The sequence below is a fragment of the Antribacter soli genome, from assembly GCF_021568775.1.
Taxonomy (GTDB): domain Bacteria; phylum Actinomycetota; class Actinomycetes; order Actinomycetales; family Cellulomonadaceae; genus Antribacter; species Antribacter soli.
Window position 1 is genome coordinate 113896 of record NZ_JAKGSG010000022.1, and the last position, 57671, is coordinate 171566.

Consider the following 57671-nt stretch of genomic DNA (forward strand, 5'->3'; position numbering starts at 1 on the left):
GCCGGTAGGCGATCTCCGCGTCGAGTGCGGGCCCCCAGAGCTGGCTCATGGTTCTTCCTCCTGCTTCTGCGGGGCGCCCTGTGCGTCCCTCACAGGGAAGACACTCGTCCTGAGGTGGGGGCCCGCGGATCGGTAGACCGGGCACGTTGTGCCGCGAGGTACCTCAGGCCGGGTCTGAGGTACCTCAGACGACGACCGGACCGGGCCGGTGGACCAGGGCGAGGCTGCTCCGGGATGCGGCGGCCGGTCGCGTGCGGCAGCATCGGGCGAGTCGGGCACTGCGCCCGTGTGCAGACGTTTTCCACATTCGGGCCGTCGGCCTGGGGACAACCATTGCGATGTGCGTCACACCGGTCGCACACTGGAAGAGGCAGCGGACCTTACGGGGGTGGACTCGTGACTGGAACCCAAGCAGGAACGTTCGACATCTTGCCCATGCTCGGGCGTGGCAAGCACCGGAACCCGAGGAAGGGCGCGTGCTTCATGGAGCTCGCCTCGTTCCTCGCGGGCGAGCGGTGGAGCGATCATCCACAGTGCACGCACCCGCTGATCGCGATGCTCGCGCGTGCGGTCAACGACCTCACGTCGGACAAGGCGCGGCCGCAGCTGGCGCCGCTCATCCCGTCCGTCATCGGCCTGACCAGCGACGACCCTCGATGGGACGTGCGCATCGCGCTCCGCGCGGCGCAGACGGCCCTCCCGGTCGCTCCGGCCGACCGCCAGCAGACCCTCGCGGTCGCCATCCTCGGCAGCGAGCGGATGCTCGACGTGCTGGACGACCGGCCCGCGGGCACCCTCTCCCCGGAGAGCCGTGACGCGCTCGCGGCCGTCCCGAAGACGGCGGCCTGGGCGGAGAGGTTCTGCGCAGGGACGAACGTGCGGCCCAAGCGGTTCGTCCGCGACGCGGCGCCGAGCGTGGTGTCCACGGCGGTGCAGGGCATCTCGGAGGCGTTCGTCCCGGACGTCGACGCACGGCTCCGCGACCTGCTCCTGGCGACGGTCGAGGACGCCCGGCGGTGGGCGGGGCGGACCGAGGACGAGGTCGGCTACCTCGCCCCGGAGGCGTGGCAGCCGGTGGTGAAGCCCGCCGCGACGGTCTGACGGCGGGCGCGCGGCCGGGTGTGTGTGCAGGGGGCCCCGGCGGGCCCGGCGAGTGCCGGGCCACTTCCTGGTCGGTGCGCGTGTCGATCCGGCGCCCGCCGGATCGTCATCTCGGTGTCCACTGCCTGTCGGCCTGCACTCGGCCGGCAGCCGACACCGACCGGAAGGACCGATCATGCGTTACACGCTGCTCCTGCACTACCCCGAGATGTCGCCGGAGGACCTGGGCGCCGACGCCTGGGCGGAGGGCGAGCGCGAGTTCCACGAGTACGCCACGGCGCTGGACAAGGCGGGCGTCCTCGACTCCGCCGAGGTGCTCCAGCCCTCCACCGCGACCACCACCGTGTCGCTGCGCGACGGCGAGCTGCGCGTCCAGGACGGACCCTTCGCCGACACGAAGGAGCAGCTCGGCGGCACCTTTGTGATCGACGTGCCCGACCTCGACGCCGCCCTGGCCTGGGCCAGGAAGGCGCCCTCGATCGAGTGGGGCGCGGTCGAGATCCGTCCGAGCGCCACGCGGTTCGTCGACGGCGCCTGGACCCGCTGAGGCGCCGTGGCGTCCCCGGCCGGCCCACCGCCGTCGGACACAGACACCCCGCCGGGTGCGGAGGACCGGTCGAGCAGGGAAGGCTCGACCCTCCGCACCCGGCCGGGGGCTGCCCAGGCGGCCGAGGCCGCCGCCCGCGCCTCGTACGGGCGGCTGCTCGCCCTGCTCGCCGCGCGCGACGGCGACATCTCCCGCGCGGAGGACGCGTTGGCGGAGGCGTTCGAGCGCGCTCTGCGCACCTGGCCGGAAGCCGGGGTGCCGCGAAGTCCCGAGGCCTGGCTGCTCACGGTCGCGCGGAACCGCCTGCGCGACCTGTACCGCTCGCCCGCCGCGCACGCCGTCCCGCTCCCGGACTGGCTGTCCGACGCCGGGGCGATGGGGAAACCGGGCGGTGACCTCGTCGAGGGGCTCGACGAGATCCCCGACGAGCGGCTGGCGCTGCTGTTCGTGTGCGCGCACCCGGCCGTGGATCCCGGCATCCGCACGCCGCTGATGCTGCAGGTCGTGCTGGGCGTGCAGGCGTCGGAGGTGGCCGCCGCGTTCGCTGTGCCCGCGCCCACCATGGCGCAGCGGCTCGTGCGCGCCAAGCGCCGCATCCGGGACGCCCGCATCCCGTTCCGCGTCCCCGCCGTCGACGAGCTCGGCGAGCGGCTGCCCCCCGTGCTCGAGGCGGTGTACGGCGCCTACGCCGTGGACTGGCGCGGCGCGACGCCGGAGATCCGGACGTCTCTCACCGGCCGGTCGCTGGTCCTCGCACTGCTGCTCGCGGAGCTGCTGCCCCGCGAGCCCGAGGTGCTCGGGCTCGCCGCGCTGCTCTGCTTCTCCGTGGCGCGCGCCCGGGCCCGCGTCGTGGACGACGCGTTCGTGCCGCTGGACGAGCAGGACCCCGCCCTGTGGCACCATGCGCTGATCGCCCGGGGCGAGGCCCTGCTCGGGCGGGCCCGCCGGCTCGGCGACCCGGCGGCCGCCGGACGGTTCCAGATCGAGGCGGCGATCCAGTCTGCTCACTGCGCGCGAGCGCGGAGCGGCACGACCGACTGGCGGGCGCTGCTCACGCTGCACCGCGCGCTCGTGCGTGTGGCCCCCTCGCTCGGTGCGCGGGTGGCGCTCGCGGCGGTCACCGGCAGGGCCAACGGCCCCGTCGCCGGGCTGCGCGAGCTCGACCGGATCGACGACCCGGCGGTGACGGGCTTCCAGCCCGCGCGGGTGGTGCGGGCGCACCTCCTGGACCAGGCCGGCGACCTCGCCGCCGCGGCCGCGTACGAGCGCGCGATCGCGGTCACCACGGATCCCGACCTGCGGCGGCACCTGGAGGGCCGGCTGCAGGCGGCGCGTGCCCAACGCCCCGACGGCGACCGCTAGGCAAACGGCCGTTCGGCCTGCGGATTTTAGCGGGTGAAGAGTGAACAGGACATGGTCATCCTGATAACTTCCTAGTAACGTCCCGCCGTGACCCAAACTGCCCGCTGGTGGGTCGAGCGCGCGTCGTGGTACCTCGCAACTGAGCTCGTCCGCCGGCACCCCGCCTGTTCCGTCGTCCAGGTCCGTTCCGCAGGGGGGCAGTCCGACCTCATCTGGGTTGGCGGCTGGACCGGCAACCCGTCGGCACCCGTCTTCCAGCAGCGCTGGGCGATCGACCGGCACGGCAGCGGGTCGGTGCACGTCGGCCGCGAGATGCGACAGATCACGACCGAGCCCTGGCTCGAGCTGCTGCACGACGAGCCGCGCGCTTTCATCAACCGCCTCGAGCAGGCCGCCGGGTTCCCGGTCACCGCCATGCTGCGCCCGCCGAGCGCCCGCACCCTGACCTACCAGGTGATCGAGCAGGTCCTCGCGCTGACCGCCCTCACGGACGACCGCGTGACCTGCCGGTCGGTCGTGGTCGACGCCGCCGGGACGGGGCGGATGGACGCCCCGGCCGAGTACGTCGCGGTGATCGCCTCGCTCATGCCGAGCGACCAGGCGCCCGCCGAGGCGTACCGGTTCTGGGTCCTGGAGCAGAGCGGAAGGCCCATCGCGCTCCTGCACGACTCCGGCCATGCCTGGGTGGGCGCCACGCACCACGACCTCCCCGTGCTGCACGGGCAGACGCGGCGGCTGCAGCCCCTCGTGGCCGCGGTCTTCGCCGCCGTTCTGCCCTGACAGGTGTCACGAACCGGCCCCCGATCCCTCCTTCTCCGCGGACGGCACAACGAATGACCACCCTCGTGCGTCCTGTTCCATGAGACGTCCAGAGGGGGACCATGGCACCGGCAGCGATCACCCAGCTCGAGCGCGACCTGCGTCGTATGGCGCTCATCGACCGGCGCGCCCGCCGACGGCGCCGCGCGCCACTGATCCGCTACACCCAGCTCTCCGTCACGCGCCGCGTATCGTGGCGACGTGCGGACGCCTGACTCGACCATCCCGACCTCGCCCCTGAGCGACACCCCGCTGGACGTGCTGCGCCTGGACGAGCTCCGGCGTCGGACCTCGGTGAAGTGGCGCGTCTTCCCGCCCGACGTGCTGCCCCTGTTCGTCGCCGAGATGGACACGCCGGTGGCGCCCGTCGTCGCCGACGCCCTGCAGCACGCCGTCGCGTCGGGCGACCTCGGCTACGACTGGGGCACCGCGTACGGGGAGGCGCTCGCCAGCTTCGCGGAGCGGCGCTGGTCGTGGGACGTCAACCCGGCCCGGACCCGCACCGTCGCCGACGTCATGGTCGGCATCGTCGAGGTGCTGCGCGTCCTGACCGGTCCTGGCGACGCCGTGATCGTCACGCCGCCCGTCTATCCGCCGTTCTACGGCTTCGTCCGTAACGAGGGCCGGCAGGTCCTCGAGGCGCCCCTGCGGGACGGCAGGCTCGACCCGGCCGCCCTGGAGGCGACCTTCGAACGCGCGGTGAACCCGCACGGGCGGCGCGGGTCCGGGTCCGGTCGGCGCGCCGTCCTCCTGCTGTGCAACCCCCACAACCCCACCGGCACCGCGCACACGCGCGCCGAGCTCGAGGCGGTCCTCGACCTCGCCGCGCGCTTCGGCGTCCGCGTCGTCAGCGACGAGATCCACGCGCCGGTCGCGGGCCCCGTCACCGCGCCGTCCAGCGGTGTCTGGGGCGAGTTCGTGCCGATCCTGAGCGTGCCCGGCAGCGAGACGGCGATCGCGCTGCACTCCGCGTCCAAGGCCTACAACCTGGCCGGCCTGCGGGCGGCGGTCGCCGTCGCCGGGCCGGGCGCCGTCGCCGACCTGCGGCGCATCCCCGAGGAGGCCGACCACGCCGTGAACCACCTCGCCGTCCTGGTGCACGCGGCGGCCTATGGGGACGTGTCGGGCTGGCTCGACAGCGTGCTCGCGGGCGTCGCGCGGAACCGGAGGCTGCTCGACGAGCTGCTCGCCCAGCACGCGCCGGCCCTCGTGCACCGGCCGGGTGCGGCGACGTACCTGGCGTGGGTCGACGCCTCGGCGGCCGTCCCGGCCGGCGGCGGCGAGCCGCTCGGTGACGCCCCCTGCCCGCACTTCGTGCGGGAGGCCCGCGTCGCGTTCGCCGACGGGCGGGACTTCGGGACCGGCGGCGCCGGTCACGTGCGGATCAACCTCGCCACGAGCGTCGAGGTGCTCACCGAGGCCGTGCAGCGCGTGGGCGCGTCGCTCGCCGCGGACTAGGGCGCGCGTCCGGCCGGTGGGCCGGGGCTGGTGAGCCGACGTGTGAGAACGTGTGTGTCCCCGGTCAAGAATCACCCCCGGCTCCGCTAGTCTCGCGCCGTGCACCCGGAGCCGAGTCAGCCAGTGTTCCTCACCCCCGACGGACGTGCCGTCGGCGCAGACGGCCGGCCGGTGGACGTCCCGGCCGCGCCGAACGGCCCGGGCGCTCCCGACGGGCCCGGGGCTTCCCCGCGCAAGTCGCGGCGCGGCCTCGTCATCGGGGTCGTCGTCACGGTGGTGCTCCTCGCCGGCGTCGGCGTCCTGGCCTGGCTGACCTACTTCCGCGAGCCAGAGGTCCCCGACCCGGGCGCGGCGGCCGCGGACCTCGCGACAGCGCTGGAGCAGGGTGACGTCTCGGGCGCACGGCTGACGACAGCGACGTCCGTGGTGCCCGCCGAGCAGTACACCGCGGTGTTCGAGCAGCTCGCCGCCTTTGTCGGCGACCGCGGGCACACCGTCACGGTGAGCGAGGTCGGGCCGGTCATCGAGGGTGACGAAGGCGTGCGCCGCACGACGGCCACGCTGCAGTGGTCGTGGCCGATCACCACCGACGCGGCCTGGGAGTACATCACCGCCGTCGACCTGACGTGGGTCCCGCCGGAGGGCGACGAGGAGTCCAGCGAGTGGACGGCCGCGTGGGAGCCCACGCTCCTCGTGCCCGACCTCCAGGCGGGCGAGCGGCTCGCCGTGGAGACCGTCGCGCCGGTGCGCGGCCAGATCCTCGGCGCGGGCAGCGCGCCGATCGTCTCCGAGCAGACCGTCTACCGGGTCGGGATCGACAAGTTCAACCTGGGCCCGGACCAGTGGGACAGCTCCGCCCGGGCGCTCGCCGCGCTCATGCCGGAGCTCGACGCCGACGGGTTCGCGGCTGAGGTCGCTGCCGCCGGCGAGAAGGCGTACGTCGAGGCGTACCCGGTGAGGCAGGGCGACACGACCCACGACATGGGCGCGATCCGGTCGGTCGCCGGCGTGCTGGTGCGCGAGGACACGATGCCGCTCGCGCCGACGGCGGAGTTCGCGCGACCCATCCTGGGCCGCGTCGGCGAGGCTACCGCCGAGATCATCGAGGAGTCCGAGGGCGCGATCAAGCAGGGCGACGTGGTCGGCCTGTCCGGTCTGCAGCTCCGGTACGACGAGCTGCTGCGTGGCACGCCGGGCGTGGCCGTGACGGTCCAGCCCCCGGACGAGGCTCCCGAAGGCACGGAGCCGCGCGAGGTCTTCGCCGTCGCGGCGGCCGACGGCGCCCCGCTGGCGACGACTCTCGACGTCGACGCGCAGGTCCGGGCCGAGCAGGTGCTCGCGAGCGTCGTCCCGGCCAGCGCGATCGTCGCGATCAAGCCGTCCACCGGTGAGGTGGTCGCGGCTGCGAACGGGCCGGGCAACGAGAACCAGAACTTCGCCCTGACCGGCCAGTACGAGCCGGGCTCGACCTTCAAGATCGTGTCCGCGCTCGGGATGCTCCGAGCGGGCATGACGCCGTCCTCGATCGTGCCGTGCACCGAGACGATCGACGTCAACGGACGCACCTACCAGAACGTCCCGGGCTACCCGGCGACCGCTCTCGGGGACATCCCGCTCGCCAAGGCGTTCGCGAACTCCTGCAACACCGCGGTGATCTCCACGAGCGGCGCGGTCTCGCAGCAGGTGCTGCGCGACGCCGCGGCGGACCTCGGCCTCGGTGTCGAGTCGCCGCTGGGCGCGGCCGCCTTCTTCGGCGACGTCCCGGCGGAGGAGAGCGAGACCGGCCACGCGGAGTCGATGATCGGCCAGGGCAAGGTGCTGGCCTCCCCGCTGGCGATGGCGACCGTCGTGGCGAGCGTCTCGGCCGGTCACCGCGTGTCGCCGGTGCTCGTGCCCGGCCAGGGCGAGCCGCCCGCGGCCGGAGGGCTCACCGCCGACGAGGCCTCCACCCTGCGGTCGCTCATGGGCGGCGTCGTGAGCGAGGGCTCGGCCCAGAACCTGCAGGACGTCCCGGGGATCGTCGGGGCGAAGACCGGCACCGCGGAGTTCGTCGAGAACGGTGTGGAGAAGTCGCACGTGTGGATGGTGGCGATCACCGACTACGACCTCGTGGTCGCGGTGATGGTGGCCGAGGGCGAGCGCGGGTCGACCGTGGCCGGCCCGCTGATGCACCAGTTCCTCGTCGGCAGCTGAGGCTGCCGCCGTCCGCCGCCGAAGCAGGACGTGCCGGGATGGAACGTGCCGAAAGGATGTCGTCGCGCCAGGCGACCATCCGGCCGCTCGTTCCTCGCGGCCTCCCGCCAGGCCATCCAGCCTGGCGCGACGACATCCTTTCGGCACGTTCTACCTCTGCGAAGACAGCGTCAGCCCGCGTATCCGGCGGTCTCGCAGGCGTCCGAGTACTCGTCGACGGCGGCCGTGACCGCGGCCGGGTCGCCGGTGGTGCCTTCGAGCGCCTGGTCGAACGGGGCCTTGATGGCCTCGAGGTAGACGGCGGACTCGTCGTCGACGAGCGGGAGGATCGCGCCGAGGCGCTGGCTGGCGCTCGTCACCGTGCCGGTGGTGGTGTCGTCGAGGGGGTTGGCGATCGACGGGGCGGCCGCCTGGACGTAGGAGTCCAGGGAGCCTTCGCCGTAGAAGTAGGCACGGCAGGCGCCGACGGTGTCGTAGACGGCCGAGCTCGTCTCGGTGGCGGTGGCGGTTGCGGTGGCCGACGGCGTCGCCGTCTCGTCAGAGGTGCCCGAGCCATCCGAGCAGGCGGCGAGAATCAGGGCAGAGGAGAGAACCGCGGTCGCGGCAAGATACTTACGCATGCTAACGATTCGACCCCGAGTTGGCCGTGTGATGCAACCTGAATTCGAATCGGTGCGACTGCTTCGTCCGGGTACATCCAGACTGTCCGGAGATGATGTGCTGATCTTCACGACCTTACCGACAGCGGAACCGGCGGAACCGTCCGGCCTCCCGAGGAGCGAGGGCCAGACGGTTCCGGGTTCACGCCGGGCGACTCAGGCCTTCGGCGGCTCTGCCGGCGTGCTTCCGGCGTCGGGCCCGGAGCCTCCCGTACGCAGGACCGCCAGACGTGCGCGGAACTCCGCCTCGTCGATCTCGCCGCGTGCGAAGCGCTGCGCGAGGATCGTGACCGGGTCACCCCCGGAGGCGGTGGCGGACGGCGTCCCGTACGGAGCCTGGTGGGCCCACGGCCCGGGACCCCAGCCGGGACCGCGGCGCGCTCGCCGGGCGAAGAGGAAGATCACGGTCGCGAAGAGCAGGAACCAGAGCAGGGGGAAGACGAACCACCAGGCCCCAGGGCCCCAGCCCCCGCCGTGGTGCTGCATGGTGGACGCGAGGGTCATCGCGGTGAACATCTAGACCTCCGATGTCGGGGCGGCCGGGCGGGCCGGCCGGCGGCCGCTCCCTGCGGCCACACCTCCAGGTTGCTCCTTCGTACGAAACCGGTCGTCAGCCCGCCGTACCGTCCCTCGTACCGCGCTGGTACCGGTCCGACGCCGGCGGCCCGCCAGCACCCGCCCGGGAGCGCCCGCTCAGCCCGCCCAGCCCGGGCGGACCAGGCCCGCCTCGTACGCGAGGACGACGAGCTGGGCCCGGTCGCGCGCCCCGAGCTTCATGAGGACCCTCGAGACGTGCGTCTTCACCGTCGACTCCGACAGGTACAGCCGCGCCGCGATCTCGTCGTTCGCGTACCCGCCCGCGACCTCGACCAGCACCTCTCGCTCGCGCGGCGTGAGCTCCGCGAGCCCGGCGACGGGTGCGACCGTGCGCGTCGCCGCGGCGACGCGAGCGAGCAGCCGGCGCGTCACCGTCGGGGACAGGAGCGCGTCGCCGCCCGCCGCGACGCGCACCGCCCGCACGAGCTCGGCGGGCTCCGTGTCCTTGACCAGGAAGCCCGACGCCCCGGCGCGGATCGCCTCGGTCACGTACTCGTCCAGCTCGAACGTCGTCACGACGACGACGTGCACCCCCGCGGCGCGCGGCTCGGCCACGATCCGGCGGGTCGCTTCCAGACCGTCCAGCCCCGGCATCCGGATGTCCATGAGCACCACCTCCGGCAGGTGCTCGAGCGTGAGGCGGACGGCGTCGTCGCCGCTCGCGGCCTCGGCCACGACGCGCATGTCGTCCTCGGACTCCACCAGGGCGCGGAAGCCGCCCCGCACGAGGGCCTGGTCGTCGGCGATCAGGACATCGATCACGGTGCCTCCTCGGCTCTGCCGTCCGCTGCGGGTGGAGAAGACGCGGGGGAGACGGGGATCGTCGCGTGCACGTCCCAGCCCGGTCCAGGATCGGCGGGCCCTGCCTCCAGCGTGCCGCCCGCGCCCTCGACGCGCTCCCGCATCCCCCGCAGCCCGTACCCGGGCGAGGCGCCCGCTCGGGGCGAGCGGCCGTCGTCGGACACGAGGACTTCTGCCTGGTCCCCCGTCACCCGCACGTGGACCCGTACCGCCGTCGCCCCCGACGCGTGCCGTCGCACGTTCGTCAGCGACTCCTGCACCACGCGGAACACAACGCCCGCGAGGCGGTCGGGGAGCGCATGTGCCGCGGGGTCCACGTCCAGCGCGACGGCGAGGCCCTCCGCGCGGGCCTGGTCGGCGAGCTTCGTCACGCCGGTCAGGTCCCAGGTGGGCGTCAGCGGCACCGCGCTGTCCGACGCCGACCCGCCCGGGTGCACCGTCCCGGGCCCAGCGCCGGCCGGGCCGGGCGGAGCGACCCCGGGCGGAGCGGAACCCGACGTTTCGGAGCCGTCGCGCACGATCCCCAGGACCGCCCGCACCTCGGAGAGTGCGTCCCGGCTGGTGTCGCGGATGTTCGTCAGGGCCGACCGCGCCTGACCGGGGTTCCGGTCCAGCAGGTGCAGGCCCACCCCAGCCTGCACGTTGATGGCGGACAGGGAGTGGGCGAGGACGTCGTGCAGCTCGCGGGCGATGCGCAGGCGCTCGGCCGTCACGGCGGTGCGCTCGCGCTCGGCGGCGGTCTCGCGCGCGGCGGCACGGGCCGCGGCGATCCGCCCGGAGCGGTCCCGGATCGATCCTGCGACGAGCAGGACCACCGCCAGCCAGGCGGCCCCGGCGACGAGGTTTCCGAAGGTCGGCGCGTCGGTGCTGGGCCAGCCGGGCCGGCCCCACGAGACCGTCCCGCGCAGCTCCGCCGCGCAGACCAGCACGCCGCCCAGGAGGGCCGCCCCGGCCCAGCCGATCAGGCGGTGACGGTTGGCCGGGCCTGTCAGCACCACGGCGACGAGGACCGCCGCCGGACCGAGGAGGGCCGGGCCCCAGGGAAACCCGAGCGCCAGGAACGTGCCCACCGCGCCGACGGACGATGCCACGGCCAGGACCGGTCGCCGCGGCAGCAGACCGACAAGCGCCGCCGGGGAGACAAGCAGGAGGAGGACCGCCAGGAACGGGACCCGCTGGCCGCGCCGGCCGGGTCCGCCGCCGGGCGACCCGTCCATCCAGCCGTCCATCCAGCCGCCTGACCAGCCGTTCCCGAACGGGCCCGACCACCCGTGCCGGGCGGTGCCGAAGGTGCCGAGCACGCTCACGAGCAGCACCAGGCCCGCCAGGAAGACGCGCGGGCGGCGACGGTCCAGGGGACCGGCTGGTCCGGGGCCGGGCATCATGCCAGCACGCTACGCCGGAGCCCGGGTGAGCGCGTCGTCCTGCGGTGCCGTGCCGCGTGGTCCCGGGGTGCCGTGGTGCACCTGGGCAAGCGACCGCCGTCGGGCACGCTACGCACGGATCGCGGCCAGCACCCGTGGGTCCGCGCAGCCGCGGGCGAAGCCGGCGATGCGCCGGTCGATGTCCCGGCGCAGCAGTGCCGCGCCGATCCGCTCCGCGAGCGGCGCGAGCCACCGCGGCCTGCACGAGAAGGAGTACCGCCACACGGCGCGCGTGCCGCCGCCGGGCTCGGCCGCGAATCGCCACCCGGCCGCGAAGTGGTGGAAGAACCACGTCCCGGTGAGCATCTTCATGCCCACGTTCGTGGGCGGGTTGTACGAGACGTACTCGCTGGTCATCCGCAGCCCCGACCGGTGGGTCGTGGCGACGCGCACGCCCTTGGCAGGGCGGGTCGCGCCGTCGAGGAGCCGCTGGCGGCGGATGAACGGGTCCCACAGGAGCCGCACCTCGCCGGTGGTCTGGGACACGGCATACGCCGTGCCGGGATCGACGGGGACCACGAGGGAGGACTCGACGACTGGCACGGCACCATCGTGCCCGACGTCGGTCCCCTCACCTCGCGTTCTGCCTGAGTGGGTCAGGAGAAGCGCTCCTCGCGCTCCTTGACGACGCCCTTGCCGCGGCCGCCGTCGGCCGCGGCGTCCCACGTGAAGACCTCGGTGCCGGTGATGAAGACGTGCTCGGCGCGCGAGGTGACGTCGAGCGGGTCGCCCGACCAGACGACGATGTCGCCGTCGAGACCCGGCGTCAGCGCTCCCACACGCGTGTCCAGGCCGAGGAACGACGCCGGGTTGACGGTCAGCGCCTCGATCGCGGTCTTCGGGTCCAGGCCCTCCTTGACGGCGAGCGAGGCCTGGTGCACCAGGAAGTTGATCGGCACGACGGGGTGGTCGGTCGTGATGGCGACGCGTACTCCGGCGGACGCGAGGCGGCCCAGGCTGGCGATCTCCCGGTGGCGCAGCTCGACCTTGGAGCGCGACGTGAACAGGGGCCCGAAGATGACAGGGACGTCCTTCTCGGCGAGCACGTCGGCCAGGAACGCAGCCTCGGTGCCGTGGTTGATGACCAGGCGGTAGCCGAACTCGTCGGCGAGGCGCAGAGCCGTCGCGATGTCGTCGGCGCGGTGCACGTGCTGGTCCCACACGAGCTCGCCCGCCAGGACGCGCGCGAGGGTCTCCTTGGCGAGGTCGCGGTCGAACGGCTTGCCCTCGGCGGCCGCGGCGTCGCGCTTGGCGACGTAGTTCTGCGCGTCCACGAAGGCCTTGCGGATCACGTTCGCGACCCCCAGGCGTGTCGAGGGGAGCTGCTTCTTGTCCCCGTAGACGCGCTTGGGGTTCTCGCCGAGCGCGCTCTTCACCGAGACGGTGCCGCTGATGACCTGCTCGTCGACGGTGCGGCCGCCCCAGGTCTTGATCGCGACGGTCTGGCCGCCGATCGGGTTGCCCGAGCCCGGCTTGATCACGGCGCTCGTGACGCCGCCGAGGAGGGCGTCGCGGAAGCCCTCGTCCTCGATGTTGATCCCGTCGATGGCGCGCAGGGCCGACCCGTCCGGGTGCGTCATCTCGTTCGTGTCGTTGCCTGCCCAGCCCTCGCCCTCCTCGTGGGTGCCGATGTGGCCGTGCGCCTCGATGAAGCCCGGGAGCACCCACCTGCCCTGCGCGTCCAGGGTGGTGACGCCCTCGGGGATCGCGACGTCGGCGCCGACCGCGGTGATGACGCCGTACTCGACGAGGACCGTGCCGCTCTCGATCGGCTCGGCAGCGACGGGCACCACATAGGCGTTGGTGATGGCGATGCTGGAACGCGTTGTCATGCGCCAATCATTACCCAGGGAAATTACCTGCGGCAACGAACCGGTGGCAGGTGCACAGGGGTTCGGCACGTTGACCGAACCTAGACTCAGGGCGTGGACTTCTACTCGGCCTACGCCCACGGGTTCGCCCGCGTCGCCGCCTGCACCATCCCGGTCGCCGTGGCCGACCCCGCCGCGAACGCCGTGGCGGTCCTGGACCAGGCGCGCGAGTGCCACGACCAGGGCGTCGCCGTCGCGGTGTTCCCCGAGCTGTGCCTGAGCGGCTACGCGATCGACGACCTCCTGCTCCAGGACACGCTCCTCGAGGGGGTCCTCGAGGCGCTCGCGGAGATCGTCGCGGCCAGCGCGGACCTCCTGCCGATGCTCGTCGTCGGCGCGCCGCTACGGGCCGGGAGCCGCCTGCTGAACGCGGCCGTCGTCGTCCACAAGGGGCGGATCCTCGGCGTCGCGCCGAAGTCCTACCTGCCGAACTACCGCGAGTTCTACGAGAAGCGGCACTTCGCCCCGGGCGACGACCGGCGTGGCGGCACGCTCACCCTCCTCGGCGAGGAGGTCCCGCTCGGGCCCGACCTCGTCTTCCACGCGACCGACGTGCCCGGGCTCGACGTCCACGTCGAGGTCTGCGAGGACATGTGGGTGCCCGTGCCGCCGTCGGCGGAGGCGGCCCTGGCCGGCGCCACCGTGCTGCTCAACCTGAGCGGCAGCCCCATCACCGTGGGCCGCGCCGAGGAGCGGCGCATGCTCGTGCGCAGCGCGAGCGCCCGCTGCCTCGCCGCCTACGTGTTCGCCGCCGCCGGGCAGGGCGAGTCCAGTACGGACCTGAGCTGGGACGGCCAGACGATGGCCTACGAGTGCGGCGACCTCCTCGGCGAGACGGAGCGCTTCCCCGACGGGCCGCGCCGCACCGTCGTGGACGTCGACCTCGACCGGCTGCGCCAGGAGCGCTTGCGGCAGGGCAGCTTCGACGACAACCGGCGCGGCCTCGGCCTCGCCGCGGCCCCCGGCACGCTGTCCGATCCCCGGGGTCCCCGCGAAGTACCGCAGCGAAGCGAGGACACTTCGTGGGGTTGGGGCGCCGGTGGCTCGCCCCGGGCGGGCGCCGCGACGGGGCGGAGGTTCCGGACGGTGGAGTTCACGGTGGCGCCGCCGTCGGGCGACATCGGGCTGCGGCGGAAGGTGGACCGCTTCCCCTTCGTGCCCGACGACCCGGCACGCCTCGCCCTCGACTGCTACGAGGCGTACAACATCCAGGTCAGCGGCCTGGAGCAGCGGCTCGCGGCGATCGGGCACCCGAAGGTCGTGATCGGTGTGTCGGGCGGCCTCGACTCGACGCACGCCCTGATCGTCGCGGCCCGCGCCATGGACCGCCTGGGGCGGCCGCGCAGCGACATCCACGCGTTCACGATGCCGGGCTTCGCGACGGGCGAGCGGACGAAGGGGTACGCGACGCGGCTGTCGAAGGCGCTCGGCGTGACGTTCGCCGAGCTCGACATCCGGCCCGCGGCCGAGCAGATGCTCAAGGACCTGGACCACCCGTACTCCGGCGGGACGAAGCACTACGACGTCACGTTCGAGAACGTCCAGGCCGGCCTGCGCACCGACTACCTGTTCCGGCTCGCGAACCACCGGGGCGGCATCGTGCTCGGCACGGGCGACCTGTCGGAGCTGGCGCTCGGCTGGTGCACGTACGGCGTCGGCGACCAGATGTCGCACTACGCGGTGAACACCGGGGTGCCGAAGACGTTGATCCAGCACCTCATCCGGTGGGTGATCGACTCGTCGCAGTTCGGGGACGACGTCAACGGCGTGCTCCGCGAGATCCTCACGCAGGAGATCACGCCCGAGCTCGTGCCGACCGAGGAGGGCGAGGTCCCGCAGTCCACCGAGGCGACCGTGGGGCCCTACGCCCTGCAGGACTTCACGCTGTTCTGGACGCTGCGGCACGGGTTCCGGCCGTCGAAGATCGCGTTCCTCGCGTGGCACGCCTGGCATGACGCCGGCGCCGGCGAGTGGCCGCCCGGCTTCCCCGCCGAGGGCCGGACGGAGTACGACCTGGCGACGATCCGCAAGTGGCTCGTCGTGTTCGTGCGGCGGTTCTTCGCGTCCCAGTTCAAGCGGTCCGCCCTGCCGAACGGGCCCAAGGTGGCCGCGGGTGGCACGATGTCGCCGCGCGGCGACTGGCGCATGCCGTCGGACGCGAGCCCGGTGGCCTGGCTGGCCGAGCTGGAGAAGAACGTCCCGGCGGCGTGACCGGTCCTCACCGCTGCTGGCGGACCAGCTCGATCGGGTTGCCCGTCGGATCCGCGACCCACGCGACGCGCAGACGGCCGTCCTGGAAGTCGTGCGGCGCGCTCATCGGCGTCGCGCCCACCGCGAGCGCCTGGTCGTAGGACGCATCCACGTCGTCGCACCACAGGCAGAGCTCCATGGCCGCGCCCGCCTCGGACACCTCGATCCCGTGCTCCTCGCGGGCCGCGCCGGGCGAGGCGACCCCGATGGTGAGGCCCGCACCGCTGAGCTCCACGTGGAGGGGCTCGCCCTCCGGCGCGTAGCGGTACGTCTCCTCGAAGCCGAGGTCGCGGTAGAAGGCAACCGACCGCTCGACGTCCTCGGCGTAGAGGTTGACCTGGGAACCCGTGAACATGGCCACACCGTACGCGCGGCCACCGACACAGGCTCCCGGAGTAGGGTCGATCCATGCCCGCAACGACCGTCGCTCTCGTTCGCCCCCGGCCGTCCGCCCGCCTGCTCGCAGCAGCCGCCACGCTGCTCGCGCTCGCGGTGGTCCTGGTCGCGGGCCTCGTTGCCGGTTCCCTCCCGGCCAGCGCGCACGACGCGCTCCTCTCCTCCGTCCCGGCCGACGGCCAGACCGTCGAGCAGGCGCCCGGGAGCATCCTGCTGACGTTCACGGAGGCCCCGCTCGAGACCGGCGCCCAGATCGTCGTCACGGGACTCGACGGCGCGCAGGTCGAGGTCGGCGAGCTCGCGTTCGACGCCGCGGCGGCCAGCGTAAAGGCCGCGCTCCCCACCGACGTGGCCGGCGGCACCTACACCGTCGCGTGGCACGTCGTCTCCTCGGACGGGCACCCCATCGAGGGCACCCTCTCGTACGCGGTGCCCGAGCCGGCGGCCGAGGCCACGCCCGAGGCAACGGCGACGCCCGAGGCCACGGCGACGCCCGGCAGCGAGGCCGACGCCGTCCAGGCCGAGACCTCGGTCGAGGGCGACGCCCGCACGGTCCCGGTGCCGACGGGCGACGCATCGACACCGCTCGTGATCGCGGGCTCGATCGCGGCGGCGGCCGTCGTGGCCGCCGCGGCCTTCTTCGCGGTGCGCCGCAAGATCCAGGACAACGAGGAGCTGCGCCGCAACAAGCCGTCGGAGCCCAGCGAGCCCACCGAGCCAACCGAGCAGTCCGAGACCGAGGACCCTGAGGAGCCGAAGGCCTGACTCAGGCCGCCCGGCCGAACCGGACCAGCAGCACGGTCACGACAGCCGGCACGAGCAGGACCGCGCCCGCGACGTTGACCGCCTGGAACCCGCCCCAGGCCAGGAGCGGCCCGGCGACGGCGGCTGCCGCCGCGCCGGCGTAGTTCATGAGGGCGTCGGTGGCGCCCTGCAGTGGGAGGCGTCGGCGGTCGTCGGGCACGGCGGCGAGGACGGCCGACGCCGAGATCACGCAGGCCGACCAGCCGAGCCCGAGCAGGACGAGGGCGATCGCGGTGACCGACTCGGTGCCGTGGCCGCCGTGCGCGGCCGCTGCCCGCGCGGCGACGAGGCCGACCGCCACCGCCGAGGCCTGCAGCGTCAGGCCGGCTGCCCCGACCGCCGTCGGGCCCAGCCGGTCGGTCAGCCACCCGAAGACCGGGCTGAACGCGAACATGCCCAGCACGTGCAGACTGATCACGAGGCCGACAAGCTCGAGCGACATCCCGCCGTGCTGCATGTGCAGCGGCGTCATCACCATCACCATGATCATCACCGAGTGCGCCACGGCGGTGGTCACGACGGCGAAGCGCGTCCGCGGCATGCGCAGCGCCCACGCGAGCGAGGCCAGCGCCCCGTCGGCCTTCCGGCGGTGTCCGAGGGCGGTCGCCCCCGGCGGCGTGGCCGGTGCCACGACCGGGTGTGCCGACCGGTAGAGCAGCGCGATGACCGTCCCGGCGAGTACGTACGCGGCGAGCGAGAACAGGTACGGGCCCGCGAGGACGGGCAGCCCGACGGCGCGGGCGAGCGCAGCTCCCGGTCCGGCGAGGTTGGGTCCGGCGACGGACCCCACGGTCGTGGCCCACAGCACCACGGCCATCGTGCGCCCGCGCGTGGTCTCGCCGGCGTTCTCGCCGGCGGCGTACCGGGACTGCAGGTTGGTCGCGTTCGCGATCCCGTACAGGGCGAGGCCCACGAGGAGCAGGAGGAACTGGCCGGCGAGGGCGGCGGTGACGATGAGCAGCGCGCCCACCGTCGCGAGCGCGTACCCGAGGGCCAGCGCCCGGCGTCGGCCGCGCCGCGCGGCGAGCCCCGCGAGCGGGATCGACGCGACAGCGGCGGCGAGGACCCCGGTCGCCTGGGCGAGACCGGCGACGGACGTCCCGCCCAGGTCCTCGGCGAGCAGCGCCCCCACGGCGGCGCCCGAGGCGACGCCGACGCCGGCGAGGAGGTTGCTCACCACGAGGACGACGACGTTGCGCCCCGCGCCCGCGGGCGCCGGTGCGGGCGTGTCCGACGGCGTGTCGGTCTTGGTCCTCGAGGCCGGCTCCGGCGTGTCGGGCGGCGCGGCGTCGCGGAACCCTGCGGGCGCGATCGGGGCGTCAGGATCGCTCATCCTGCGAGCGTAGACCGGCCAGGAGATGGTGGATCGTCTCAACTGCCATTCGTTCGAACGTGCGGACGATGCCCTGCCGAGGCCGTTGTGAGCAGAATGTCACCCGAATGTTGTGCCCAAGAGCCCCGTTCTCCGCGAAGATCCGCCGATCTGCTGGCAGGATGGGTGCTCGACGTCGCGCGGTAGACCGCCGTGCGACGTGACCGAAGAAGGGAAACGCATGTCGCTCAACAAGTCCGAGCTCGTCTCGGCGATCGCGTCGAAGTCCGGTCTCACGAAGACGGACACCGAGAAGGCCATCGACGCTTTCCAGGAGGTGCTCATCGAGTCGCTCGCCTCTGGCGAGGCGGTGAAGGTCACCGGCCTGTTCTCGGCCGAGCGCGTCGAGCGCGCAGAGCGCACGGGCCGCAACCCGCGCACCGGCGAGGAGATCATCATCCCCGCCAACTTCGGTGTGAAGCTCAGCGCCGGCTCGCTGCTGAAGAAGGCCGTCGCCAAGTGACGCTTCGCTGACGTGAGCAGCGACGCAAGGCCCGGCCCCCGCGAGGGGCCGGGCCTTCGTCATGCGCGCAGGCGGAGCCCGCCTACAGGTCGCCCCGGCGCTCCAGCCAGCGCATCGCCATCCACCCGATCGGGATGCGCCCCCAGTACGTGACCGCCCGGTACAGGAGCGTCGCGGAGAGCGCGATCGAGGCCGGCAGCCCGGCGGCGGCGAGACCGGCGGTGAGGGCGCCCTCGACGCCGCCCAGGCCGCCCGGGGTGGGCACCAGGGCGCCGAGCGCGTTGCCCACGAGGTTCACCAGCGCGATGTCCACGACCGGCAGCGTGTGCCCGAACGCCGACAAGCACGCGGAGAACGCCAGGATGTAGCCGAGCGTCATGACGAGGTTGCCCGCGATGCCGAGGGCGAGCCGGCCCGGGTGCCCGAGCATCTGCGCGAGCCGGGGCCACACCTGCCGCATGCGCGGCGCGATGAACGCCATCCCCCACCGCCGTACGCCGGGCACGAGCAGCACCGCCACGACGCCGGCGGCCACGCTGCCGAGCGTGAGCAGCACTGCCGCCGACGGCAGCTCGACGAGCGCCCCCGCCCCGGTGAACACGCTGAGCGCCACGAGCAGCAGCACGGTCACGACGAACTGCGACACCTGCACGAGCGCCACGGTCGCGACCGCCATCGGCATGGTCACGCCGCGCTGGTTCAGCATCCGCAGGTTGAGCGCCGCCGGGCCGATGCCCGCGGGGGCGGCGAGCGCGACGAACGAGCCGGCCATCTGGGTGAGCGTGGCGCGCCACATCGGCACCCGCACGGGCGAGAACGCGACGAGCGTGAGCGCGGCCCCGAACCAGGTGACCATCGCGAGCGCGAACGCGACGGCCGCCCACCACGGGTTCGCCGAGCGCAGCGCGGCGGTGATCTGCTCGAAGTTGATCGTGGCGACCACGACCGCCACGGCGATGATCGTCAGGGTCAGCGTCACGATCGTGCGGGCCCCGAAGCGGGTGATGCGCTGGGGCGCCACGTCGGCCTGCGGCAGCCGCTCGACGAGCGCCTCGCGCAGCTCGGTCAGGAGGCCCTTGCGCCGGCGCACCTCCTCCCGGGTGGCGCGGGGCAGCGCGATCGACTGGAGCAGCGGCCCGATCGCGGCGATGTCGTCGTCGGGCAGCGCGCGGGCGGCGGACGCGACGGCACGGCGTGCGCCGACGCGCAGCGCGAGCAGCGCCACCATCTGCACGAGGTCGAAGCGGCGGGAGAGCGGCGACGACGCGATCTCGCCCTGCTCCCAGCCGGTGAGCCACACGTGCGGGTCGCCGTCGGCGTCGTGGTGGACGAGCAGCACGTCGGGCGTGAGGGCGCGGTGGGTGAGGCCGGCGGCGTGCGCGCGGCCGAGCTGCTCCCAGGCCTCGGCGAGGACGTCGTCGCTCACCTCGTCGTCGGGCAGGTCGCGCAGCGACACCGCGCCGCGGGCGTGCTCCAGCACGAGGGCGACGGAGTCGGCGGCGTCGCCGATGCCGAGCAGCCGGGGCGTGCGCACACCGGCCGCGGTGGCGGCGTAGGAGAGCAGCGCGGTGCGCTCGGCCACGGCCTTCAGCGAGATCGCGGCGCGGCCCTCGATGCCGCGCAGCCGCAGGGACCGCCAGGATCGGGTGAGCATGCCGACGACCTGCCGGTCGCCGTCGAGCACGACGACGTCGCGGCGCACGTCGTCGTCGGTGAACATCGCGTAGACGCGGTTGTCGCCGGCGCGCGTCAGGGCGACGGCGGCCGGGTCCGACGGCGGAGCGGTGTCGCCGGTGTCCTTGGCGACCTCGCCGGCGTCGGCGGTGTCGGTGTCCGCGGCCTCTGCACGGCGCGGTGCCGTGGCCGCCGCGACCGGGGGCGCCGGCATCTCGTCGACGGGCAGCTGCGCGGTCACGTGCCCCTCGGAGTCGATCTCCGTCACCGGGTCGTCGAGGGCGCCGGTGCGGGCTGCGTCGTCGGACACGTCGTGGACGCGGACCAGCGCCTTGGGCCGGAACCCGGCCCGCTGCGCTGCCGTGACGAGGTCCGGGCCGTAGGCCCGTTCGCTGCGGACGCCCGATGCGTACTGCACCGCCTGGCCCGCCATCCGGCCCAGCAGCAGCGACACGAGCACGCCCGGGAGCGAGACCTGCCCGGTGATGAGCACGATGCCGAGCGCGACGAACATCAGGTTCCACGACCACCGCACGGTCCGCCGCCGCGTCGCCGGACCGGCGACGGTGAGCAGCGCGGTCACGGCAGCGGCGTACTCGGGGATGGTCAGGATGTAACCCTGGCCGCGCTCCCAGACCGACATGGTGCGCACCAGCTCGGTGCTGCCGAGGCGCAGGACGAGGAACGTCGTGACGAGGCCGACGAGCAGCGCGAGCATGGCCGCGACGATCGACTCGACGACCTGGCGGCCGAGCCGGCGCACCCCGAGCTCGACGAGCACGGCCACCGGAGCCAGCAGCGTCACGATGCCCTGCAGCACGGCGACGGGCACGAACAGGAGCTGGGCGAGCAGGTCGTTGAAGCCGCGGACGTCCTCCGTGACCCCCTCGGTGGTGCCGTGCGCCACGACGGACAGCACCAGCACGAGCGCCACGCCGACCGCGCACATCACGAGCCCGAGCAGGTCCCGCGGATGCCGGACGCGCTGTTCGGGAGTGTCCACCACGCGCACCACGCCGTGGTCGGGGACCTGTGCCAGGACAGCCCGCAGCGACCCGGTCTGGGGGCTGCTCACGGTCACGGCCCGGACCTCGCCGATGCGCCACGCGCCTCCGCCCGCGGGCCCGTCCTGGATCGGTGCTCCTGCCGTTCCGCTCCCCGCGTCCGCCCCGCCCGCGGCGTCTTCCGCCCGGTCGGTGCTTGTGTCGGACATAGACGCGAGTTTAGAGGTGTGCCCTGCTCAGCGCGCCAACAAATGGGATGGTGCGGTGAATGTCCGGGTACCGTCGGAGTCGTCCCTGCGGTCAGAGAAGATCGCGCCAACTGGCCGGCAGCAGCGCGTAGCCGACGAAGGCCACCACATCGAGCACGGTGTGCGCCACGACGAGCGGGACGACCCGGCGGCGGCCCCATCGGGACGTGTAGAACCACGAGAAGACGACGCCCATGACGACGTTGCCGAGGAACGGTCCGAACCCCTGGTACAGGTGGTACGAGCCGCGCAGGACCGAGCTCGCGACGACGAACTTCACCCGGTCCCAGCCGAGGTCCGAGGTGCGCTCGTACAGGTACGCGACGGCGATCATCTCCTCGAGGAGACCGTTCTGCAGGGCGCTCAGCACGAGCACCGGGACCGTCCACCACGCCTCGTTCAGTGCCGAGGCCTGCACCTGCACCGTGATGCCCATGGCGCGCCCGGCCAGGTAGAACGCGAGGCCGGGGATGCCGATCGCGGCGGCGAGCGCGAACCCCCAGGCGGTGTCGCGCGCCGGGCGGGACCGGTCGAGGCCGATCCGCGCGAGGGCGTCGCGCCCCCGCCCGGACAGCAGGTACAGCGCCAGCGCGACCGGCACGAGCCCGAACCCGATGCTCAGGAGCTGGTAGGTGAGGTCCAGGTACGGGCGCGGCGACTGGCTCGGGTTGAGGGTGGCCGTCTGCTCCGCGAGCGGGGGTCCCGCCGTCAGGCGCGCGACGATGTTCACCACCGCGTAGACGGCGGACTTGCCCAGGCTCAGCCCGAGGACGATCCAGATCTCGGCACCGACCCGCCGCCGGGTCTGGACGGCGGGCGTGTCGTGCGCGAACTCGGTACTGCTCATCAGCCGGTTATAGCACCGCCGGCTGAGCCCGCGGTGATCAGGCCGTTCTCCGCAGAGGCCCTTGTGCTCACCGGGGCCTACGGTGCAGACTGGTTTGCAGTACAAACTACTCCGAGAGGCGGACTCCATGGACGACGACCAGGGCACGTCGTCGGGCGGATCGTTCGACCCGGCCGACTCGCTCCGCGTGATCCGGGAGCAGACCGACCGCGCCCGCGACGCCACGGAGCCCGACGGGCGCGTCCTCTTCGGAGCGTGGGGCGTCGCCTGGCTGGTCGGCTACCTCGCCATGTGGACCGCCGCCCGTGAGACCGGCCTCCCCACCGCCTGGGCGGGTTGGGTGCTGGCCGGCTGCATCGTCGGCGCCACGGCTCTCACGATCGTGCACAGCACCACCCGGACCGCCGGGCTGCGCGGTGCGAGCTCCCGTACCGGCGCGATGTACGGATGGACCTGGTTCCTCGGCTTCATGGCCTACGGCACCGTGCTCGGGGCCATGGGCGACGCAGGCGCGTCCCTGGAGGTCCAGGCGACGGCGGCGAACGGTTTCGCGTGCATCGTCGTCGGCCTCATGTACATCGCGGGCGGCCTGCTGTTCCGCGAGACCCGCATGTACGCCGTCGGCGCCTGGATGCTGGTCACGGCCGCGGTCGCGGCGTTCGCGGGCATGCCGCACACCTACCTCGTCATGGCCCTCGCCGGCGGGGGCGGCTTCCTCGCCATGGTGGTGGTGGAGCAGGTCGTCCGTGTCCGACGCCGGTCGCTCGCGTCGCCCGGCTTGCCCGCCCCGGGCGGTGCGGCGCGTGACTGAGGAGCTCGACCCGGTGATCCACGCGCCCGCGCGCCTGCGGGTGGTGGCGACCCTCGCGACGCTCGCGAAGGGGGACGAGGTGGCGTTCCCCCGGCTCCGCAAGCTGCTCGACATGACCGCCGGGAACCTGTCCACGCACCTGCGCAAGCTCGAGGACGCCGGGTACGTGCAGGTCACCAAGACGCACGAGGGCCGGGTCCCCGCGACCTACCTGGCCCTGACCGACCGCGGACGCGCCGCGTTCGCGGAGTACCAGACAGCGCTGACGAACCTCCTGAAGGGAGCGGGGCATGACTGAGGTGGTGGAGGTGTCGGGGGTGACGCGACGCTTCGGCGAGGTCCTGGCGCTCGACGACGTGTCGCTCGCGGTCGGGCCTGGCGAGCTCGTGGGGATGCTCGGGCCCAACGGTGCCGGCAAGTCCACGCTGCTGTCGCTGGTCAGCGGGCAGCGCAAGCCCGACTCCGGGACGGTCCGCCTGCTCGGCGGCGACCCCCGCGACCCGGCCTCCCGCGTGTCGCTCGGCATCACGCCGCAGGAGACCGGGCTGCCCGCGACCCTGCGGGTGCACGAGGTGGTCGACTTCGTGGCTCAGCACTATCCGTCGCCGCTCCCCACGGGCGAGCTGCTGGAGCTGTTCGGCCTGCGCGACCTGGCCCGGCGACAGACCGGTTCGCTCTCCGGCGGGCAGAAGCGACGCCTCGCCGTCGCCCTGTCCCTGGTGGGCCGGCCGCGCGTCGTGCTCCTCGACGAGCCGACGACCGGCCTCGACGTGTCCGGCCGCGCCGCCCTGTGGGACGCGATCCGCGACTACCACGCGGAGGGCGGCACGGTGCTCCTCACCTCCCACTACCTGGAGGAGGTTCAGGCCCTCGCCGAGCGCGTCGTCGTGATCGACCACGGGCGCGTCCTCACCGACGACACGCTCGACGCGGTGCTCCGGCGGGTGTCGGTGCGGCGGGTGGTCGTGTCGAGCAGCGCCGACCTCGGCGGCCTGCCCGGGGTCGCCCGCGCGGAGCGGGAGGCCGGCGACCGGCAGGTGCTCTGGACGGCCGACTCCGACGCGCTCGTGCGCGAGCTGGTGGGCTCCGGGACGGACTTCGCCGGCCTGGAGATCCGCGGGGCGACGCTGGAGGAGGCGTTCGCGGAGCTGGTGACACCGGGCGCCCTTGTCGGGGCGAGCGAGGGAGAGGCGCGATGAGCGCGGAGACGACGTCGGGCACCGTGGCGCTGCGGTCCTTCTGGGCCCTGTCCTGGCTGCACCTGCGGTACCAGTTCCTCGAGACCGTCCGCGTGCCCATCGCGGTGCTGGGCAACCTGCTCTTCCCCGCGATGTCGATGTTCTTCTTCGTGGTGCCGCAGGAGTCCGTCGCCGGGAACCCGGTGTTCGCCGCCACGGCGGTGGCGTCGCTCGGGCTGTTCGCCGTGTGCTCGGCCAGCCTGTTCACCTACGGCCTGGGGGTCGCGGAGGACCGGCAGCTCCCGTTCGACCCGTTCGTGCGGTCGCTGCCCGCGGGGCCCGGGCCGCGCATGGTGGGCCGCGTGCTCAACGGCGCGATCTTCTCGCTGTTCGGCGTCGTGCCGCTGATCCTCATCGGGTGGCTGTTCACCGAGGCCACCGTGACACCGGTGCAGCTGCTCGCCGGCGTCACGACGATCCTCGGCGTCTCGGTGCCCTTCGTGCTGCTCGGGATGGGGATCGGGCACTCGATGTCGGCCAAGGCGGCGCTGCCCGTGGTGCAGGTCATCCTGTTCCCGCTCGCGTTCGCCGGCGGCCTGTTCCTGCCGCCCCAGCTGTTCCCGTCCTGGCTCGACGGGATCTCGCTCGCGACCCCGACGCGCGCCGGGCGCGACCTGCTCGTCGCGGCGGTGACCGGTGGGGACGCGCCGGGGACGGCGCTGCCGGTGCTCGCCGGGTGGACGGTGCTCTTCGCCGCCCTCGCCGTGTGGGCCTACCGGAGGGACGAGGGCCGGCGCTTCCGGTAGTGCCGCCGAGGTCGCTCAGCCCGCGCGGCGCAGGCGCAGCGAGTTGCTCACCACGAGCACGGAGCTGAGCGCCATCGCGGCGCCCGCGAGCATCGGGTTCAGCAGCCCGGCCGCCGCGAGCGGGATCGCCGCGACGTTGTACGCGAACGCCCAGAACAGGTTCTGCTTGATGATCCGCAGCGTCTTGCGGGACAGGCGCACGGCCGACGCCGCAGCCCGCAGGTCGCCGCGCACGAGGGTGATGTCGCCAGCCTCGATCGCGGCGTCGGTGCCGGTGCCCATGGCGAGGCCGAGGTCGGCGGTGGCGAGCGCGGCGGCGTCGTTCACGCCGTCGCCGACCATCGCGACCGTGCGGCCCTCCCGCTGCAGCGCGGCGACCCGGGCCGCCTTGTCCTCGGGCAGCACGCGGGCGAGGACGTCCTCTTCCGCGATCCCGACCGCCCGGGCGGCCACGCGGGCGGCGCCCTCGTTGTCCCCGGTGAGCAGGTAAGGGCGCAGGCCGAGGGCCTTCAGCTCCTCGACCGCCTGCCGCGACGTCGGCTTCGCCGGGTCGCGCAGCGTGATCACGGCGCGGGCCGTGCCGTCCCACGCGACGACGACGGCGGTCGCCCCGGTCTCCTCCGCCTGCCCGACGGCGGAGCGCACCTCGGCGGGCACCGTCACCCCGCGCTCGGCGAGCCAGGCGGGCCGGCCGACGAGGACGCGGCGCGTGCCGCCCACGGGCAGCCCGACGTGCGCCCGCCGTACGACCCCTTCGACGCCGCCGCCCGGGTGCGCGACGAAGCCGGACACCTCGAGCGCCCCACGGGTCTCCTCGGCAAGGTCACGGTCGAGCACGCGGTTGTGCTCGGTCTCGGCGTCGGACTGGTGCGCATCCGCGTGATCGAAGCGGACTTCGGCCGCCGCCGCGGCGATCGCCCGTGCGATCGGGTGCTCGCTGAGGCTCTCGACGGCGCCGGCGTAACGCAGCGCCTCGGCCTCGGCGTCGCTGAGCCCCTCGGCGTCGGCGTCGGCGTCGGCGTCGGCGACGGCGTCGCCGGCCCCCGCGACGAGCACCCGCTCCACGCGCATACGGCCCTCGGTGACGGTGCCGGTCTTGTCCAGCACGACCGTGTCCACGCGCCGGGTGCTCTCCAGCACCTCCGGCCCGCGGATCAGCACCCCGAGCTGCGCGCCGCGGCCGGTGCCCACGAGGATCGCGGTGGGCGTCGCGAGCCCCAGGGCGCACGGGCAGGCGATGATCAGCACCGCGACGGCCGCGGTGAACGCGTCGTCGGCCCCTGCACCCGCGACCAGCCAACCCGCGAGCGTGAGCACCGCCAGCACGAGCACGACAGGCACGAACACGGCCGAGATCCGGTCGGCGAGCCGCGCCACGGGTGCCTTGCCGGTCTGCGCAGCGGCAACGAGCCGGCCGATCCGGGCGAGCATCGTGTCCTCGCCGACGCGCGTGGCGCGCACCAGCAGGTGGCCCGACGTGTTGACGGTCCCGCCGGTCACCCCGTCCCCGGGGGCGACGTCGACCGGCACCGGCTCGCCCGTCACGAGCGACGTGTCCACGGCCGACGTGCCCTCGACGACCACGCCGTCCGTGGCGACGGTCGCCCCCGGGCGCACGGTGAACACGTCCCCGGCCAGCAGGGCGGCGACGGGGACGGCCGAGGTGACCCATCCGCCGTCGGGCAGCCGGAGGGGCTCGCCCTCGGGCGAGAGCGCGACGCGCTCCGCGTCCTTGGCGCCGAGCGCGAGGAGCGCGCGCAGGGCGTCGCCCGCGCGGCGCCGGGACCGGTGCTCGGTGTACCGGCCGGCCAGGAGGAACGTCGTGACGACCGCCCCCACCTCGAAGTACAGGGCCGGGCCCATGCCCATGCCGAGGCGCCCGCCGAGAGTCTCGGCGACGAGCACCCACAGCGACCACAGCGTCGCCGCGACGACGCCCAGCGAGACCAGCGTGTCCATCGTGCTGGTGCCGTGCCGGGCAGCGCGGACCGCGGCCGTGTGGAACGGCCAGGCCGCCCACGTCACGACCGGCAGCGCGAGCGCCGCCACGACCCACTCGCTGTTCGGGAAGGCCAGAACGGGGATCATCGACAGGGCGACGACGGGCACGCTCAGGACGGACGCGACGCGCAGGCGGCGGAGCAGATCGGCCCCCCGGTCGGCGGTGTCCTCGGTGTCCGACGCCGGACCGGTCGCCTCGGCGGTGACCTCGCCCTGGGCGGTGGCGTCGGCGACCGAACGCCGCGACCGCGTCACGGTCGCGCCGTACCCGGCGGCCTCGACGGCGGCGACGAGGTCCGTGTCCGCGACGTCGGCCGACAGCACCACGTGCGCCGACTCGAGCGGCAGGTTGACGGTCGCCAGGACGCCCGGGATCTTGCCGAGCTTGCGTTCCACCCGCGCCACGCAGGACGCGCACGTCATGCCGCTGACGGCGAGCTCGACCTCGCCGACGGGACGTTCGGTGGTGGGGGTGGACATGCGCGCTCCTTCAGTGACGGGCCGCGACCGGCCTCGAGGCGGGACGGGCAACCTGGGCCGCCGGTCTCACCGCGAGGCCGGTCGCGGCCGGGTGGTGCGAGGGGTCAGGACCGGACGATCGGCAGCATGTGCGTCGCCTGGCGGGCCGGGGCCTGCGCCGCGGCCTCGGCGGCGACGGCGTTCTCCAGCACCTCGACGCCCTCGACGGCGTAGCCGGCCTCGTCGATGGCGTCACGCAGCGGCGCCTCCTCGAGCGGGTCGGACGAGACCACGCGGACGAGCGACGTGCCGCCCGCGTGCAGCTCGACGGTCACGTCCTGCACGGCGGGCACGGCGCGCAGCTCGTTCGTGACGGACGACGCGCAGTGGCTGCAGGTCATGCCGGTGACGTTGAGGGTGGTGATGGTGGTCATGCGGTACCCCTTCGTGAGTTCACATCCGCACGAGGCGGGCGATGGCCTCGGCAGCTTCCCGTACCTTGGCGGCACCGGCGTCGTCGGACGCCTTGGCCGCGTCGACGACGCAGTGGCCGAGGTGGTCCTCGACGAGGGCGAGGCTGACGGCCTGCAGGGCCTTCGTGACGGCCGACACCTGGGTCAGCACGTCGATGCAGTACACGTCCTCGTCGATCATCCGCGCGATGCCGCGGACCTGGCCCTCGATGCGGCGCATCCGCTTGAGGTACCCCTCCTTGTCGGAGGCGTAGCCGTGCGGTGCGTCGTGCTCGTGGCCAGGCTCGTGCTCGACGCCGGAGCCCCCCTCGGGTGCGTTCGTCGTCTCGGTCATGCGGCCACTATACCCCTAGGGGGTAAGGGTGTCAGCCGCGTCGGTCAGGCCGTGGCCGCCGCCGCTGCCTTCGCCGCAGCCGGGAGGGCCTCGAGGATCCGGTCCACTGCTGCGTCGTCGTGCGCCGCGGAGACGAACCACGCCTCGAACACCGACGGCGGAAGGTTCACGCCGGACTCCAGCATGGAGTGGAACAGCGCCGTGTACCGGTGGGTCTCCTGGGCCTGCGCCTGGGCGTAGTCCCGCACGCCGCGCGACGCCGCGAGCGGCCCGAAGAACACGGAGAACAGCGAGCCGGCGCGCTGCACGCGGTGCTCCACACCCTCGGCGGAGAGCGCCTCGCCCACCGCGGCGGCCAGCACGGACGCGACGTGGTCGACCCGGGCGTACACGCCGTCGTCGGCGAGGCGCAGTGTCGTGAGGCCTGACGCGACCGCCACCGGGTTCCCCGACAGCGTGCCCGCCTGGTAGACCGGGCCGAGCGGCGCGAGATGGTTCATGACGGTGGCCGGGCCGCCGAGCGCCGCCACGGGCATGCCGCCGCCGATGACCTTGCCGAACGTGAAGAGGTCGGGCGCGTACCCCTCGGACCCCTGCGAGCGGAGCGCGGCGTTCTCCAGCCCCCACCAGCCCGACGGGCCGACGCGGAAGCCGGTCAGCACCTCGTCCAGGATCAGCAGCGCCCCGTGCGCGGACGTGATCCGGCGCAGGCCCTCGTTGAAGCCCTCGGCGGGCGGCACCACGCCCATGTTGGCGGGGGCGGCCTCCGTGATCACGGCCGCGATCTGCGAGCCGTGCTGCGCGAACGCCGCCTCGACGGCCGCGAGGTCGTTGTACGGCAGCACCAGGGTCTCCGCGGCCGAGGCCTCCGTCACGCCCGCCGACCCGGGCATCGCGAGCGTCGCGACCCCCGACCCGGCCTCCGCCAGGAGCCCGTCCACGTGCCCGTGGTAGCACCCGGCGAACTTCACGACGAGCGGCCGGCCGGTCACGCCGCGGGCCAGGCGGACGGCGGTCATCGTCGCCTCGGTGCCGGTGGACACGAGGCGCACCCGCTCCGCCGCGGGGACGCGGCGCCTCACCTCCTCGGCCAGCTCGACCTCGCCCAGCGTCGGCGCGCCGAACGACAGCCCGCGCGCCGCGGCCTCCTGCACGGCCGCCACGACCTCCGGGTGGGCGTGCCCCAGCAGGGCAGGGCCCCACGAGCACACCAGGTCCACGTACTCGCGCCCCGCGACGTCGGTGACGTACGGGCCGCGCGCCGACGCGAGGAACCGCGGGTCGCCGCCGACGCTCCGGTACGCCCGCACGGGCGAGTTCACGCCGCCCGGGATCACGCCCTGGGCGCGCACGAAGGCGGCGTGGTTCGGGTCCGGCAGGGTGCGCCGCAGCGCCTGGGTCTCGATGGCCGACGCCGGCCGGTCGCCTTCCGCCGTCGTCGTGCGCTCGTCGTCGCTCACCCCGAGGTCCCCCGTCACTTGATCCACTCCGCGATCTCCAGTGCCCAGTACGTGAGGATCACGTCCGCGCCCGCGCGCTTGATGCTCGTCACGGACTCCAGCACCGCGCCCTTGCGGTCGATCCAGCCGTTCGCCGCGGCCGCCTCGATCATCGCGTACTCGCCCGAGACCTGGTAGGCCGCAACCGGCACGTCCGACCGGTCGGCCACGGCGCGCAGCACGTCCAGGTACGACCCGGCCGGCTTCACCATGACGATGTCGGCGCCCTCGGCGAGATCCAGGTCGGCCTCGCGCAGGCCCTCGCGGCCGTTCGCCGCGTCCATCTGGTACGTCCGGCGGTCGCCCTGCAGCGCCGAGTCGACGGCCTCGCGGAACGGCCCGTAGTACGCGCTCGCGTACTTGGCGCTGTACGCCAGGATGCTCACGTCCAGGTAGCCCGCGTCGTCGAGGGCGTCGCGGATCACGGCGACCTGGCCGTCCATCATCCCGGAGGGGGCCACGACCTCCGCGCCCGCCCGCGCCTGCGCCACCGCCATCGAGGCGTACCGGTCGAGCGTCGCGTCGTTGTCCACGGTCCCGTCCTTCGCCAGGACGCCGCAGTGGCCGTGGTCGGTGAACTCGTCGAGGCAGGTGTCCGCCATGACGACCGGGGCGGGGCGGGAGCCGGCCACGCGACCGGCGTCGCCCGCCGCCTCGCGCGCGACGCGCAGCGCCCGCTGCAGGATGCCGTCCTCCGCGTCGCCCTGCGAGCCCGTGGCGTCGCGGCGGGCCGGGATGCCGAACAGCATCACGCCGCCGAGGCCCGCCTCGGCGGCCCGCTCGACCGCCTTGCCGAGCGTCTCCAGCGTGTGCTGCACCTGGCCCGGCATCGACGCGATCGGCGCCGGCTCGGTCAGGCCCTCCTTGACGAAGAGCGGCAGCACGAGGTCGGCGGCGTGCAGCCTGGTCTCGGCGACGAGACGGCGCATGCCGGGCGTGGCGCGCAGGCGGCGCGGCCGGTACACGATCCCGGAGGTGGTCACAGGTTCTCCTTTGGGTCCAGCGCTTCGTGCGCGAGGTCGTCGAGGGCGATGAGGGCGGCGTCCGCGAGGAACCCGTCGGTGGGCTGCGTGGCGACGCGGACCACCGTGTGGCCCACGGCCCGCGCCGCCCGGGCCGACGGCTCCCCGATCGTGACGACGTGCTGGGGACCGAGCTGCGCGGCGATCGCCCGCGCAGCCGAGCCCGACGTCACCACGACCAGGTCGAACGACTGCCGGCGGATGTCGTCCGGGAGCGTCCTGGAGACCGTGCGGTAGGCGGTGACCACGTCGGGCGCCCAGCCCTTCGCGACGAGCCCGGCGGCCAGGGTGTCGTCCGCGAGGTCGCCCAGGGGCAGCAGGACCCGGTTGCCCGCGGCCGCCCGGGGGAACGCTCCGGCCAGGCCGGCGGCGCTCGCCGTCTCGGGCACCAGGTCGACGCGGACGCCGCGGGCTTCCAGCGCGCGCCGCGTCGCCGGGCCGACGGCGGCCCACCGCGCGCGCACCACGAGCGTCAGGTGAGCAAAACCCGGCCCCTGCGGGAGCAACGCGTCCACCGCGTTGACGCTGGTGATCGCCACCCACGTGTACTCACCGCGGGCCAGGCGCCCGCGGGCCGCGTCGAGCTCGCCGGTGTCCTGCACCGGGAGGCGTTCTGTCACCGGCGCGGCCACGGGCTCGGCGCCCGACGCGCGCAGGCGAGCCATCAGGCCGACGGCGCGGTCCGCGGGGCGGGCGACGAGGACCCGCCCCGACACCCGTCCTGCGTTCTCGGCCAGGAAGTCCCGGTGTGCCGGGGCCTCGGACGGCGACTCGGTCACTCACCCTCCGGGGCGTCACTCCACAGCGTGCCGATCGCGGGGCGGGCGGCGGACGCGGCATGGGCCGGGGCGGCCGTCAGCGGGGCGAGCCGGTCGGCGCCGTCCAGCAGGAGCGCCTCCGCGACGCGCACCCCCAGGTCGCGGGCCATGCCGTCGAGCTCGTCCGGGCCCGCGTCCGGCGACAGGTGCGCCCGCGAGCTGTGCATGAGCTGCTCCGTCCCGTCGACGCGGGCCACCACGGCCGACAGCAGCAGCACGCCGCCCTCCACCACCGCGTACGCGCCCACCGGCGCCGCGCAGCCGGCCTCGAGCCGCGCCAGCACGGAGCGCTCCGCGAGCACGGCGAGACGGGTCTGGCGGTGATCCAGGGCACGGATCGCGCGGGCAAGGTCGACGTCGTACCCGGCGGCCTCTCCCGCGACGTCGGCCGTGCGAACCTCGACCGCCAGCGCGCCCTGGCCCGGTGCAGGTGAGACGACGTCCGTCTCGAGGACCTCCGACACGGCGTCGGTACGGCCGAGTCGTGCCAGGCCGGCGAAGGCCAGCACCACGGCGTCCAGGTCGGCCTCCGGGCCGAGCGCACGGGCCAGGCGGGTGTCGACGTTGCCGCGGATGTCGACCACGTCGAGGTCGGGGCGGGCAGCGCGCACCTGCGCGGCGCGGCGCGGCGAGCCGGTGCCGACCCGCGCGCCGAAGGGCAGCCCTTCCAGCGTGAGGCCGTCGCGGGCGCACAGGACGTCGCGCGGGTCCTCGCGCTCGGGCGTGACGTAGGTGAGCCCCTCCGCCGGGGCGGTCGGGAGGTCCTTGAGGGAGTGGACGGCGACGTCGCAGCGGCCGTCGAGCAACGCCTCGCGCAGCGCGGTCACGAAGACGCCCGTGCCGCCGAGGGTCGCGAGCGAACCCGTGCGGACGTCACCCTCGGTGCTGATCCGGACCAGCTCGACGGGGCGGCCCGTGAGCTCCTCGAGGCGCCGCGCGACCAGGCCGCTCTGCGTCGTCGCGAGCGCGCTCGCTCGCGTGCCCAGCCGGATCGGCGTGGTGCCGGGCGTGCTGACGGACTCGGGGGTCGGGGTCACCAACCCAGTTTCCTCCTACTCGCCCGTGCGACGAAATGGAAGGCGCACACTCGTCCGGATCTGCGGCGGACCTCACACCGCGGCGTCAGGATCCGCCTCTCGCGGGGTGCGGCGTGGGGTGTGCCCGGCGAGCGTCTCCGCTGCCGCCTGGGCGTGGGCGACGACGGCCGCGAGGCCCGTGCCCGCGACCCAGCCGCCCGTCACGGCCAGCCCCGGAACCGCCGCGACGGCGTCCAGGAACGCCTGCACCTGCGCGCGGTAGGCCGGGGTCGGCGGGGGCAGCGACCCGTCCCAGCGCTGCGTCAGCACGTCCGTGACGCGCCCCGTGACGTTCACGCCGAGCAGCGCGGACGCGTCCCGTGCGGCCTCCTCGGCGGTGGGCTCGGCGGTCTCGGTCCCGATCCGCCCGTAGCTCAGGCGCACCACGTGCACGCCCGGCCCGGCTGCCGCGGCGACGCGCCGCGCCAGCCACGGCCACTTCGCCGTCGCGTGCGTGAGGGCCTTCGCCCGCACGCCGCCCTCCCCCGGCGCGACGAGCATGCCGGACCCGCGGGGCGCGCCGTCCAGCGCGGGGGCGTCGAGCAGTAACGTGACGAGCCGGACGTCGGCGCCGCGCTCGGGCCGGGGGACAGCGACCCTGGCCGCGGGGGGGGGGGGGGGGCGGGGGGGGGGGGGCCCCCGGGGCCGCCGAACCCACGCAACAGCCCTCGCGGGGGGCGCCCCCCCCCCCCCCCGCCCCCCCCCCCCCCCCCCCCCCCCCCCCCCCCCGGGGCCCGGGATCACGTCGGCCAGGCCCGGGACACCGGCCGTCGCGACGACGAGCCGCGGCGTCCGCAGCACCCCGCCGCCCGGGCGGGCGAACCGCACGAGCCAGGCGCCGCCGTCGTCGGGCCCGGGCAGGCGCTCGAGACCGGTCACGGGCGTGCCGAGCCGGACGTCGAGGCGCGCGGCGAGCGCGTCCACAAGGCTGTGGATGCCGCCGTCGATCCCGCGGACCGCGGAGCCCGCGGGCGCGGCCGCGCGCAGCGACGCGACGGCGCGGGACAGCGAGCCGGTCCGGGCGAACGCCTCCAGGAGCCCCGGCGCGACCGCGGCGACGTCGAGTGCGTCGAGGGGCGCGGAGTGCACCCCCGCGGCAACCGGAGCCACCAGCCGGTCGGTGACGCGGCGCCCGAGGCGTGACCGGGCGAACGAGCCGAGGTTCGAGGTGTCCGCGACGGAGCGGGGCATGACGCGGTCGAGGGCGGCGCGGGCGACGCCGGACCAGCCGATGGCGCGGCGTACGTCGCGCGCCCAGGGGCGCGCCGGGATGCCGAGGATGCCCGCCGCCGGCAGCGGGAACGCGCGACCGCCCGCGAAACCCCACGCCGGCGCGGGTGCGGGCGTCTCGATGCTCAGGCCGAGCGAGCGAGCCAGCGACTCGACGGCGGTGCCGCGCGCCGCGAAGGACTCCGCGCCGAGGTCGAGCGGGACACCGGGGAGCGACGGGAAAGCGCCGCCCCGGATCGGGCCGCCGGGACGGTCCGCGGCCTCCAGGACGACGACGCGCAGGCCGCGCGCCGCGAGCTCGTGCGCCGCGACGAGGCCGCCGATCCCCGCGCCGACCACGACGGCGTCGGCGTGCTCCACGGGTCTGGGCGCGCCCGCCCGGCCCCCGGCGCCGCTCACGGCGAGTGGACCAGCTCGACGACGCGGGTCAGGACCGTCGGGTCGGTCTCGGGCGGCACGCCGTGGCCGAGGTTCAGCACGTGGCCGGGCGCGGCCTGGCCGCGCTGCAGCACGTCGCGCACGTGCGCCTCCAGCACCGGCCACGGCGCGGCGAGGAGCGCGGGGTCGACGTTGCCCTGCAGCGGGACTCCCGGTAGCAGCGCGGCGGCCTCGTCGAGCGGCGTGCGGTAGTCGACGCCGACGGCGTGGTGGGTCAGGCCGGCGTCCACGAGGACGCCCCGCATCAGCGGGAGGAGGTGGCCGGTGCCGGTGCCGAAGTGGATGGCGGGCACACCACCACCGTCCGGACCGAACCGCAGGTCCGCGACGTGCGACAGCGCACGCGTCGAGGCGGGCGCGACCCGCGCCGCGTAGTCCGCGGCCGACAGCGACCCGGCCCACGAGTCGAAGAGCTGGACGGCGCTCGCCCCGGCCGAGACCTGGGCACGGAGGAAGGCACCGGTGAGGTCGGCGGTCCAGGCGACGAGGCGCGCCCACGTCTCCGGGTCGGCATGCATGAGGGTCCGGGCGGCGAGGTGGTCGCGAGACGGGCGCCCCTCGACCAGGTACGCGGCGAGCGTGAACGGCGCGCCGCCGAACCCGATGAGAGGGGTGGAGCCCAGCTCGGCGACGGTCAGGGCGACGGCCTGCCGGATCGGCTCGAGCGCGTCGTCGTCGAGGCGGCGGGAGACGAGCCGGTCGACGTCGGCGGCAGTGCGGTACGGCTGGTCCATCACCGGGCCGACGCCCGGCGCGATGTCGACGTCCACCCCGGCGAGCCGCAGCGGCACCACGATGTCGGAGAAGAAGATCGCGGCGTCGACCCCGTGCCGCCGGACGGGCTGCAGGGTGATCTCGGCCGCGAGCTCCGGCCGCAGGCACGCTTCGAGCATGCCGGTCCCGCGTCGCACCTCCAGGTACTCGGGCAGGGATCGGCCGGCCTGGCGCATGAACCAGACGGGCGTGACGGAGGGCCGCACACCGCGCAGAGCCTGCACCAGGGGGGCGTCGGACGTCCGCCCGTCGGTGAGCGGGTGGGCGGGGGCGAGCGTGGTGGACTTCACGCTTACCGATTCTGCCCCTGCCCGCACGACCGCATAAAGTCGGAGGACTGTGGTTCTCCTCTCCCTCACCGCCAGCCACCGCGAGCTGGACCTCGACGCGCTCGAGCGACTGTCCACGGGATCCGCGTCCGTGGGCCGCGTCGCCGTGGGCGTGTGCGGACCTGTCCTGGGCGCCGTGGTGATCTCGACCTGCAACCGCTTCGAGCTGTACCTCGACGTCGACGTGCCGCTCGACGGCGACGGCGTGCGGCACGCGACGGCGCACGTCGCGCAGCTCGTGGCCGGGGCGTCGGGCGTGGACGAGGCGACGGCCGGCCGCAGCTTCACGGTCCGCACCGGGTCAGACGTGACCGCGCACCTGTTCGCCGTCGCCTCCGGGCTGGACTCGATGGTGGTGGGCGAGCGCGAGATCGCCGGCCAGGTGAAGCGGGCGCTCGCGCAGGCGCGCGAGCAGGAGACCACGTCGAAGACGCTCGAGCTGCTCTTCCAGACGGCGTCGCGCACGTCGAAGCGCGTGGGGCACGAGACGGCGCTCGGCTCGGCCGGCCGGTCCGTCGTGGCCCTCGGGCTGGACCTGGCCCATGGCGACCTTCCCCCGTGGGGCTCGCTGCGCGCCGTGCTCATCGGCACGGGCTCCTACGCGGGCGCGACGGTCGCGGCCCTGCGGGCCCGAGGCTGCCACGACATCCGCGTCTACTCGCAGTCCGGTCGCGCGGGGGTCTTCGCCGAGTCGCACGACGTCGAGGCTGTCTCCGACCTCGTCGAGGCGCTCGCGGACGCCGACCTGGTCGTGAGCTGCAGCGGCGCACGCGGTCGGCACACGCTGCCCGACGTCGGAGCGCACGCGGGCGCAGCGGTCCACCTCGGCACGGTGGCCGGGCCGACGGCGGAAGGCACGTCCGAGGACCCCCGCACCGCACGAGCCCGCCGGGCGTTCGAGGCCAACTTCGGCGAGTCGACCGTCGTGCCGGGCGACCGGGCGCCGGGCACTCCCGAGGCCAGCCTGGACCACGTGCTCGACGCCGCCGCCGTCGTGCGGGCGCGGGGCCGGGCGGCGGCGCACGCGGGCGACGAGCCCGAGGGGCGGGCGCTGGTCATCCTGGACCTGGCGCTGCACCGCGACGTGGACCCGCGGGTGGCGGACGTCGAGGGGGTCCTCCTGTACGACCTCGCCACGCTCAAGGCGCACGCGCCCGCGCTGGCCCGCGACGTCGTCGGGCACGCGCAGTCGATCGTGGATGCGGCAGCGCGCACGTTCGAGGACACGCGGCTGGGTCGCGAGGCCGACGCCGCAGTGATGGCGCTGCTGGACGAGGCCGAGGAGCGGGTTCGGGCCGAGGTGGACGCGGCGGTGACGCGGCTGGCCGCCGAGCTCGGGCAGCGCGGCGAGCCGGGACCCGAGGAGGCGGACGTCGAGGCGATCGCCCGGGAGGTGCGGCAGCGGGTCCACGCGCGGCTCCACGGCCGGATCGTCGAGGTGCGCGCGGCGGCCCGGGCGAGGGCTCGCGTGGCGGAGGCGGCGATCGTCGCGGACGCGGAGGCGCTGGCTCGGGATGCTGCGGGCGCCGACGCGCCGCATGGTCCGTGACCAGATTGTTATAAACACTTCCGGCATTTCATCCTGCGCGTGGCATGTCCGCTATAACGGATCCGGTACGGTCGAGGCGATTCGTACCCTGTACACCGGACTCCCGCTGGAGCAGCTCATGAAGCACGCAGCACCGAAGCAGCCGTCGTCGTCCGCTGCGAAGTCGCAGGTGACGCGCGTGGTTGCGACGATCGCGCTGGCGACCGCTGCTACGGCGATGGCGAGCCCGGCGATGGCGTCGGGCCACTCGTACGGCGGTGGTTCCGGCGGCAACGGCGGAGGCCACGGCAACGGAGGCCAGGGGTGGGGCGGCTACGGCGGCGGCTATGACCCCGGAAGCTGGGATTACACGACGTTCCAGCCGCTGACCGGCGGCGGGGGGAGCGGGCCCTGCGGTGACGCGAAGTCCGCGGTCACGACCGCAGTCACCACGTCGACGACGGCCGCGTGGACGCCCCCTCCTGCTCCCGCCGCTCCTTCCAAGGCCGAGCCCGCCGTAGAGCCGGTCGCCGAGCCAGTCGCCGCTGCTGAACCCCCCGCTGCCGCGCCCGTCGTCGCCGCGGTTCCGGCTCAGGCCGAGCCTGCGGCGACGCCGGCGACGACCACGGCGGCCGCCCCTGCTGCGAGCAGCCCGGCCAAGAAGACGCAGGTAGCCGAGGCGGCGGCCCCGTTCGTCGCGTCGACGGACGCGCCCGAAGCGGAGACGGCCACGACGGAGGTCACGCCCGCCCTGGTCGCGGTCCCCGAGGCCCGCTTCGTGTCGAACACCGAGGCCGTCTACAGCACGGTGGACCACATCAAGACCGAGGCCGAGTCCGCACAGGCGGCCACGCTCGACGCCCCGGTCGCCCTGGGGATCACGGGCGCCGACGCCGCGGCCCTCACGAGCCTCGCGGGCGCCCTGGTCCTCGGCGGTGCCGGCTCGCTCATCGCGGCGCGCCGTCGGGCCATCCCCGTCACGGTCGCGACGGGGCTCGTCGCGCAGGCCTGACGGCCCCCTGACGCCTGAGCCGGTGCGCTATGGCTTGGGCCAGCACGCGTGGTCGCTGCCCCAGGGGTGCGCCGGGGCCGGGTAGTCGTCGACCGGGAGGGCCGGCAGTGCGGTCGTGACCGCGGGCTCCCGCCGGCCGAGCGCCCACCACGACTCCGGCTCGCGCCACCCGCCCAGCGCCTCATCGCTGAGGCGGACGGACCTCGGTCTCTCGGGGAGGGCGTGCATCCCGCCGTGGGTCACGGTGCCGGACGGCCTCCCCGCGGGCGGGTGCACCGGGTCCCGGTCCGGCTCGTCGAGCAGCCAGGCGGCGGTGCGGGCGAGCGAGGCCGAGACGTCTCGGCCCAGGCCGTCGCCCAGGAGGGGCTGCTCCGCGCCCTTCGCGCGGACCCCGTCACGTGCCGTGAGGGCGCGCACGACGCCGGCCGCGAGCAGGTAGCCCGTCGCGTGGTCGAGCACCTGCGCGGGCAGCACTCCCGGGGTCTCGCCGGACGACTCGATCACGGCGATGCCCGTCGCCGCCTGCACGATCGAGTCGAAGCCGCGCCGTCCGGCCCACGGCCCCGTGGGGCCCCACGCAGAGATCCGCGCGTGCACGACGTGGTCCGGCGTCCGCAGCCCGAACCGTTCGACGGCGCCGGGGCGGTAGCCCGTGACCAGCACGTCGGCCTCGTCGAGCAGATCCTGGGCGCGGGCGAGGTCGCCGCGGTCGTTCAGGTCCAGGAGGGCGGTGTGCTTGCCCTGTCCCGTGTCGAGGTGCTGCCACCGGATCTCCGCCGGGACCGGCGGGTCGATCCGCAGCACGTCGGCGCCGAGCAGGGCGAGCGCGCGCGTCGCGACGGGGCCGGCGATGACGCGGGTCAGATCGAGCACCCGGATCCCGGCGAGCAGCCCGTGAGACCCGTGCCGGTGTGCGGAACGCGCCGAAGCAGAACCTGGCGCAGCGGTACCCGGCGAAGCAGTACCGCCCGAACGGGTACGGGTGGCGATCCGCACCAGCGGCCCGTCCCAGGCGGCCTCCCCCATGGGGGAGTCGCGCCACTCCTGCTCCGTGCGCACCCGGACGGCGACCGCGTTCGCCTCGGCGGCGCGGTCCTCGAGCACCTGGGCCGACCACGACGAGAGGCAGGCCTCCAGGTCGGGCCGGGCTGCGGCCTCGTGCACCCCGAGGAGCCGGACGAGCTGGCGGTGGTGGTGCGGGTAGTTGGCGTGGGTGCGAACCCAGCCGTCGCCGGTGGGAAAGAAGCCGGAGAGCTCCGCGAAGCTCACGACGGGATGGCCGTCGAGCCGCAGGAGGCGGTCGGAGGCGAACGAGGCCGCGACGCGGGCGGGGTTGAGCGGATCGTCGACGAGCGGGCCGGTCGCGCCGGCGTCGGCGGCGGCACGGCGGAACGCCTGGACCGAGCCCAGGGCGAGGTCGAGGGCGGGCAGGGTCGCGGCGAGCCAGGCGCCGCGCTCGCCGACGTGCGGCACGTCACGCTCGATCTCGACCGTTCCTTCGTCGAGACCGGTGCTCTTGAGTCCTGTGCTGTCAACGTCACCGCCGTCGGGGCCGCCGACGTCTCCGCTGCCGCCGTCCATCATGCTCCGACGCTACCCCGGCCCTCGCCGTTCGCTCGGCGCCACCGCCTTGGGCGGGCGCACAACGTGTTCTAGACGTGTGGGATCCGAAGTGCGCCGATAGACTCCGCGCATGGCCAAGAACTCCACGCCCGACTTCGTGCTCCGCCCCTTCGAGGGGCTGCCCGGCGAGACCGACTGGGTGGCGATGCGCGAGATCGTGCCGTCGGCGACCGCGACCGTTCGCACCACCGCCGAGCACGGCGCACGCGACGTCACGGTCGTCACCGTCCTTCCCGGCGGCTGGACCGCGCTCCACCGCGCGGACGGCGCGATCCTGCTCGCCGTCCAGGGCATCGTCGGCTCGGGCGACGTGAGCCGCGACCTTGCCGCGGCCCTCCTCGAGGCGCTCGATGTCGAGCCGGGCACGGCCGTCGAGGCCGGGACCCTGCCGGGCGACGGCCCGCGCCTCCAGGACGTGCTGGACCTGACCGTCCCGTTCGAGGTGACGGTCCACGACGGGTTCGACTACTGGGTCGACCCCGCCGCTGAGATGACGCCCGAGGTCAAGGAGTCGCTCGAGGAGGCCGCGGGCACCTCGATCCCCACGGTCAAGCTCGACGGCGTGCCGTCCGCCTACTGGTGCCGCATGAGCCGTGAGTTCCTGCGCTGGGCGCGCCCGGAGGCCGAGGACGAGCTGATCGACGCGATCTCCCGCCTGCACGCCAAGCGCGAGTCGGGGCTGGCCGGCGGCCGGTTCGTGGGCGCGTTCCGGGCGTCCGGCCTCATGGTCCCCGTGTGGGAGCTGCCGGCAGGCACCGAGGCCGCCGACCTGGCGGAGCCTGTCAAGGATCTTGACGCTCGCCTGACCGCAGCGCTGGCCGTCACGGGACCGCTCGACGCCAACGAGCGGCGCGCCCGGGCAGGCATCGTGTCGCGCCAGGTCACCCTGCGCTAGGCCCGGCGACGCTTCCCGTCGGCGGCGGAGCGTGCAAAGATGCCCGTTCGCGACAACTCGCCCCCACAAGGTCCTACCTCTTCACGCCATCACCGCAACCGGGGGAGTAGGATTTCACGGGTAATCCTTTGCATAATAGATCCGCAAAGGAGTGCTCCTATGATCACCAACCTCTCGACCCTCCAGGCAGGACAGGTGTGAACGCTCTCCCGGTCGCGAAGACCCCGCGTCCAGGCAATGCCCAGGTGGGCAAGAATGCCCAGCGGGTTGCTGTGATCATCCCCGCCAAGGACGAGGCGGAGCGCATCGCTGCGACGGTGCGCTCGGCTCGGGCCATCCCCCACGTCGACCTCGTGCTGGTCGTGGACGACGGCTCGGAGGACAAGACGCAGCACGTCGCCCGTGACGCGGGGGCCGTCGTCGTGCGCCACTCGCACAACCGGGGCAAGGCCGCCGCGATGGAGACGGGCGCCGCGGTCGTGGCGATGCGAGATGCCGACGGTCGCCCGCCCCGCCTCCTGCTCTTCATCGACGGCGACCTCGGCGACACGGCGGTCAACACCGCCCCGCTCGTGCGCCCGGTACGCGAGGGCGTGGCCGACGTCGCGATCGCGCTCCTGCCGAAGCAAGCCGGCGCCGGCGGACGCGGCATCGTGGTGGGTGCGGCCCGCCGCGCCATCGAGTCGATGACGGGGTGGAGCCCCACCCAGCCGTTGTCCGGGATGCGGTGCCTCACGCGAGAGGCGTTCGAGGCGGCCACGCCGCTCGCGCGCGGCTGGGGCGTGGAGACCGGCATGACGATCGACCTGCTGCGCAGAGGCTACGTCGCCGTCGAGGTGCCTTGTGATCTCAAGCACCGCGCCTCCGCGAACGACCTCAAGGGCCAGATGCACCGTGCGGCCCAGTACCGCGACGTCATGCTCGCGGTGGGCGCTCGTCGCGCGCGGGCCGCTGTGGACGGCGTTCGGTCGGCGGGGACGGGGACGCAGCCCGTCCGGAGCTGAGGCCGCGCGTCAGCCTCGGCTCCCGGTCAGGGCGTCGCTGCCCGACGCCGGTCGCTCGCCCCGGTGCACCACGTCGCCCTCCGCATCGGCGGGGTCCGCCGGGGTGCGTCCAGGGCCGTCCGTGCCGGCGGAGGCGGCCCGGAGCGCCGTGAGCGTCAGCAGCGGCACGGCCGGAACGAGGGCGATCATGGCGATCCGCACCCCGAAGTCGTTCACGACGGACCCGAGCGCGGAGAGCACCCAGAGCGCGAGCACGGCGGGCCGCAGCAGCGGCCAGGACGCCTCCGCCCGCGCGAACCAGCCGGGCGTGACGCGTGAGCGCACGGCGGGCGGCGCGAAGAGCGCGACCGCCACGAGGACGAGGATCAGCACCGTGATCCAGACGGGGACGCCGCCGAGCACCGAGCGGGCGGCGTAGCCGGCCTTGCGGGCCAGCGTCGCCCACGCCTCGCCGTCGGCGACCTGCCCCACGAACCTGCCGAGGTGCGAGCGCTGCTCCGGCGGCCGCAGCCAGTCCAGCACGCCGACCGCGGCAACCAGGCCGACCCCGGCCAGGGCGACCGCGAGGAAACGCCCGAGAGTGAGGCGCAGCCCGGACGCCGCCAGACCGACCACCACGAATGCCGGCACGAGCACGAGCCCGCCACCGAGGTCGGCGCCGAGCGTGGGCCACACGTCGACCGCCAGTGCCACCACCGCGATGGCCGCGACCGCGCCTGCAGCGAGCCCTCGCCTGCCGCGCACGACGAGCCACTGGGCCACGGCCGCTGCGAGCACCACTGCCGCGACGGCATAGACGGAGAACGTCGGATTGCCGAAGCCGTAGAACCGCGCGCCGTACGTGGGGGCCGAACCGAGGGGCGCCGCGCGGTTCAGCGGAGTCCCGATGAGCGCGTCGAGCGTCAGTACGCCGAACGTCACTCCTGCGACGAGGCCGGGGCCGGCCCAGATCGGCGAGCGCGGGGCGAGGGCGCCGAGACCCGCGACGCAGGCGGTGAGCAACGCGATCGTGCCCAGCAACGCCCAGCCCGCAGCCGGGAACCGCCACCAGTCGGTGAGGGACGACAGGAAGCCGCCCGCCGACAGGGCGGCGAGGCTCAGCGCGGAGATCTCGGCGACGCGCCCGGCCCGGCCGCTCGGCGTCCTCCCGCGGCGCCGTGCCACGCGGACGGCAAGCAGGCACGCTGTGGCCAGGGCGAGCCCGGCGTAGAACGGCGCGTCCACGAGCCAGACGTAGGCCTGCCTGCGGACGTGGTCCCGGGCGGTGAGGTCGGCCAGCTCGTCGGCCGTGGTCATCACGTCCGCGGGGCGGACCGCCCCGTGGACCAGCGGCGTGTCGTCCACCTCCGTGGGCAGCTCTGCGCCGGCCGCCGCGAGCACGGTCGCCGGGACGTCCTGCACCCGCACGACGCCCTCCGTCCGGGTCGCGGTGCTCGTCAGGTACCGCGGCTGGCCCTCCTCGGTGGACGGCGGGCGGACGAGCGTCACCCCGAGGTCCAGCGGCTCCCCGGGGACGTTCGCGAGGTCGACGAGGAGGATGGTCGTGCGGTCCGGGACCACGTCGAGGACCCGGCGCACCGTCGCGTCCACCGCGGCGACCGCGTCCTCGCGCACGCTGCCTGCCGCGCCGTCGGGCGTGCCGGCCGCACCGTCGGCCGCGCTGCCGGCGTCCACGACGGTCACGGGGCAGTCGAACGCGCCGGATCCCGGCGCGACCGCGGCGTCGAGGTCGAAGTACCGTCCGACCGTCCCGTCCGCCGTGGCGATCGCGACCGCGGCGCCCGGACCCACGGCGGTGGCGCAGCCGCCGGAGCTCGCCAGGGCGGTGCCCAGCGTGCCGAGACGGGCGGCGAACCCCGAGCCCCGCTGCAGGGCGACGAGGTCGCCCCACCCGTCGACGGACGCGGGAGCGGTGGCGTCGACGGTGCCTGCTGCCGGGGTGACCGCGAGGTCGGGGCACGACCACCCGTCGCCGACGCGCTCGTCCGTCACCTCGGCGAGCCGGCCGGCGGAGAGCGTCAGCCAGCCGCCCTCAGGGCAGCGGGCGGCGGCGCCCGTGGGCATCGTGACGCCCGCGGCGTCCGCACCGTCGGTCAGCAACCCGGCAAGGGTCGGTGCGGCGGACGTCCCCGTCAGGGTGGACGGGCGGACGTCGTCCCAGCGCAGTCCTGCCGTGCCGATGACCACGAGCGGGGCGCCCGCGGCAGCGACCGGCTCCGCGTCGGCGCCGAGGGCGCGGGACTCCTCGCCCGCGACACCCGTGCCCGAGGCAGCGGGCAGGATCGACGACGCGAGCAGGAGTGCGACCAGCAGCCCGCCGCCGAGCGCCGCCACGGTGCCGGGGAGGTTGCCGGGGCGCGGCGCGGGCCGCACGGGGCTGTCCCCGGCGGGACGTGGCACAGGGACCGCCACGTGCAGGCTCAGCAGCGCGACGGCGAGCAGCAGCACCACAGCCGCGACCACGACCCCCGAGTCGTTCACGCCGGACCCCACCCCGGCCACCACCACGAGGGCGACGACCACGTCTCGCAGCAGGGGACGCTCCCGGTAGCCCCGCTCGATCCGCGGCAGCCGGAAGCGGACCGGGTCGAGGGCAGCCCAGGCGGCCGCTGCAGCCGCCAGCGTCGCGAGCGCGCCGAGGGGGTTCGCAACTGTGGCCCACGCGCCCGCGGCCTTGCCTGCGATGACGCCCAGCGCGTCACCTTCGAGGGCGCGCTGCACGAACGTCCCCAGGTGCGACGACGTGCCGGGCGCGAGCCAGTCGGCAACGGCGATCGCGGCGACGACGGCGACGGTGGCTCCGACGACGGCGATCACGCTGCGCACCGTGACCCGTACCCGGCCCACACGCAGGCCGAGCACGGCGAACGCCGGCACGAGCGCGAGGATTCCGCCGAGATCGGCACCGAACGCGGGACCGCCGTCGACCAGCACGCTGACGACGCCGATCGACGCGACGACCGTGACCGCGAGGCGCCGCCGGCGGACGAGGGAGGCGAGCCCGCCCGCGAGGACGAGACCCGCTGTGGCGTACACCGCGAACGTCATGTTGGTGAACCCGTAGAACCGGGCGCCCAGCGCGGGCGACGGCCCGAGGAGCGAGCCCTGCTGCAGCGTGGTCCCGGTGAGCCCGTCCACCGTGAGGACGAGCCACGTGACCGCCGCCGACGCCGTCGCAACCCTCCAGGGCGAGGCGGGCAGCAGCCGCGACAACCACCAGGTGACGCCCGCGACGGCGACCGCGCCGAGCGAGACCGAAGCCGTGAGCACGAACGTCGGTGCAGGCCACACCCACCAGCGGGACAGTGTGGCGAGGCAGGTGGCGACAGGGGCGGACGCCACGAGGAGGCAGGTCGCGAGGAACAGCCGCCGGGCCGCCGGGCTTGCCTCGTGCCCGCCCGGCCGGCGCGTCCACAGGGCGCCGGCGACCGCCGCGGCCAGGAGCAGCACCAGCGACCCGATGAGCGCCGGCAGCAGCGCTGGGATCGACTGCGACAGGACGTTGACGTACTGGCGGTTCTCCACCGTGCGTGCGACGCTCGTGCGGCGTTCCTCACCCCGCTCGAGCGGGTGGCCGTCCAGCACGGTCGGCCGCTGCTCGGGCTCGGCCTCGGTGCCGGTCCCGGCGAGCGCGCCCGCGGCGTCGGCGAGGGTCGCGGTGACATCGACCAGCTGGACGAAGCCGGTACGGCGGGTGCCCTGCGAGGACAGCCATCGCTGCTCCGCGTCGCCCGACGTCCAGTCCACGGCCACCTGGAGGCCCTGCTGCGCCACGGGGTCGCCGGCGGTCCCGGCGACGACGACGCGCGTGCCCTCGGGCAGGATCCGCACGAGCCGCCGGAGCATCTCGTTCACCGTGTCGAGGGCGGCGTGCCGGACCTGGCCGAGGGGGAGCACGCCGGCGTCGATCACGGTGACGGGGCACGCCGTCAGTGCCGCGGTCGCCTCCGCGTCGTCGAGCCCGTCGAGCGAGGGCAGGTAGCGGCCGACGGCGCCGTCCGACCCGGCGAGCGCCACACCGGCACCCGGGCCGACGGAGGTGCCGCACTCCCCCGCCGCGGCGAGCAGGTCGCCGAGCGTTCCAGGGGAGCCGGCCGCGGGATCGGTCGTCGTCGCGGGGCCGGCCGGGTCGGGCTGCTGCACGAACGAGGACCACCCGGCCACGACGGCGGTGCCGGGCACCTGGTCGCCCGCTGCGAGGACCTCCGGCGCGAGCGTGCACTCGGCGTCGGTGGCCGCCGACGCGACCCGGCGCCCGGCCGAGAGCGTCAGCCACGCGTCCACCGGGCAGGTGACTGCCGCCGCGGTGCGGACGTTGAGCGAGCCGACGGAGCCGCTGCCGATCATGCGCCAGAGGACCGGGGTCCGGGAGCGGGAGACGTCCGGCCAGCGCAGGCCGCCCACGCCGACGACGACGACCGGCGCCCCGTAGTCGTCGGTGCCCGGGTCGGCCGTGCTCGCGTCGCCCCGCACCTCCGCCGTCGGCCCGCTCACGACCGTGGTGCCGGCCGAGCTCGGCGCGAGCGCCGCCGTCGGCCCCGCGACCCCGAGCACGACGGCGGCCACGACCGCCAGGTGGGCCACGACCGTGGCGAGGGGGTTTCGCGTCAGCACCCGTCCAGCGTACGGGCGCCCTCCGACGAAGCCGTGGGAGATCTGTGGACGACCGGGGGCCGGGCGGAAGCGGCCCGTCACGGCACGCGGACGCGGAGCGCCGCGGGCTGGACCCACGTCTCGAGCTCGACCGCGTTACCCAGCGGATCGCCGTCGACCTGGGCCTGCTCGCCGCCGGCGACGCGGATGCGCGCGCGGCGGGCCTTGGTGTGGTCGATCCGGCCGAGCTTCTCCGGAAGGTCGTTGCGCACACCGAAGCCCTGCATGACGACCTCGAGCGTGAGCTGGGCCCAGCCCACCACGCCGCCCCGCGTGTCGATCGCGGCGACGTCGAGGATGCCGTCGTCGACGACGGCGTCGGGCAGGAGCGTGATCCCTCCGGGCAGCAGCCCGCAGTTGCCGATGATGAAGGAGCGCAGGCGTGCGTCGACGGGCGGGGTGTCGTCGAGCCAGATGCGGGCGCGCATGCGACGGCCGTGCAGGTGCGGCAGGCCCGCCAGGAAGTATGCGACCCAGCCGACCGCCCTCTTGAGGGTCGCGTCGGCGTCGGCGACCATCGCGGCGTCGAAGCCGAGCCCCGCGATGACGAGGAAGACGTGCTCGCGGTCGGTGTCGTCGTCAGGCCCGGGGTCGGCGAACTCGGCGATGCGCGCCCAGCCGACGTCGATCGTCCGGGTGCGCCCGCCCGCGATCACGTCGAGCGCGTCATTGACCGAGGTCACGGAGATCTGGAGGTTCCGCGCGAGGAGGTTGCCGGTGCCCATCGGCAGGAGGCCCATGGGGACCCGCGTGCCGACGAGGGCCTCCGCGACGGCCCGCACGGTGCCGTCGCCGCCCGCGGCGACGACCACGTCGGCACCCGCCTCGACGGCCTGCTTGGCGGGACCGGTGCCCGGGTCCTCGACGGTCGTCTCGTACCAGAGCGGTTCGGCCAGGCCCTGGCGCTCGCAGAACGCGCGCACCGTGGCCTCGAGGTCCCCCATGCCCGCCTTCGACGGGTTGGCGACGAAGGCCAGGAGCCGCGGCGCGCGCGGGACCGCCTGCACCTGGGTCAGGTGGATCGCGGCAGGCTGCTGCCGCCGCATCCGCGACTGCTGGGACCGTGCGCCCAGCGCGACGACGAGTGCCGCGGACGCGATGACGATCGCGGTGATGCCGAGCCACACCTGCCACTCCATGCCGCAAAGGTAGACGCGCCTGACGCGGGTCGCGCACCAGGGTGCCGCCCGCGGCCTGTGGATGACGGGCCGGAGCGGGCCGCGTTCTCGGTAGGCTTCGCGTGTGATCGATCTCCGACTCCTGCGCGACAACCCCGACGTCGTCCGCGCCAGCCAGCTGGCTCGCGGTGACGACCCCGGCCTCGTCGACGCGGTGCTCGACGCCGACGCGCGCCGCCGCTCCTCCCTCGCCGAGTTCGAGCAGCTGCGCGCGGAGCAGAAGTCCCTGGGCAAGGAGGTCGCCAGGGCGCAGGGCGAGGAGAAGCAGGCCCTGCTCGCGCGGACGAAGCACATCGCCGAGGAGGTCAAGGCGCGCCAGGCCACGGCCGACGAGGCGGACGCCCAGCTCAAGGAGATCCTCTATTCGATCGCGAACGTCATCGCGGGAGCGCCGGTGGGTGGCGAGGAGGACTACGTGGTGCTCCGCGAGGAGGGCACGATCCGCGACTTCGCCGCCGAGGGCTTCACGCCGCGCGACCACCTGGAGCTCGGCGAGGGCCTCGCGGCGATCGACACGCAGCGCGGCGCGAAGGTCTCGGGCGCTCGGTTCTACTTCCTCACCGGCGTCGGCGCGCGGCTCGAGCTGGCGCTGCTCAACGCCGCCATGGACCAGGCGATCGCCGAGGGCTTCACCCCCGTCATCACGCCCACCCTGGTCAAGCCGGAGACCATGCGGGGCACCGGCTTCCTGGGCAAGCACGCGGACGAGATCTACCGCCTCGAGAAGGACGACCTGTACCTGGTCGGCACGTCGGAGGTGGCGCTCGCGGGCTACCACGCGGACGAGATCGTCGACCTGACAGCCGGGCCGCTGCGCTACGCCGGCTGGAGCGCCTGCTACCGCCGCGAGGCGGGCTCGGCGGGCCGCGACACGCGCGGCATCATCCGCGTCCACCAGTTCCACAAGGTCGAGATGTTCAGCTACTGCGCCCCCGAGGAGGCGGAGGCCGAGCACCAGCGCCTCCTCGGCTGGGAGGAGGCCATGCTGCGCAAGGCCGAGCTGCCCTACCGCGTGATCGACACGGCGGCGGGAGACCTGGGGACGAGCGCCGCCCGCAAGTTCGACTGCGAGGCGTGGCTGCCCACCCAGCAGCGCTACCTCGAGCTCACGTCGACCTCGAACTGCACCACCTTCCAGGCGCGCCGCCTGGGCGTGCGCGAGCGCACCGCCGAGGGGTCGACGCGGAACGTGGCGACGCTCAACGGAACGCTCGGCACCACGCGCTGGATCGTTGCCATCCTCGAGAACCACCAGCAGCCTGACGGCTCGGTGCGGGTCCCCGAGGGCCTGCGCCCCTACCTGGGCGGCCTCGAGGTCCTCGAGCCGGTCAAGTAGCCCATGGATCTCAGCCCCACGGACGGGCAGTGGCTCGTCGCGCTCGACATCGACGGAACACTCGTGACCTACGACGACGTGCTGTCGGACGCGGCGCGCCACGCCGTGGCCGGCCTCCGGACGGCCGGGCACCATGTCGTGCTGGCGTCGGGGCGGTCGCTCATCGCGATGCTCCCCGTCGCGGCGGAGCTGGGCATCGACAGCGGTCGGCTCGTCGCCTCGAACGGCGCGGTCACGGTGCGCCTCGACCCCACGGAACCGGGGGGATACGCGCTCGAGGAGGTCGAGACGTTCGACCCCGAGCCGGCGCTGCGCCTGCTCAAGGAACACCTGCCGAACGCCCGGTACGCGGTCGAGGACGTCGGCGTCGGCTTCCGCATGAACGAGCTGTTCCCCGAGGGCGAGCTGAACGGTGAGCACCAGGTCGTGGAGTTCGAGGAGCTGTGGGCCGGAGAGGTGACGCGCGTCGTCGTCCGCAGCCCCGAAGAGACGAGCGACGACTTCCACCGGCTCGCCGCGCATCTCGGGCTTGAGGACGTCACGTACGCCGTCGGCTGGTCGGCGTGGATGGACCTCGCGCCGTTCGGCGTCAGCAAGGCGACCGCGCTCGAGAAGGTGCGTGTGGCGCTCGGCGTGGCGGCGGATCGCACCGTGGCGGTCGGAGACGGGCGCAACGACGTCGAGATGCTCCGCTGGGCGGCGCGCGGCGTCGCCATGGGGCACGCCGACGACGTGGTGCGCGCCGCGGCGGACGAGGTCACCGGCACGATCGACGAGGACGGCGTGGTGCCGGTCCTGAGGTCGCTCACGCCGCCCGAGGGTCCCTAGCAACGATCGCGTCCGATCACCGTCGGCGCTTGGTGCACGTGCAGGCATCCCGGTACGGTGTGACCCTGCTCACTGTGAGCGTGCTGAACGGGGCCCGAGGGACGGAGGCGCAGCGATGCCGCTCGACCAGGAGTCCGTGGCTCCCGCGTGGCGCAGCGTCGTGCGGATGGCGGCCGCCGTCGTGACAGCGAGCGCTGTGCACGGTTCGCCGCCCGCCGCGACCGGGCCTGTCCTCGTCGCCCTCGACATCGACGGGACCATCGCGGGCCCCGGAAACACCATCTCGGACGCGACGCTCGACGCCGTCGCCCAGGTTCGGGCGGCCGGTCACCACGTCGTGCTGGCCTCCGGACGCTCGCTCGTGGGGATCCTGCCGGTCGCGGCGCGACTGGGCCTCACGGACGGCTGGGTGGTCGCCTCCAACGGCGCCGTGACCGCTCGGCTCGGTGACCACCTCCCCGGCGGCTACGCGCTGGAGGACGTGCGAACGTTCGACGCCGGGCCCGCGATGCGCCTGGCGCGAGCGCTGCTGCCGCACGTCAAGCTCGCCGTCGAGGAGATCGGCTGGGGCTACCGCGTGCTGTCGCTCTTCCCGCCGTCCGACGTCAACGGCAGGCAGCAGGTCGTCGGCCTGTCGGACCTGTGGACAGCGCCAGTGACCCGTGCGATCGTGCGGGCGCCAGGGGCGGTGCACGCCCTGCTCGAGCCCCTGCGCCGGATCGGCGTCACCGCAACACCCGCCGCGTCCGACTGGATCGACGTCATCCCGGACCGGCTGAGCAAGGCGATCTCCCTGGAGCGCATCCGCGTCCGGCTCGGCGTGGCGCGCGAGCACACGGTCGCCGTCGGCGACGGTGTCAACGACCTCGAGATGATGGCCTGGGCGCTGCGGAGCGTCGCGATGGGCCACTCGCCCCAGGCCGTGCTCCAGGCGGCGGACGAGGTCACCGGGAGCCTCGCCGACGACGGACTGGTGCCGGTGCTGCGGTCGCTCCTGCCGAGGTAGAGCGGAGCGAAGCTCAGTCTCGCGCCGTCAGGACCAGCGGGGCGCCGTCCCCCGTGATCGCGATCGTGTGCTCGCTGTGCGCGCCGCGGGAGCCGTCGGCGGAGCGCAGTGTCCAGCCGTCCGGGTCCGTCCAGATCTCGTCGGTGGTCTCGAGGAACCACGGCTCGATCGCGATGACGAGGCCCGGCTTGAGGGGAAAGCCGCGGCCGGCCCGGCCGTCGTTCGGGACGTGCGGGTCGCCGTGCATGACGCGGCCGACGCCGTGGCCGCCGAAGTCGGTGTTGATCTGGTACCCGGCGGCGTGGCCAACCTCAGCGATCGCGGCGGAGATGTCGCCGATCCTGTTGCCCGCGACGGCGGCCGCGATACCGGCCTCCAGCGCCACCTCGGTGGTGCGGATCAGCTTGGCGTCGGTGTCCCCGCGGTCCGGCAGCGGCGTGCCGACCACGAAGGACTGCGCGGAGTCGGCCACCCAGCCGTCGACCGCCGCGGCGAAGTCGATGCTCAGGAGGTCGCCGGGGCGCAGCGCGTAGTCGTACGGCAGACCGTGCAGCACGGCGTCGTTCACCGACGTGCAGATCACCTTGCCGAACGGCATGGCGCCGAACGACGGGTGGTAGTCGATGTAGCAGGACTCGGCGCCGCGGTCGCGGATCAGCTTGTGCGCGACCTCGTCGAGCTCGAGGAGGTTCACGCCGACACCGGCGGCCTCCCGGACGGCGGTGAGCACCTCGGCGACGAAGCGCCCGGCGGGCCGCATCTCCTCGATCTCCCGCGGCGTCCTCAGCTCGATCATGTCCGTCCTCTCGTGCACCGGCCCTGCACGCGCAGGTCACGCGTGCGGGGTCCAGCCTACGGCGCGCCGCGTCCGGTCCGGTGGCAGAGTGTCTGGCCGACGCACCGCCCGACGAGTTTGCTAAGACTCTTAAGTAATGCATTCGTCATGCTCTTGCAGCCTGTTTGCGCTTGCATGTTCTTGCGAAACAGGGTTGCCTCGGGTGGGAGGGCCTGGCAAGGTTCAAGGCCGTACGTGCACGTCAGAGCGTTTAAGAACCACAGAGCAGTGGAAGGACACGTCATGACCATCCGTATCTCGGCCCGGAGGCGTACCCTCGCCGTCGCGGCTTCGGGCGCCGCCCTGGCGCTCTCCCTCACAGCGTGTGCCGACACCGGTGACGGCGACGGAGGCACCGGCGACGGTGGTGACGACGCGGCCGGCTTCGAGATCGATTGCGCACCGTACGAGGAGTTCGGCGACCTCGACGGCACGACCGTGACCGTCTACACCACCATCGTGGACCCGGAGGGGGCGACGCAGCAGGCGTCCTACGACCCGTTCGAGGCGTGCACGGGCGTCACGATCGAGTACGAGGCCTCGCGCGAGATGGAGGCGCAGCTTCCGGTGCGCGTCCAGGCCGGCAACCCTCCGGACATCGCGATCCTCCCGCAGCCCGGCCTGCTGAACACCCTTGTCACGCAGTACGACGCCGTCCTGCCGGCCCCGCCGCAGGTCGAGGCGAACGTGGACGAGGGCTGGCACGAGTCGTGGAAGGGCTACGGCACGGTCGACGGCACGTTCTATGCCGCGCCGCTCGGCTCCAACGTCAAGTCGTTCGTCTGGTACTCCCCTGCGGCGTTCGAGGAGGGCGGCTACGAGGTCCCCGAGACGTGGGACGACCTGCTGGCCCTGACGCAGCAGATCGTCGACGACACGGGCGGCGAGATCAAGCCCTGGTGCGCCGGCGTCGAGTCGGGTGACGCGACCGGCTGGCCGGCGACGGACTGGATCGAGGACGTGGTGCTGCGCACCGCAGGCGTCGACGTCTACGACCAGTGGTACAAGCACGAGATCCCGTTCAACGACCCGCAGATCGTCGAGGCGTTCGACGCAGCGGGTGAGATCCTCAAGAACCCGGACTACGTGAACGGCGGTCTCGGCGGCGTCGACTCGATCGCCACCACGCCGTGGACGGACGCGGGCTACCCGATCCTCGACGGCAACTGCTACCTGCACCGCGCCGCGAACTTCTACCAGACGCAGTGGCCCGAGGGCACCACGGTGGCCGAGGACGGCGACGTCTTCGCGTTCTACCTGCCGGCGGAGACCACGGACGAGAAGCCGACCCTGGTGGCCGGCGAGTTCATCGGCGCGTTCAACGACCGCCCCGAGGTCCAGGCCTTCCAGACCTACCTCTCGTCGGCCGACTGGGCCAACGCCAAGGCCGCGGCCACGCCGAACGGCGGCTGGGTGAGCGCCAACTATGGCCTCGACCCGGAGCTTCTTGCAACGGACTTCGACAAGGCGTCCGCCGCGGTCCTCGCCGACCCGGCAACGGTCGCCCGCTTCGACGGGTCCGACCTGATGCCGAGCGAGGTGGGTGCCGGCACCTTCTGGGCCGGGATGACGGAGTGGTTCGCCAGGGACCTCTCCTCGCAGGAGGTCGCCGACCAGATCGAGAACTCCTGGCCGTGACGGGTCTTTTCGCCCGCTCGTGATGACGCGCGGAGGCGCGGGACCTCGTGTCCCGCGCCTCCGCCGTCCTAGGCTGGGGGTGGACCCGTCAGCGACGACTGGACCAACTAGGAGGACCCGTGGACTGGTTTATCGACGCCGGGGACGACCCGGCGCACAAGTTCTTGCTCATGCTGGTGGCGATCGCCCTCTTCGTGGTGGTGATGGGCCTGATCCTCTTCCTCGTGGACCGGCCCCGGAACGCGCCGAGGTGGCTGGTCAGCCTCGGCTTCGTGGGGCCGGCGCTCGCGATGCTCGCCTTCGGCCTGCTCTACCCGGGCCTCGACACCATCAAGAACTCGTTCTACAACAGGAACGGGTCGGAGTTCATCGGGCTCGACAACTACGCCACGGCCTTCACCGAGTCGCAGTTCCTCATCGTCCTGGGCAACACCGCGCTGTGGGTGCTGGTCGCGCCGATCACGGCCACGTTCCTCGGTCTGGTCTACGCGGTGGTGGTGGACAAGAGCCGGTTCGAAAAGTTCGCCAAGGCGCTCGTGTTCCTGCCGATGGCGATCTCGATGGTGGGCGCGTCGATCATCTGGAAGTTCGTCTACGAGTTCAAGCCGGCGCAGGGCACCGTGCAGCAGACGGGCTTGCTGAACCAGGTGATCGTCTGGTTCGGCGGGGAGCCGATCCAGTTCCTGCTGCAGCGGCCGCTGAACAACTTCCTGCTCATGGTGGTGCTCATCTGGATCCAGACCGGCTTCGCGATGACCTTGCTGTCGGCGTCGATCCGCGCCATCCCCGACGACATCGTCGAGGCCGCCCGCCTCGACGGGCTGTCCGGATTCGGCATGTTCTGGCGCATCACCATCCCGAGCATCCGGCCGGCCCTGGTGGTCGTCCTCACCACGATCGCGATGACCACGCTCAAGTCGTTCGACATCGTCCGCACCATGACCGCGGGCCGGTTCAACACGTCGATCGTGGCGAACGAGTTCTACGAGCAGAGCTTCCGGCAGAACAACACCGGCCTCGGCGCGGCGCTTGCCGTGCTGCTGTTCGTCATCGTGATCCCGGTCATCGTCTACAACGTGCGCCAGATGCGCCTGGCTGAGGAGGTCCGATGACCACGCAGTCAGCAGGGGCTGCCGCCACGGCGGGCGGCACTGCAGTAACGGAAACGCGCGGGACGACCCGGGTATCGCCGGGCCTCACCGAGCGGGCGCGGAAGGCGAAGGCGCGGCTGACCTCGCCCTGGGCGAGCGCGATCGCGGTGATCATCGCGGTGCTCTGGACCATCCCGACCGTCGGCCTGCTGGTGACGTCCTTCCGGCCAGAGCTGGACATCCGGCGCAGCGGCTGGTGGACGGTCTTCGGCGACGCGTTCGCCGGCGAGCCCGTCTTCTCGATGCGCAACTACGAGACGGCGCTGTTCGAGAGCTCGACGGACCTGATCAGCTTCTTCGTGAACTCGTTCGTCATCACGCTGCCCGCCGTGGTCATCCCGATCACGATCGCGCTGCTCGCCGCCTACGGCTTCGCGTGGATCGACTTCAGGGGCCGCGACATCCTCTTCGTCGCGGTGTTCGCCCTGCAGATCATCCCGATCCAGATCACCCTCATCCCGCTGCTGCGGACGTACGTCCAGGGCGGCATCAACGGCAGCTACTGGACCATCTGGCTGTCGCACTCGATCTTCGCGCTGCCGCTCGCGATCTTCCTGCTGCACAACTTCATGAAGGACATCCCGAGGTCGCTCGTCGAGGCGGCGCGCGTGGACGGCGCCGGGCACGTGAAGATCTTCTTCCAGGTCGTCATGCCGCTGCTCACGCCGGCCATCGCGGCGTTCGGCATCTTCCAGTTCCTGTGGGTCTGGAACGACCTGCTCGTCGCCCTGGTCATGGGGTCCCCGGACACGTTCCCGCTCACCGTCCGCGTCGCCGAGATGGCGGGCTCGCGCGGCGGCGACTGGCACGTCCTGTCGTCCGGCGCGTTCATCTCGATGGTCGTCCCGCTGATCGTGTTCCTGTCGCTCCAGCGGTACTTCGTCCGGGGCCTCCTGGCGGGTTCCGTCAAGGGCTGACAGTGGTTGCCCGACGCCGGACCGGTCGCCTTCGCGAGGAGGCGACCGGTCCGGCGTCGGCACGTCCGGGAGGTGCCGAGCGCCTAGGAGGGGTAGGGGCGGACGGTCGGCGTCCGGAATCCCATCCGGGACCACTCGTCCCAGGTCAGGAACAAGATCTCTACGCCCTGGGGGCCCTGGTAGTAGAGCGTCGGGAAGGCATCCCACTTCCAGAGCACGTCCCCGGGCAGCGAGTCGACGACCATCGGCGTCGGCGACCCATAGTGGACCCACTCGTCATAGGTCAGGACGTGGCCGCCCGCATTGCCGGCCAGGCGCGGAAGGCCCGTCGGCTCCCAGCCCTCGATGCCGCCGACGACGAAGATCTTGTCCGTCCACCCGTAGCGGAAGAAGCCCTGGTAGTTGAAGATGTGGGGCTCGGGCGAGCCGATCGCCACCCACTCGGCGTAGGACAGCTTGTGAGAAGGCACCCAGCCGCCGCCGGTCTTGATCAGAGGCGGATCCTGAAGGAAGAGCTCGTCCGACGTCGAGTGCCCGGAGACGAACGACTCCGGGATCCAGGACGCCGTCGCCGGTGTCGGGTAGCCCGCTGTGCGCCACTCCCCGAACGTGACCTGGCTGGCCTTCTCCACCGGCTCTCCGTACGCCCACGTGGCCGGGAGCGTGAACCGCGCGAAGATGTTCGGCGACCAGCTGTAGCGCACGTAGTCCACGTCCACCCGGGTGGGGGCCGGGAAGCCGGCGGACGCCCACTGCGAGTACGAGATGTGCTCGTAGGTCTCCGCGGCGGTCCCGTGCCAGATGTAGCCGTCGAACTCGGTGACGTAGTAGCCGGAGTCGGCGGCTGACGCGGGCGCGGCGGGAACGGAGAGCCCCAGGAGGAGGCACCCGGCCGCCGTCACGGTGGCCGCGAACCTTCGTACGATCGTCATCAGAAGAACCTTCCTCAGCATCCGGGGTACTCGGGCATCGGCGTGTCGATCCTCGTCGGGGTCGGCGAACCCGCGGCGGCCCACTGGGCCGGCGTGAGCTGGAAGTAGCCCGCCGGACCGTCGTAGTAGATCTTGCTCTCCCACATGCTCCTGTTGCTGAAGCCGTTGTAGGTGCCGGAGAGGTAGCGATCCCGGGTCGTGGAAGCCACGGTCTCGGGCGCCGGCGAGCCGAGGTCCAGCCACTCGGTGTACTCCAGGTGGGCCCAGCAGTGCCATCCCACCCCGGACGGGTATTCGGGCGACCACCCGCCCGCAGGCCCGATGAGCCACGGCTCGATCCGGAAGATCCCGTCGGTCCATGGCAGCCGGTAGATGCCGTGGAGGCTGTCCGGCATCGGCGGCGGGTATCCCATCGCCGCCCACTCCGCGCCGGTCAGGTGGTGGTCGGGAACGTCGTGGCCGTACTCCGCGACATAGATCGCCGGTGAGGTCGCGTACCGGATGATGGAGCACGTCACGAGCTCGCACAGCCGAGCGTCCGCGACAGGTGCCGGACGCCCGGCAGCGACCCACTGGTCATACTGCACCGGGGCGTCCGCGGCACCGCCGTCGGGCCAGTGGACCAGCCCGTAGATGCCCGGGCTCCACGGCAGGTGCGCGTAGGTGTCGACGGGCCGGACGATCGGCGCCGGGTAGCCCAGGGCGACCCAGTCCGTGTACGAGAGGGGCGCCCGGGTGGCGCGGGTCTCGTCCCAGCTGTCAGGGCTCCCGGCGACCCGGTAGATCGTGGCCTCGGAGGCCGCCTTGACCAGGAAGTACTCGTCCTCTGCCGCATGCGCCGGTGCACCTGGCAGAAGGGACGCTACACACATCGACGCTGCGAGCACCGCGAGCAGACGACCAGTCCTCATGTGGACCCTCCTCAGGATCGCGGCAACCCTAGCGGGTCAGCAGGTGCCGCGGAACCGCTGGTGAGGGGCCCTTTCAGGTGAGTTCACGGGCCAGCAGGCTCTCCTTCACCGGAAGCCCGTAACGGAACCCGCCGAGGGTGCCGTCGGTGCGCAGGATGCGGTGGCACGGCACGAACAGAGCCGCCGCGTTCATCGCGCACGCCCCGGCGGCGGCGCGCACCGCGGCCGGGCGGCCCGTCCGCTCTGCGTACTCGCTGTAGGTGATCCGTTCGCCCGGCTCCACGGTGCGCAGCACGTCCCACGCGTGCGTCCGGTACGGGCCGCTCGCCTGCCGCACGGGAACGCGCCCGGGGGCGGCCAGGTCGCCCGCGTAGTACGCCTCGACGGCCTTGGCCGCGTCGGAGAGCATCGCGGTGGCCAGGCTGCCCGACGGCGCAGCCGCCTCCCCGGGCACCTGCACCTCGGCGGGCCGCAGCGTGGGGTGGATGAGGGCGACGAGGGACGCGACGTCGGCGGTCCAGCCGGCGGCGAGGACCGACTCGTCGTCGACGACCACGCTGAACGGGCCGTCGGGAGTGGTGAGCGTGGTGGTCAGGGCGGTCACGGGAGGCTCCTGGTGGTTGCGGGCGTGGTTTCGGGTGCTGGCTGCGCCGGCGCGGCCGGCGGGGAGGCGCGCCACAGGTGCATCGCGGCGTAGGACCGCCACGGTGCCCACGCGGTACCCCGTGCCTGGAGGGCACGGAACTCGTGCGCCCGGCTGGCGGCCTGGGCCGGGTCCTGCGGCCCGAGCAGCCCCAGCGACCGGGCGCCCGCCAGCAGGGCGACGTCGCGGTCGAGAAGTACGTCGGGGTCGCCCAGGACGCGCAGCGCGACGTACGCGGCGGTCCACGGCCCGATCCCGGGCCGGGCGACGAGCGCCGCCCGCAGCTCCTCGGCGTCGTCCCCGACGCTCACGGCAAGGTCGCCGTCGGCCAGGGCGCGGGTGGTGTCGACCACAGTGCGCACGTTGCGTGCGGGCAGGCGGAGGTGCTCCGGGGCGGCGGCGGCCACCTCTCCGGGCCCGGGGAAGAGTGTGGTGAGCCCCGG

Annotated in this window: 52 protein-coding genes (2 of these 52 only partly in view); 24 read left to right on the forward strand and 28 right to left on the reverse strand. The window is 73.9% G+C overall.

Going from position 1 to position 57671, the window contains the following annotated elements; translation table 11 throughout:
- Positions 1-49, reverse strand: the start of a protein-coding gene (locus L1785_RS06415) for a hypothetical protein (RefSeq protein WP_236088375.1). 251 nt of this gene lie to the left of the window's left edge; 49 of the gene's 300 nt are visible here — the first part of the coding sequence; it begins with the start codon at positions 47-49; its stop codon lies beyond the left edge, outside the window.
- Between the two features lie 347 nt (positions 50-396).
- Here L1785_RS06415 and L1785_RS06420 point away from each other — a divergent pair, with 347 nt between their 5' ends.
- The 7 genes from L1785_RS06420 (at position 397) to L1785_RS06450 (ending at position 7480) form a co-directional block, all read left to right on the forward strand.
- Positions 397-1101, forward strand: coding sequence for a hypothetical protein (locus L1785_RS06420; protein WP_236088376.1), 705 nt, complete (start codon positions 397-399; stop codon positions 1099-1101).
- Positions 1102-1276: 175 nt separating this feature from the next.
- Positions 1277-1648, forward strand: coding sequence for a YciI family protein (locus tag L1785_RS06425; RefSeq protein ID WP_236088377.1), 372 nt, complete (start codon positions 1277-1279; stop codon positions 1646-1648).
- 6 nt (positions 1649-1654) lie between these two features.
- Positions 1655-3010, forward strand: a complete 1356-nt coding sequence (locus L1785_RS06430; RefSeq protein WP_236088378.1) for an RNA polymerase sigma factor — start codon at positions 1655-1657, stop codon at positions 3008-3010.
- An 87-nt stretch (positions 3011-3097) separates the two neighbouring features.
- Positions 3098-3790, forward strand: a complete 693-nt coding sequence (locus tag L1785_RS06435) for a TY-Chap2 family putative peptide chaperone (RefSeq protein ID WP_236088379.1) — start codon at positions 3098-3100, stop codon at positions 3788-3790.
- Positions 3791-3891: 101 nt separating this feature from the next.
- The gene (locus L1785_RS06440; protein ID WP_236088380.1) at positions 3892-4044 is read left to right on the forward strand and encodes a hypothetical protein; all 153 of its coding nucleotides are present in this window, start codon (positions 3892-3894) and stop codon (positions 4042-4044) included.
- Positions 4031-5287, forward strand: coding sequence for a MalY/PatB family protein (locus L1785_RS06445; RefSeq protein ID WP_236088381.1), 1257 nt, complete (start codon positions 4031-4033; stop codon positions 5285-5287). Before L1785_RS06440 ends, L1785_RS06445 begins: the two co-directional genes overlap by 14 nt.
- Positions 5288-5386: 99 nt before the next feature.
- Positions 5387-7480: a penicillin-binding transpeptidase domain-containing protein gene (locus tag L1785_RS06450; RefSeq protein WP_236088382.1), complete on the forward strand. Its 2094-nt coding sequence runs from the start codon at positions 5387-5389 to the stop codon at positions 7478-7480.
- 170 nt (positions 7481-7650) lie between these two features.
- On the opposite strand, the gene L1785_RS06455 is transcribed toward L1785_RS06450, so the two are convergent.
- The 6 genes from L1785_RS06455 to L1785_RS06480 form a co-directional block, all read right to left on the reverse strand.
- Entirely contained in the window at positions 7651-8100 is a 450-nt protein-coding gene (locus L1785_RS06455; protein WP_236088383.1) for a hypothetical protein, read from the reverse strand.
- 195 nt (positions 8101-8295) lie between these two features.
- Complete coding sequence (locus L1785_RS06460; RefSeq protein WP_236088384.1) at positions 8296-8655, reverse strand: SHOCT domain-containing protein; 360 nt, start codon at positions 8653-8655, stop codon at positions 8296-8298.
- A gap of 177 nt (positions 8656-8832) precedes the next feature.
- Positions 8833-9498 carry a response regulator gene (locus L1785_RS06465; protein WP_236088385.1) on the reverse strand — a complete coding sequence of 222 codons (666 nt, stop codon included), beginning with the start codon at positions 9496-9498 and terminating at the stop codon, positions 8833-8835.
- Positions 9495-10922 (reverse strand): sensor histidine kinase, encoded by a 1428-nt coding sequence (locus L1785_RS06470; RefSeq protein ID WP_236088386.1) that lies wholly within the window; start codon positions 10920-10922, stop codon positions 9495-9497. The genes L1785_RS06465 and L1785_RS06470 overlap by 4 nt, the downstream gene beginning before the upstream one ends.
- A 108-nt stretch (positions 10923-11030) precedes the next feature.
- Positions 11031-11504 (reverse strand): SRPBCC family protein, encoded by a 474-nt coding sequence (locus tag L1785_RS06475; RefSeq protein WP_236088387.1) that lies wholly within the window; start codon positions 11502-11504, stop codon positions 11031-11033.
- A 53-nt stretch (positions 11505-11557) separates the two neighbouring features.
- Entirely contained in the window at positions 11558-12793 is a 1236-nt protein-coding gene (locus L1785_RS06480) for an amidohydrolase (RefSeq protein ID WP_236088388.1), read from the reverse strand.
- Between the two features lie 93 nt (positions 12794-12886).
- Here L1785_RS06480 and L1785_RS06485 point away from each other — a divergent pair, with 93 nt between their 5' ends.
- Positions 12887-15043 (forward strand): NAD(+) synthase, encoded by a 2157-nt coding sequence (locus L1785_RS06485; RefSeq protein ID WP_236088389.1) that lies wholly within the window; start codon positions 12887-12889, stop codon positions 15041-15043.
- A 7-nt stretch (positions 15044-15050) separates the two neighbouring features.
- Here the strand turns inward: L1785_RS06485 and L1785_RS06490 are convergent, their stop codons facing one another.
- Positions 15051-15437 (reverse strand): VOC family protein, encoded by a 387-nt coding sequence (locus L1785_RS06490; RefSeq protein ID WP_236088390.1) that lies wholly within the window; start codon positions 15435-15437, stop codon positions 15051-15053.
- A 53-nt stretch (positions 15438-15490) separates the two neighbouring features.
- On the opposite strand from L1785_RS06490, the gene L1785_RS06495 reads away from it, so the two are divergent.
- A complete protein-coding gene (locus L1785_RS06495) occupies positions 15491-16243 on the forward strand; it encodes a copper resistance CopC family protein (protein ID WP_236088391.1) in 753 nt (250 codons plus the stop codon).
- A gap of 1 nt (position 16244) precedes the next feature.
- On the opposite strand, the gene L1785_RS06500 is transcribed toward L1785_RS06495, so the two are convergent.
- The gene (locus L1785_RS06500) at positions 16245-17615 is read right to left on the reverse strand and encodes an MFS transporter (protein ID WP_236088392.1); all 1371 of its coding nucleotides are present in this window, start codon (positions 17613-17615) and stop codon (positions 16245-16247) included.
- Positions 17616-17835: 220 nt separating this feature from the next.
- Between L1785_RS06500 and L1785_RS06505 the strand changes: the two genes are divergently transcribed.
- Entirely contained in the window at positions 17836-18117 is a 282-nt protein-coding gene (locus L1785_RS06505) for an HU family DNA-binding protein (protein WP_236088393.1), read from the forward strand.
- 82 nt (positions 18118-18199) lie between these two features.
- On the opposite strand, the gene L1785_RS06510 is transcribed toward L1785_RS06505, so the two are convergent.
- On the reverse strand, positions 18200-21004 hold the full coding sequence (locus L1785_RS06510; RefSeq protein ID WP_236088394.1) for a lysylphosphatidylglycerol synthase transmembrane domain-containing protein: 2805 nt from the start codon (positions 21002-21004) through the stop codon (positions 18200-18202).
- A 91-nt stretch (positions 21005-21095) separates the two neighbouring features.
- Entirely contained in the window at positions 21096-21890 is a 795-nt protein-coding gene (locus L1785_RS06515; protein WP_236088395.1) for a CPBP family intramembrane glutamic endopeptidase, read from the reverse strand.
- Between the two features lie 127 nt (positions 21891-22017).
- Between L1785_RS06515 and L1785_RS06520 the strand changes: the two genes are divergently transcribed.
- Genes L1785_RS06520 through L1785_RS06535 form a run of 4 tightly spaced genes read left to right on the forward strand, consistent with a single transcriptional unit; the run spans position 22018 to position 24685 of the window.
- Positions 22018-22701, forward strand: a complete 684-nt coding sequence (locus L1785_RS06520) for a hypothetical protein (protein WP_236088396.1) — start codon at positions 22018-22020, stop codon at positions 22699-22701.
- Positions 22694-22999: a transcriptional regulator gene (locus L1785_RS06525; RefSeq protein WP_236088397.1), complete on the forward strand. Its 306-nt coding sequence runs from the start codon at positions 22694-22696 to the stop codon at positions 22997-22999. The genes L1785_RS06520 and L1785_RS06525 overlap by 8 nt, the downstream gene beginning before the upstream one ends.
- Positions 22992-23900 carry an ABC transporter ATP-binding protein gene (locus L1785_RS06530; protein ID WP_236088398.1) on the forward strand — a complete coding sequence of 303 codons (909 nt, stop codon included), beginning with the start codon at positions 22992-22994 and terminating at the stop codon, positions 23898-23900. The genes L1785_RS06525 and L1785_RS06530 overlap by 8 nt, the downstream gene beginning before the upstream one ends.
- Entirely contained in the window at positions 23897-24685 is a 789-nt protein-coding gene (locus L1785_RS06535) for an ABC transporter permease (protein ID WP_236088399.1), read from the forward strand. Before L1785_RS06530 ends, L1785_RS06535 begins: the two co-directional genes overlap by 4 nt.
- Before the next feature lie 15 nt (positions 24686-24700).
- Here the strand turns inward: L1785_RS06535 and L1785_RS06540 are convergent, their stop codons facing one another.
- From L1785_RS06540 to hemE, 9 genes are all read right to left on the reverse strand, one after another.
- Positions 24701-27166 carry a heavy metal translocating P-type ATPase gene (locus tag L1785_RS06540; protein ID WP_236088400.1) on the reverse strand — a complete coding sequence of 822 codons (2466 nt, stop codon included), beginning with the start codon at positions 27164-27166 and terminating at the stop codon, positions 24701-24703.
- A gap of 104 nt (positions 27167-27270) precedes the next feature.
- Positions 27271-27579, reverse strand: a complete 309-nt coding sequence (locus tag L1785_RS06545) for a heavy-metal-associated domain-containing protein (RefSeq protein WP_236088401.1) — start codon at positions 27577-27579, stop codon at positions 27271-27273.
- 19 nt (positions 27580-27598) lie between these two features.
- Positions 27599-27952, reverse strand: coding sequence for a metal-sensitive transcriptional regulator (locus L1785_RS06550; protein ID WP_268914913.1), 354 nt, complete (start codon positions 27950-27952; stop codon positions 27599-27601).
- Between the two features lie 44 nt (positions 27953-27996).
- Positions 27997-29331 carry a glutamate-1-semialdehyde 2,1-aminomutase gene (gene hemL, locus L1785_RS06555; RefSeq protein WP_236088486.1) on the reverse strand — a complete coding sequence of 445 codons (1335 nt, stop codon included), beginning with the start codon at positions 29329-29331 and terminating at the stop codon, positions 27997-27999.
- A gap of 95 nt (positions 29332-29426) precedes the next feature.
- On the reverse strand, positions 29427-30380 hold the full coding sequence (gene hemB, locus L1785_RS06560) for a porphobilinogen synthase (protein ID WP_236088487.1): 954 nt from the start codon (positions 30378-30380) through the stop codon (positions 29427-29429).
- A gap of 50 nt (positions 30381-30430) precedes the next feature.
- Positions 30431-31252, reverse strand: a complete 822-nt coding sequence (locus L1785_RS06565) for a uroporphyrinogen-III synthase (RefSeq protein ID WP_236088402.1) — start codon at positions 31250-31252, stop codon at positions 30431-30433.
- Positions 31249-32328, reverse strand: coding sequence for a hydroxymethylbilane synthase (gene hemC, locus L1785_RS06570; protein ID WP_236088403.1), 1080 nt, complete (start codon positions 32326-32328; stop codon positions 31249-31251). Before hemC ends, L1785_RS06565 begins: the two co-directional genes overlap by 4 nt.
- A 72-nt stretch (positions 32329-32400) precedes the next feature.
- Complete coding sequence (locus L1785_RS06575) at positions 32401-33996, reverse strand: protoporphyrinogen/coproporphyrinogen oxidase (protein ID WP_236088404.1); 1596 nt, start codon at positions 33994-33996, stop codon at positions 32401-32403.
- Entirely contained in the window at positions 33993-35099 is a 1107-nt protein-coding gene (gene hemE, locus L1785_RS06580) for a uroporphyrinogen decarboxylase (protein ID WP_236088405.1), read from the reverse strand. The genes L1785_RS06575 and hemE overlap by 4 nt, the downstream gene beginning before the upstream one ends.
- A 49-nt stretch (positions 35100-35148) precedes the next feature.
- On the opposite strand from hemE, the gene L1785_RS06585 reads away from it, so the two are divergent.
- On the forward strand, positions 35149-36687 hold the full coding sequence (locus L1785_RS06585) for a glutamyl-tRNA reductase (protein ID WP_236088406.1): 1539 nt from the start codon (positions 35149-35151) through the stop codon (positions 36685-36687).
- 118 nt (positions 36688-36805) lie between these two features.
- A complete protein-coding gene (locus L1785_RS06590) occupies positions 36806-37678 on the forward strand; it encodes a hypothetical protein (protein WP_236088407.1) in 873 nt (290 codons plus the stop codon).
- 27 nt (positions 37679-37705) lie between these two features.
- Here L1785_RS06590 and L1785_RS06595 read toward each other — a convergent pair whose 3' ends face one another.
- On the reverse strand, positions 37706-39262 hold the full coding sequence (locus L1785_RS06595) for a CoA transferase (protein ID WP_236088408.1): 1557 nt from the start codon (positions 39260-39262) through the stop codon (positions 37706-37708).
- 109 nt (positions 39263-39371) lie between these two features.
- On the opposite strand from L1785_RS06595, the gene L1785_RS06600 reads away from it, so the two are divergent.
- Together L1785_RS06600 and L1785_RS06605 are read left to right on the forward strand one after the other, a co-directional pair.
- Positions 39372-40196, forward strand: a complete 825-nt coding sequence (locus L1785_RS06600) for a DUF5926 family protein (RefSeq protein WP_236088409.1) — start codon at positions 39372-39374, stop codon at positions 40194-40196.
- A gap of 197 nt (positions 40197-40393) precedes the next feature.
- A complete protein-coding gene (locus L1785_RS06605; RefSeq protein ID WP_372461811.1) occupies positions 40394-41200 on the forward strand; it encodes a glycosyltransferase family 2 protein in 807 nt (268 codons plus the stop codon).
- Positions 41201-41209: 9 nt separating this feature from the next.
- On the opposite strand, the gene L1785_RS06610 is transcribed toward L1785_RS06605, so the two are convergent.
- Together L1785_RS06610 and L1785_RS06615 are read right to left on the reverse strand one after the other, a co-directional pair.
- Positions 41210-45814 (reverse strand): hypothetical protein, encoded by a 4605-nt coding sequence (locus tag L1785_RS06610; protein WP_236088411.1) that lies wholly within the window; start codon positions 45812-45814, stop codon positions 41210-41212.
- A gap of 77 nt (positions 45815-45891) precedes the next feature.
- Entirely contained in the window at positions 45892-46992 is a 1101-nt protein-coding gene (locus L1785_RS06615; RefSeq protein ID WP_236088412.1) for a diacylglycerol/lipid kinase family protein, read from the reverse strand.
- A 103-nt stretch (positions 46993-47095) separates the two neighbouring features.
- Between L1785_RS06615 and serS the strand changes: the two genes are divergently transcribed.
- The 3 genes from serS to L1785_RS06630 all read left to right on the forward strand — a co-directional run bounded on the left by serS (position 47096) and on the right by L1785_RS06630 (position 50201).
- Positions 47096-48367 (forward strand): serine--tRNA ligase, encoded by a 1272-nt coding sequence (gene serS, locus L1785_RS06620; RefSeq protein WP_236088413.1) that lies wholly within the window; start codon positions 47096-47098, stop codon positions 48365-48367.
- A gap of 3 nt (positions 48368-48370) precedes the next feature.
- On the forward strand, positions 48371-49195 hold the full coding sequence (locus L1785_RS06625; RefSeq protein WP_236088414.1) for an HAD family hydrolase: 825 nt from the start codon (positions 48371-48373) through the stop codon (positions 49193-49195).
- Between the two features lie 115 nt (positions 49196-49310).
- Complete coding sequence (locus tag L1785_RS06630; RefSeq protein ID WP_236088415.1) at positions 49311-50201, forward strand: HAD family hydrolase; 891 nt, start codon at positions 49311-49313, stop codon at positions 50199-50201.
- Between the two features lie 13 nt (positions 50202-50214).
- Here the strand turns inward: L1785_RS06630 and map are convergent, their stop codons facing one another.
- Positions 50215-50997: a type I methionyl aminopeptidase gene (map, locus tag L1785_RS06635; RefSeq protein ID WP_236088416.1), complete on the reverse strand. Its 783-nt coding sequence runs from the start codon at positions 50995-50997 to the stop codon at positions 50215-50217.
- 282 nt (positions 50998-51279) lie between these two features.
- Between map and L1785_RS06640 the strand changes: the two genes are divergently transcribed.
- From L1785_RS06640 to L1785_RS06650, 3 genes are all read left to right on the forward strand, one after another.
- Positions 51280-52674, forward strand: a complete 1395-nt coding sequence (locus tag L1785_RS06640) for an ABC transporter substrate-binding protein (RefSeq protein ID WP_236088417.1) — start codon at positions 51280-51282, stop codon at positions 52672-52674.
- 119 nt (positions 52675-52793) lie between these two features.
- Positions 52794-53786 (forward strand): carbohydrate ABC transporter permease, encoded by a 993-nt coding sequence (locus L1785_RS06645; RefSeq protein ID WP_372461812.1) that lies wholly within the window; start codon positions 52794-52796, stop codon positions 53784-53786.
- Positions 53783-54742, forward strand: a complete 960-nt coding sequence (locus L1785_RS06650; RefSeq protein ID WP_236088418.1) for a carbohydrate ABC transporter permease — start codon at positions 53783-53785, stop codon at positions 54740-54742. Before L1785_RS06645 ends, L1785_RS06650 begins: the two co-directional genes overlap by 4 nt.
- 83 nt (positions 54743-54825) lie before the next feature.
- Here L1785_RS06650 and L1785_RS06655 read toward each other — a convergent pair whose 3' ends face one another.
- The 4 genes from L1785_RS06655 to L1785_RS06670 form a co-directional block, all read right to left on the reverse strand.
- The gene (locus L1785_RS06655; protein WP_236088419.1) at positions 54826-55674 is read right to left on the reverse strand and encodes a hypothetical protein; all 849 of its coding nucleotides are present in this window, start codon (positions 55672-55674) and stop codon (positions 54826-54828) included.
- A gap of 14 nt (positions 55675-55688) precedes the next feature.
- Positions 55689-56585 carry a hypothetical protein gene (locus L1785_RS06660; RefSeq protein ID WP_236088420.1) on the reverse strand — a complete coding sequence of 299 codons (897 nt, stop codon included), beginning with the start codon at positions 56583-56585 and terminating at the stop codon, positions 55689-55691.
- A 73-nt stretch (positions 56586-56658) separates the two neighbouring features.
- On the reverse strand, positions 56659-57189 hold the full coding sequence (locus L1785_RS06665) for a methylated-DNA--[protein]-cysteine S-methyltransferase (protein WP_236088421.1): 531 nt from the start codon (positions 57187-57189) through the stop codon (positions 56659-56661).
- A protein-coding gene (locus tag L1785_RS06670; protein WP_236088422.1) for an AlkA N-terminal domain-containing protein crosses the window boundary here: on the reverse strand, positions 57186-57671 show its end. Its footprint extends 1128 nt past the window's final position; only the last 486 of its 1614 coding nucleotides appear in the window; its start codon lies beyond the right edge, outside the window; its stop codon occupies positions 57186-57188. Before L1785_RS06670 ends, L1785_RS06665 begins: the two co-directional genes overlap by 4 nt.

What these genes read in the sequence shown, in the direction of transcription:
- L1785_RS06425 (WP_236088377.1), top strand. Translation starts at nt 1,277, where the DNA reads ATGCGTTACACGCTGCTCCTGCACTACCCCGAGATGTCGCCGGAGGAC.
- L1785_RS06440 (WP_236088380.1), top strand. Translation starts at nt 3,892, where the DNA reads ATGGCACCGGCAGCGATCACCCAGCTCGAGCGCGACCTGCGTCGTATG.
- L1785_RS06455 (WP_236088383.1), bottom strand. Translation starts at nt 8,100, where the DNA reads ATGCGTAAGTATCTTGCCGCGACCGCGGTTCTCTCCTCTGCCCTGATT.
- L1785_RS06460 (WP_236088384.1), bottom strand. Translation starts at nt 8,655, where the DNA reads ATGTTCACCGCGATGACCCTCGCGTCCACCATGCAGCACCACGGCGGG.
- L1785_RS06470 (WP_236088386.1), bottom strand. Translation starts at nt 10,922, where the DNA reads ATGATGCCCGGCCCCGGACCAGCCGGTCCCCTGGACCGTCGCCGCCCG.
- L1785_RS06480 (WP_236088388.1), bottom strand. Translation starts at nt 12,793, where the DNA reads ATGACAACGCGTTCCAGCATCGCCATCACCAACGCCTATGTGGTGCCC.
- L1785_RS06490 (WP_236088390.1), bottom strand. Translation starts at nt 15,437, where the DNA reads ATGTTCACGGGTTCCCAGGTCAACCTCTACGCCGAGGACGTCGAGCGG.
- L1785_RS06495 (WP_236088391.1), top strand. Translation starts at nt 15,491, where the DNA reads ATGCCCGCAACGACCGTCGCTCTCGTTCGCCCCCGGCCGTCCGCCCGC.
- L1785_RS06500 (WP_236088392.1), bottom strand. Translation starts at nt 17,615, where the DNA reads ATGAGCGATCCTGACGCCCCGATCGCGCCCGCAGGGTTCCGCGACGCC.
- L1785_RS06505 (WP_236088393.1), top strand. Translation starts at nt 17,836, where the DNA reads ATGTCGCTCAACAAGTCCGAGCTCGTCTCGGCGATCGCGTCGAAGTCC.
- L1785_RS06510 (WP_236088394.1), bottom strand. Translation starts at nt 21,004, where the DNA reads ATGTCCGACACAAGCACCGACCGGGCGGAAGACGCCGCGGGCGGGGCG.
- L1785_RS06515 (WP_236088395.1), bottom strand. Translation starts at nt 21,890, where the DNA reads ATGAGCAGTACCGAGTTCGCGCACGACACGCCCGCCGTCCAGACCCGG.
- L1785_RS06520 (WP_236088396.1), top strand. Translation starts at nt 22,018, where the DNA reads ATGGACGACGACCAGGGCACGTCGTCGGGCGGATCGTTCGACCCGGCC.
- L1785_RS06530 (WP_236088398.1), top strand. Translation starts at nt 22,992, where the DNA reads ATGACTGAGGTGGTGGAGGTGTCGGGGGTGACGCGACGCTTCGGCGAG.
- L1785_RS06535 (WP_236088399.1), top strand. Translation starts at nt 23,897, where the DNA reads ATGAGCGCGGAGACGACGTCGGGCACCGTGGCGCTGCGGTCCTTCTGG.
- L1785_RS06540 (WP_236088400.1), bottom strand. Translation starts at nt 27,166, where the DNA reads ATGTCCACCCCCACCACCGAACGTCCCGTCGGCGAGGTCGAGCTCGCC.
- L1785_RS06545 (WP_236088401.1), bottom strand. Translation starts at nt 27,579, where the DNA reads ATGACCACCATCACCACCCTCAACGTCACCGGCATGACCTGCAGCCAC.
- L1785_RS06550 (WP_268914913.1), bottom strand. Translation starts at nt 27,952, where the DNA reads ATGACCGAGACGACGAACGCACCCGAGGGGGGCTCCGGCGTCGAGCAC.
- hemB (WP_236088487.1), bottom strand. Translation starts at nt 30,380, where the DNA reads ATGCGCCGTCTCGTCGCCGAGACCAGGCTGCACGCCGCCGACCTCGTG.
- L1785_RS06590 (WP_236088407.1), top strand. Translation starts at nt 36,806, where the DNA reads ATGAAGCACGCAGCACCGAAGCAGCCGTCGTCGTCCGCTGCGAAGTCG.
- L1785_RS06595 (WP_236088408.1), bottom strand. Translation starts at nt 39,262, where the DNA reads ATGATGGACGGCGGCAGCGGAGACGTCGGCGGCCCCGACGGCGGTGAC.
- L1785_RS06600 (WP_236088409.1), top strand. Translation starts at nt 39,372, where the DNA reads ATGGCCAAGAACTCCACGCCCGACTTCGTGCTCCGCCCCTTCGAGGGG.
- L1785_RS06615 (WP_236088412.1), bottom strand. Translation starts at nt 46,992, where the DNA reads ATGGAGTGGCAGGTGTGGCTCGGCATCACCGCGATCGTCATCGCGTCC.
- L1785_RS06625 (WP_236088414.1), top strand. Translation starts at nt 48,371, where the DNA reads ATGGATCTCAGCCCCACGGACGGGCAGTGGCTCGTCGCGCTCGACATC.
- L1785_RS06630 (WP_236088415.1), top strand. Translation starts at nt 49,311, where the DNA reads ATGCCGCTCGACCAGGAGTCCGTGGCTCCCGCGTGGCGCAGCGTCGTG.
- map (WP_236088416.1), bottom strand. Translation starts at nt 50,997, where the DNA reads ATGATCGAGCTGAGGACGCCGCGGGAGATCGAGGAGATGCGGCCCGCC.
- L1785_RS06640 (WP_236088417.1), top strand. Translation starts at nt 51,280, where the DNA reads ATGACCATCCGTATCTCGGCCCGGAGGCGTACCCTCGCCGTCGCGGCT.
- L1785_RS06650 (WP_236088418.1), top strand. Translation starts at nt 53,783, where the DNA reads ATGACCACGCAGTCAGCAGGGGCTGCCGCCACGGCGGGCGGCACTGCA.
- L1785_RS06655 (WP_236088419.1), bottom strand. Translation starts at nt 55,674, where the DNA reads ATGACGATCGTACGAAGGTTCGCGGCCACCGTGACGGCGGCCGGGTGC.
- L1785_RS06660 (WP_236088420.1), bottom strand. Translation starts at nt 56,585, where the DNA reads ATGAGGACTGGTCGTCTGCTCGCGGTGCTCGCAGCGTCGATGTGTGTA.